Genomic DNA, 55,546 nt, shown 5'->3' with positions numbered 1-55,546 from the left:
CCAGCGGCGCGCGCACGAACAGATCGCCGGGCGGACTCAGCAGGCGATTTTCGCCGTCCGCGCACCACGCGGTCAGCCGCCCGCTGCGGCGGTCGAACTGCCAGCGCTGGTTGCCGTGGGTAATCGCGTAGCCGTCCTCCTCTACCTCCAGCACCGGGCGCTGGCCCGGCTGCGTGGCGGCCGGGACGGCCAGCCCCGAGGCCAGCGGGAACTGCTGCCAGGCCACGAGGTGATCGGCGGGAGACCAGGCGGTTTCGCGCAACTGGCGCACCTCCAGCGTCAGGTAGAGGTGCTGCGCCGCGGCGGGCAGGCTGAGGTCGTCCGCCAGGGTCAGCAGCGCCTCCTCCTCCGGACCGAGGGCCAGCGTGGCTTCACCGGCGCGGATAATCTCCCCGGCAGCCTCAATGCGCCAGTAGAGGCGCTCGTTATCGGTGGCGCGAAACAGATACTCGCTGCGTACGGCAACCCGCAGCGGCCGCCGGTCGCGCAGCGAAAACTGGAAGAACTGCTGGGCGTGCTTCGCCTCCGTCAGCGACGGATGCGGGGCGCGATCGGCGAAGACCAGACCGTTCATGCAGAACTGGCGATCGTTGGGGGTATCGCCGAAATCGCCGCCGTAGGCCCAGCCCGGCAGGCCGTCGTCGGTTTCGATGCGCAGCGCCTGATCCGCCCAGTCCCAGACAAAGCCCCCCTGCAGGCGGGGATACTGGCGGAAGGCGCGCCAGTAGGCGTCAAAACCGCCCAGACTGTTGCCCATGGCGTGAGCGTATTCGCAGAGGATCAGCGGCCGCTGCTCGCCCGGCATCCCCACCCACTTCTTAATCGACCACTTCGGCACCGCCGGGAACGGCTGATCCTCATCAACGCGGGCGTACATCGGGCAGACGATATCGGTAGCTGCGGTATTCGCGCCTCCGCCCTCGTACTGCACCGGCCGGGAGGGATCGGCGCTTTTCAGCCAGCGATAGAGGGCATCGTGGGTACTGCCGTGCCCCGACTCGTTGCCCAGCGACCAGATGATGATGCTCGGATGGTTGCGGTTGCACTGCACCATTCGCGTTACCCTGGCGCTGTAGGCCGGGAACCAGGCCGGATCGTCGCTCAGCCGCCCCATCGGCACCATGCCGTGGGTTTCAATGTTGGCCTCATCGACCACGTACAGGCCGTAGCGGTCGCACAGCTCGTACCAGCGGGGCGCATTGGGATAGTGCGAGCATCGCACGGCGTTAAAATTGTTCTGCTTCATCAGCAGAATATCCTGCACCATGTCCGCTTCGTTAATCGCCTGGCCGCGTTCGGGATGAAATTCGTGGCGGTTCACGCCGCGGATCAGCAGCGGTTTACCGTTGAGCCGCAGCAGGCCGCCGCTGATGTCAACCCGGCGAAAGCCGACGGTGGCGGCCTCCGCCTCAAGCAGCGCGCCGTCGGCGTCGTACAGGGAGATCACCGCCCGGTAACATTCCGGGCTCTCAGCGCTCCACAGCCGGGGCGCCTTCACCGGCAGCGCAAAGGCCACCCGCTCGGCGTAAGCGCCGCGCTCGTCAACGATTGCCGTGCCCAGCGGGCTGCGCTGGCAGGCCACTTTCTCCGTGCCCTGCCAGAGGGTCAGCGCCACCTCCGCGCCGGCCTGCGCCGCGCTGACCTGCACATCGGCGCACAGCTCGCCGTCGCGATAGAGGGCGTCCAGCGCCGGCGTGAGGGTGAAATCCGCAATGTGGGTCTGCGGCTTGTGCAGAAGGGATACCGAGCGAAAAATGCCGCTCATCCGCCACATATCCTGATCCTCAAGCCAGGTGCCGCAGCTCCAGCGCAGCACCAGTACGCAGAGGCGGTTCTCGCCTGCGCGCAGCGCGCCGCTGAGATCGAATTCGGCGGGCAGGCGGCTGTCCTGCGAGTAGCCGATCCACTCGCCGTTGCAGAAGAGATGAAACGCCGAGCTGACGCCGTCAAATACGATCCGCGTCTGCCCCTGCGCCAGCCACGCCGGTGGGACGGTAAACGTCCGCGAATAGCAGCCGGTGGGGTTCTCCTCCGGCACCCGCGGCGGCGTGGTGGTAATCGGATAGCGCACGTTGGTGTAGATCGGCGCGTCATAGCCCGCAAGCTGCCAGTTCGACGGGACGGGGATCGGCCGGCTCTGCGGCAGATCCTCCGCCAGCCAGCGCGGATCGACCGCCTCCGGCCGGGCGTGCCAGGTAAACTGCCACGCGCCGTCGAGCAGGATCCGCCGCGCGGAGGGAAGCCCGTCCCTCGCCTGCGCCTCATCGCGCCAGCTGCAAAACGGCGCGTGGGACGGCAGGCGATTCACGTGGAGGATCGTCGGCTCCTGCCAGTCCCGGCGAGCCAGAACCTGCTCAAGCGACGTTTCGCGGCGGGTAAGCGGTGAGTGCATAGCGTGGCCCCTGTATGAGTCTGGCGAATGCGCAAAATGTATAGCGCATGACATTTAATTCACTAAATACGCCGCCGCATTAACTTCATCAATATCTTTACTGTCATTAGTTGAACAATTTCACAGTTTAATAGGCGAATAAGGCGTAATGTCGTCGATCCGACATAAAATGTTAGCGAACGACAAAATCAAGAGGATGGTTTATGGTGAAGCGACAGGCAACGCTGGAAGACGTCGCGGCGCTGGCGGGCGTCTCTCAGCAGACGGTCTCCCGGGTGCTGAACAATCCCGGCATCGTCTCCGCCCGGACGCAGGAGAAAGTGCTCGATGCCATGGCCCGGCTAAGCTATGTCCCCAACCGCTCCGCCCAGCTGCTGGCCGGGAAGGCGCTGCCGACGCTGGGGCTCATCACTACCAGCCTGAACCTCCACGCGCCTTCGCAGATTGCCGCAGCGGTGAAGATCCACGCCGCAGCGCGCGGCTATCAGGTGGTGATTTCGATGGCTGAAACCCTGGAGCTGCCCGCCATCCGGGCCATCCTCGACGAGTTCAGGGCGCAGAACCTCGACCGGGCGATAATCAGCCTGCCGCTGGAAAAAGAGGACGCCGAACGCCTGGCCGCCGGTCACCCGGAGATGCAGTGCCTGTTCCTCGACGTACCGCCGGACGCCGGCGTCCACCACCTCGGCTTCGATCACCGGGACGGCAGCCGCAGCAGCATCGAACACCTCTGGGCCCTGGGGCACCGGCGCTTCGCCCTGCTGGCGGGACCGATGGGCTCTGTTTCCGCGCGCCTGCGCCTCGGCAGCTGGCAGGAGACGCTGGCCGGGCTGGGCGCTGAGGATGCCCCCACGGCCCACGGCGACTGGAGCGCCAGCAGCGGCTGGACGCAGGCAATGGCGCTGCTGCGCCAGGCGCCGGACATTACGGCAATGCTGGTGGCCAACGATCAGATGGCGCTCGGCGCGCTGCACGCCCTGCACCAGAGCGGCAGGCGAGTACCGCAGGATCTCTCGGTGATCGGCTACGACGATACCCCGGACAGCCAGTTCTTCCTGCCGGCGCTGACCACCGTTGCCCAGGACTTCGATCTGCTGAGCGAGCGCGCAGTGCAGCACGCGCTGGCGCTGGATCCGTCGCAGGCGCATTTTATTGATGAACTGCTGCCTACTGCGCTGGTGCTCAGACAATCAACGGCGGCCCGCCGCACCCTCGACGCACGCGAACGGCGTATTGAGCAGGTAAAAGCGTGGGTGGCGGCGCTGTAGCGGGATCAGATATGCGAAAGGATATTGATAAGCCTGCCGGCCGGATCGCGAACATAAAAGCGGCGCACGCCCCACGGCTCATCAACAGGCCCGTACTCAACGGCGTAGCCGCCGTCAATCACCCGCCGCAGCGCCTCATTCACGTCATCCACCTCGACAGACAGATCGGGCACCGGCGTTCCCGAGCCGCCCTCAGCGGCAACGCTGAGCTGAACGCGCATCTCCGCATCCGCGGCGAAGGTGTGGATCCAGCCGTGATCCATCGCCAGGTCAAGACCGAGTATGTCCTGATAAAAGCGGCGCAGCGGCGCGAGATCGGCGGCGTAAATGTTGGCGACGATACGTTTAACGAGCATGGGGCGGCTCCGGGCTGGGGGATTATAACAATGTAGAGCAGACCTGCGGGCGCACTTGTTCAGGCGTGCTCTCGGGTAGGTGCTGAGGGGTGGTAAAAGGTGGCGAAAACCGTCAGGATTGCTATCAGAATCGATAATAGTCTTGGCTCAGCCATGGCGCTGAACCGGCCCTGTCTCAAGGAGCCCGCTATGCCCCCCTTCCATCAACTCTCTGCTCTCAGCCTGGACGGCCAGCCGGTTTCTATGGCTGATTACGCGGGCAAAGTCGTGCTGGTGGTGAACACCGCCAGCCGCTGCGGATTCACGCCCCAGTACGGCGGACTTGAGGCGCTCTATAAGAAATACGCCGACCAGGGGCTGGTGGTGCTCGGCTTCCCCTGCAACCAGTTCGGCAAGCAGGAGCCCGGCGGGGCAGACGAGATCGCGCAGACCTGCCGCGTTAACTACGGCGTCAGCTTCCCGATGTTCGGGAAAGTCGAGGTTAACGGCAGCGCCGCTCACCCGGTGTTTCGCTATCTGAAAAAGGCGCTGCCCGGCGTGTTGGGCGGGCGAATTAAGTGGAACTTCACCAAGTTCCTGATCGGGCGCGACGGTAAGCCGCTGAGGCGTTTTGCGCCGTACACTACGCCGGAAAAGATGGAGGCCAGCATTATTGCGGCTCTTAACATCTGATCGCTTGTGATGCACGCTATCTGACTTCTTTGCGTAATCCATTATCGCGGGTACGACTCCCGCTCCACCCGGTACAGCACATGCTCCGCCAGCCAGTGTTCGCGCGGCAGCGCCGGATGAAAAAACTGCCCCTGTTTGCGCATGCCCAGCCGCTGCATCAGACGCTCCGAAGGGGCGTTATGAACAGAGGTGAAGGCCACAACCGCCTCGCGCTCCAGCACGTCAAACGCATAGTTCAGCGCGGCCCGCGCGGCTTCCAGGGCAATGCCCCGGTGCCAGAACTTTTTATCCAGCCGCCAGCTGATTTCCGTGCACGGCGAAAAGGGATAGCGGTCGGGCTGGTCGGCAAGCCCGACGAAGCCGGTAAATTGGGCCGTCGCTTTCAGCTCAACGGCCCAGTATCCCCAGCCGCGGTTGGCGTCAATGGTCGCCCGCAGGCGTGCGGCCAGGGCATCGCTCTCCTGCGCGCTCATGACGGCCGGAAAAAAGTGCATCACCTCGGGGCTGGCATTGAGGGCGGCAAACGGCGCTAAGTCACGCTCCTGCCACTGTCTGAGGATCAGGCGCCGCGTTTCAGGCATCGTAAGTCTCTCCGTTTGTTGATATGGCGATAGCAGGCCCGCCGGGCGGCCCCGGCCGTTACATCTGATTGTATCGGTCCTCGCCGCCCAGCTAACGTAAAGCAGCCTGCGGCGCTTAGCGGGGAATAATATTCTCCGCTTTCAGCCTGTCAAACAGCGCGGTAAAGGAATCCAGCGTCGAGCGATAGCCGGTAAAGCCGGCTTTTCGGCTTTTACTCATGTCGGTAAACGCCTCCATCGGGCGCCCGAGGTCGGCATCGGTGTGCCACCAGGAGGCCAGCCTGTTGATGTCCGGCTCGCGCAGCTGCTCCCGCGCCGCTATCTCGCGCCACGCTTCCGCCGCATCCTGCATGCGGTTCTCCAGCGGCATCATCTGCGCCGGATACTCCGCCGCCTCGATGCCGAAATACGCTGCCAGCCGGGGCCACAGCCAGTTCCAGCGGAAGACATCGCCGTTGACGGCGTTGAAATCTTCGTTCGCCGCCTCTTCGGCGGTGGCGGCCCACAGCAGCTGCTCCGCCAGCAGGCCCGCGTCGGTCACGTCGGCCAGACCGTTCCACTGCTCCGGCGAGCCGGGGAAGATAAACGGCCAGCCCTTCTCGCGGCACAGTGTCGCGTAAACGGCCAGCGTCTGGCCCATGTTCATGGCGTTACCCAGCGCATAGCCGATGATGGTGTGCGGGCGATGGACGCTCCAGCGGTAGCCGTACCGCTCCGCGCCGGCAAAAACCGCGTCTTCCTGGGCATAGTAGAAGTTCTCTACCGGCTGCCGCCCCTGCTCTTCACGAAACGGCGTTACCGGCACGGCGCCTTTACCGTAGGCTTCAAACGGCCCGAGGTAGTGCTTCAGGCCGGTGACCAGCGCCACGTGCGCCCCGCTGAGCCGCTCGCCGAGGGCGTCAATGACGTTGCGCACCATGCCGCCGTTAACGCGAACGTTCTCTTTTTCATTTTCCTGCCGCGACCAGACGCTGAAGAACAGCGCGTCTGGCTGCTCCTGACTCAGCGCCGCCCGCACTGCATCGGCGTCGGTAAGATCGGCAGTCAGGCTGCGGCAGCCCTGCGGGACCGCGCCGCGGCCGCGCGACAGTCCGCTCACCTGCCAGCCCTCGCGCTGGAGCTTCTCCGCCAGGGCGCTACCGATCACGCCGCTGATGCCGACAATTAAGGCTCGTTTTTGCATCTCAATTCTCCTCAGTTTCCGTTACTACAGACTAATAGTGAATTGAGTTCTTATCTCTGCTATTAATTCACATCATTTCCAACCTGAGTTCATGAATCATGCACGACCAGCGCCTGAAAGACATTGTGCCCTTCGTCACCGCCGTCGAGAGCGGCAGCTTTTCCGCCGCGGCGGAACGCCTGCACGTCACCGGCTCGGCGGTGAGCAAAAGCGTCACCCGGCTGGAAGCCAGGCTGGGCTCGCAGCTGCTGGAGCGCACCACCCGCAGACTGGCGCTCACGGATGCCGGGAGCGCTTACTACCAGACCTGCCTGCGCATTCTGGAGGAGCTGGCGGAAGCCGAAGCCGTGCTGGCGGCGCAGCGCAGCATCCCCGCCGGGCGGCTGCGCGTTGCCCTGCCGAACACCTACGGCCGCCTGGAGGTGATGCCTCTGCTGATCCCTTTTTGCCAGCAGCATCCGGATCTGGAGCTGAACGTCACCTTCTCCGACCGCTTTATCGACCTGTTCGACGAGGGCATTGACGTCGCGGTGCGCATCGGCGGCTCGCCGGACCTGCCGGCCTCCCTCGGCTGCCGCCAGATGGGCCGCGAGCGGATGCTGTTCTGCGCTTCGCCGGCGTATCTCGACCGCGCGGGCCGCCCCGGCAGCGAAAGCGAGCTGCTGGCGCATCAGGCCATTATGTACGAGCGGGTAGACGGCAGCACCAAGCCCTGGCTGTTCACCACCGCCGACGGGCATCCGCACTGGCGCAGCGTGCCGCACCGCATGGCGCTGGGCGACGTCGATGCCCAGATGCAGGCGCTGTGCGGCGGTCTCGGCGTCGCCCAGATGCCCTCCTGGCTGGTGCGCAGGGCGCTGGCGCGCGGCGAACTCGAAGTGATCCTCCCCGAGCAGCAGCCCGACGGCCTGCCGCTGACCCTGGTCTGGCCCCGCCGCAAGCAGCTGCTGCCGAAGGTGGATGCGCTGCTGGCGGCGCTGGGGGAGCTGGAGATTGGTTGAGGGGAAATAAATATTGATATAACGCCAGTGGAGTTGTCTCAGCTGGCGGCACATTTCAGGTGAATGCTCGTCTGACTTACGGTTGCAGGTGTATTAACGTGAGTCAGCTCTGTTGAGAGTTTACTCACCGTGTCGCGCGCATAATATTGGTTGGTGAGATCCAACTTCCCATTACTATCAATGAAAAATTCGTGAATGAAAGGCAGAAGCACTGATTTTTTCATACTGGAAATCCTCTCATCACACTTCTGTATCTGTGTAGCAACGAGTAGTCAGACTCTTCAGGGGAATAATCTCGTAGGGTGGAAGATACATGCTTTCTCACTCATCGTGATAAGCCTTACCCCGACGATTTTTCGGAAGGACTCCCATACAACCATCTGCCAGCTTTTGCTGATTCGATCAGCATACCAATATTAAAATCTGGAACAGGAACAGGCTCTGTTTTCTTGAATGGATTCCATGAAACGGGTACGTCAGGATAGTAAGTTTCAATTTTAAAATTTCCCCGTTCAACCTTGAACACATCGAAAAACGTATCCATCAACTCACCAGCTTCAAGTTCATCAAGACTCAAATCAGAATCAAGATCCGTTTCAGGTGTTAGCTCTACTTGCTTGAACTTGAATAGGTACGTGCCTGCGTAAGGCCGTACAAACGCATAAACGCGTTGCTCAACATTGTTTACCATAACTTATCGTTACCCCGCGCTATAGCGTTGTAGTCTCGGATAGTGCGATAGGTGATTTGAGAGATATCAGAAGCTAAAATTACCCATCCCACAACAGGAATAGCCCTTCCAGTAAAGGTTCCAATGTTAGCTACTGCCCTGATTCTGATAGTAGAAGGTGGATAACCACCAATAACGGAAGGCTGTTTGATACCGAATGGGAACTGCGCTTTTTTGAAAACTTTTCGTGAAGCTTTAGACGCATAAGATGTTCCCTTTTCAGCGCCGTTCGGTTTTGCTCTTGTCGGGAGAGTGTTACGCCCGGACACAATGGCAACTACAGCACCGAAATCAACAAGACCTAAACCAAGTTGATCTATGACATTTTCACAGAAGACCATGAAAAAGAGTTCCGAGGCAGTGAGGTTTGAACGCCCTGCATAGAAGTATGTTCCGTTAAGTTCCTCGACTGTATCCATGTCTTAATCCCTTTGTCTCTGTATGAATTGCAATCATAACGGCGTATTTTCATACAGTCACTCCAAAAATATGGCGTTTGCAGTTTGCGCTGCACAATGCTGAAACCGGAAGATGGTTAAAGTATCAGTGATGAGCGAACAACGGCTTAAGTTTGTTTAGCCAGGTGTAAGAGACAAGACACGGGTCAGATTTTCTTTCACGTTGAACCATCGCAGTGCAAAAGCAATAACTGCCGCCGCCGAATAGTTATGCTCACATTTTAATAGTAGCTATCCGTGATAATTAGTGGAGTACTTTATGTTGATAAGTCGTCGTTCAACGGTAGAACGATCAAAACATCGCATATTAATTAATATATTGAAATCAAAAGAGTCTTTTTAGAATTTTGCCATCTGGAGGAAATTCTGGAGCGGGCGAAGGGAAATCACCCCCGCTCCAAAGATCTCGTAATCCCATGGATTTATTAACAAAAACTCGACGTATTGTAGGAGGGTTTTGTAGCAGGAACTACAACATTCTTGCGCAAGTGCATGGGCGTTAAGTAAACGCCACTGCTTTCGGATTTTGAAACGAATTTAAACCCGGCAGAACTTGTTCAGAACCACCATTTAACTCAATGTTCTTTATATGAATTATCCCCTTCAAATCCAAAGTCAAACGCCACCGTAACGCCTACGTAATGCACCTGAATTTTGGCGTTTCATTCGCTCTTATAGAAACGACAAGCTGATGAAACATAAGACTATCAGCATTCAATGAACACTGTTCATCCATACAGCAATAAAATTCTTAACCTTACAGTTGCGCTACTTTCGCAGTTTGTCCCACCGCACCGCTGACACAATCCCCCAGTTGCCACTGGCATTGGGCCTACGCCATTTTGCCGTCTCCATGCTACGTAGATACTCAAGCGCTTCGGAAAACGTGCCAAAACGCTTCTGAGAGGCTTTATCACCTACACCAAACGAACCATCGCGCGTGCTCGCCAGTCCGGGATGAAAGCACGAACCATCGGCCGCATAGGGAACCAGTAATTCCGGGTCGGTATCTTCGGACAAGTCAGACACCAACAATCGCCACGGCTCGACATTTAAAGCGCCAGCCAACACTTCAATCGCATCAAGAGAAGCGTTAGAGCCACCACGTTCGATTCGGCTCATATAGCTGCGTGCGAACCCACACCGATCAGCAAACGCTTCCTGGCTCATTCCGGTGGCTATACGCAGTTCTTTTACCCGCTCGCCAAACTGTATTCTCAAGGTCTTTTTCATGCACTGAATGTGCAATTTTGACTACTGTAAGGCCACGCTCCACATGAGACATTTTGAATCTACAAATCCCAGATGTGAGCACACTCACCCTCACAAGAAACCTGTATCACTACAATCACAAGATTCAAAATAAACACCAATAGTGACATTTAAAACCCAACAAGTATGATGATCGTCATCAGTTGGACTTCACCAGCGTTTGCTATCAGGTGCGATGTTGTTTCGAAAATGAGGGAATCATGGCGGGATCAGGTTTTTTATTACCAATGGTGGCGGGAGCCGCGCTTAGCTGGGCCAGCTATAGTGTGGTCGCTCACGTCACATCAAAACGGCAGATCAGCACGCTACGTGCAATTGCATGGGGGACTCTGGGCACTCTCTCATTGGTGCTGGGCGTATGCGCCTTTTCTGCTGTAGGTGCTGAGCATCAGACAGCACGAAAAGATATCGTATGTGCAGATGACAACCCGGAATGCTATGCGAAAACGCACCATAACCCGGTCAGGGAGTGCAAGCAGGTAATGGACAAGAAAGCGACGTTTCGCCATGTGTGGCAGGAAAGTGAAACGCAGCCGGTATTCAACACCTACCTCTGGCATGACGAGAACAAACGAACTATTCAAATGTTCGGACAACAGGCTAAGGCAATTAATAGCCTGGGGATGCTAACACCACTTCAATATTTCTGTATTTTTAACGCCAACACCGGGGAAGTCATCGCGGCTTCGTTTGAGTGAAATGAAGCGGGGAAAGTAAGTTCCCCGCCTTCAAATAGTTAAAGCAGAATTACTTGTTCTTCAATGATTCAAAAAGAGTCCATCCTTTATGAGTAACTTCGAATTGAACGCCTTTATAATCCCGAGAAGATATTAATTCATTGGATTTCAATTCATCTAAAGCAGATTTCCATTTAGCAACCTCTCTAGCATTTTCCCCACCGAGACTTTGGCCGCCAACATGAATATCTGTTCCATCCAGATGCTCTAATATTAATATCCCACCGCTTTCGTCCTCGCATGCCATCTTCAAGACAAAAGTTGCATCTTCAGATAGAAGCATCTTAGGAGATTCTTGTTTTAAATTATCAGTTCCTTCTGAACGATAAGAGTTTATGATATTTTTCAGATATGAATTGTTTGTGAGTGTCAGCGTCAATTGTTTATATAATTTATGTTTGAAATCAGTTGACTCATTAAAGGTCTCAATCAAGCCTTGTTGCATGCATTCTTGTTTGAATGCTTTTAGGGCATCATATTGCCCCATATCCACTGTATCAAGCACTACGGGTTTAGATGAAAAATATATCATTGCAGGTTTGCCCGCGTCTAAATGCTTGTGAATTTCTTCAACAGTCCCACTTGCTTCATCACCTGTCGGAGAGCCAAGTCGTGTCCAGAAAGCACCAATCAATAGATCGCAATCAACTAGCAGTCTCTGATTAATTAACTCCTGAGGTCTCATGCCAAGCTCCGGTGATGTGTGGGTTTCCCACCCAATAGGAATTAGCATAACTTTCGAGAGGGCAGAATTAATATCATTCCATTCGTGGATTACTTCCCGAATAATTCTTCTTTCTTCAGTAACATCACCAGGGGATGCGATCATTACAGGGATAACCGTTGCTGTGTAAGCCATAAACTCTCCATATTCAATCGACAATAGCCGCTATAGTCGCTCTGGAAACGCCATATTCGCGCGCTAACGCGCTGACACTGGTTCCGCTATTCTTTTTCACTACAATCGCTCCACGAGCTTCTGGCGCAATTTTAGAGGGTCTTCCCAACTTCCTGCCTTCAGCTTTAGCCCGCGTTAAACCCGCCTGAGTGCGCTCAATCAGCAAATCTCGCTCCATCTCAGCTACAGCCGCCAGCATTGACAATAACAGCTTCCCGGCAGCGGAGGTCAGATCAGTATTCCCAAGCTGGTGGACTATCACCCTGATGCCGCGATCAGATAGCACCCGGACCGTTTGAAGCACATCAATAGCATCACGCCCCAAACGGTCAAGTTTGGCTACAACCAGCGTTTCATCGTCCCTGATTTTGCCCAGCAACTCTGAGAATGCTTTGCGCTGCATAGCAGGGGTTTTCCCGCTAACAACATCAGTAAACCAAAAGTCGAACGCCCACCCAGCTTGTTCAAGTTCCAGACGCTGGTTCTCAGTATCCTGCTGCGATGTCGAAACACGCCCGTAGCCAAAAATCGCCATTCTCAACACCTCTCAATACCTGTCAGAAAACGGTGTCAACAATAGGACGCCTGCCAACAATTGCCAAGGCTAATTTTTCAACATCCCGGAAGATACCTGCGAAGAGGTGCCAGAAAACGGTCGTTTGTTGGCAGCAACTTTTTGAAGGATCGAAAATATTTACCCTGAGTGCGAGATAATGGCAATACTAATAACCCCAAACAGTTGAGCTACTTGTCATCAGGGCATCTACGCTGCCATTCTGATAGCCAAATGGTGCGTTCTCTCATCCAACTAACTAACCTTAAATAAACAAATACCCCACCCCACCACCCAGCAAATAGTGCTACCCCATTGATTACGTAATAAATAAAGGACGATGTTAAATAGAATGGGTTGAATGCATCGGCGACTGAGACGAACAAAAGTGCGAACACTACAAACAAAATCCAGCCCTTACCCTCTACGAATGAGGTCAAGGAATACTTAAAGCGAATTGGTCTGCGCTTTTCATCGTTCTGATATAATTCCGGGAAGGCATTTTTATGTGAACCAACACCCAAAAGCAGAGAGGCCAGTCCAAGAATAACAAACATCAAGAATCCCCAGACCTGCAAAAGAAAGCAGGAAACCGGGTGTTTCCACTCCCTGTCCGTCCAGTCCGCAAACTCACTGCGAGCCCTATAGAACTTCTTGTGTGTTTCGATGCTTATCCAGTGCCTACGCTTCATGCGCCCCCCAATGCCTGCCTGACATTATGTCTCTACGCTGGTGAAGAATACGCGGCTAAGTTTGCTCATCTCGACAGACTTATCCAAACGCCCTGAGATAGTGCCACAAATTTCAAACCAATAAATCCACACCCCCTGATAAAAAACGCGCCGCAGGGCTTTCCAGCGCGTTGGATGCGCATATCACCGCATCTGCAACACTATGTGCTTCGTCTTAAACGCTTCAGGTGAGCCGAAGCACCCTCTGTATATGAAAAATGACAGTGTTCTCATACCTTTAGGTTAACATCGATAACTGCGTTCAGAATATGAACGCAGCCATATGATATATATGACTTTTCTTTAAAATGATGGTGTGCTAGCTTCTCTCCTGACACCTACCTCATGCGGTAAACCGGTCCGGGTAGGTGGAGATCACCGCTGTTTAGCGGAAGACGTCAGGATGGGAACTCTGCGTAACGTTGATTGTGGTAGGTAGGGCGCGCAAGCGTTTGATGCAGCCAAGCAGAGGGTGAAAGTAGCTATCGGCGGATTCTTGAGTAGCTACTTTTGCGCATAATGCATCTTTCAAGAAAGGTCGTCACACCACGAGGAAGACTTGTTCTTCATCTGGCAAGGGGAACCGAGCAAACCTACAGGCTATCTTCTCAGATGGCCTTAGGGTTGATATGTCCGGCTTCCCCCCCGAGGAAGGGTCAACATCTTAAAGAACAATTTATGTTTTAACATTTTTAACAATTACGCTTTTCTCTTGCTCGTTGTATCAAACTCTTCCTTTCGGAAGTAAGCCTGCCTTTTTTCCCACCTTCGCAACACACAAACCTGAACGAACGTTATTAACCTTTAGCGTGTTCGCGGTGTAAATGCAGCCGCACAAGTTGGGTGCAGAAAAGTGGATCTCCTAGGTTTGCCAGCACCCCTCTCAGGCATTGCGTTCAAAAACTTCAGGGGTGGCAAAATCATCCTTATACTTGCAGATAAACATTGTTGAAAAATTCTCTCCCGCATAGTTCAATTAACTACTTAGGAATTTTCTGATCGTCTTTCTCAAGGAAGCTTATGCCCGTATCCAGTTATTACCAAGCCAAACCGGATGGTTATGTGCGCTTTGATTGGCGTGGCAATTCCATAGAAGGCGAGTTTTTCAGCTATGAGGAGTGTGGCCGAGATATCGATCCAAAATGGGGATACATCCGACCATTTGATAGAGTCATCAGACAGCAACTAATCGATAATTTGCAAGCAACTCACGGGATTGATCTCCAGACATTCACCTCTCAAGGCGACCTGATCACCTGTGATGCTTTTGTCACCCATAAAGATCTGCAGGCAGCACACCAAGTTCTCGTAGAGTCCTTTGATTTCGTTGATGAATCGGAGCTTACAACTGAAAGGGAACACATCGGTAACTGCCGTGTCGATTTGATAAGACGCCAATACATTGTCGGCAGCAATCTTAAAGAGCCCAAAGAGTCTTTGGACAACCTCAATGCAGAGTTTCTTAAATGGATAACACCTTTCTACACGCCGTTGCGTTACGAGCGGAAATGGTTAACCAAGCATCGTAAAGGGTTATTACGTTTTGGCGCGCTCGTTGCTGTCGCTGTTTTTGCCTATATCCACTACGGCTGATAATAGAAAAGCGAGACCTGTCCTGCGGTTTTGAGAAACCAACTTCATTCCGCACCATATTTACATACTGCACTTAATAAAAATGCGATAAGGACAAATCGAATGAAAAAAGTAATGATGAAAACTGTTTTAGCAAGTTTGGTTGTATCCAGTATTACTGTGTTGACAGGTTGTGTTACCTCACCAGATATGGAAGCAGCTAAACAACCGCTGGGTAGTATAGTCAGTGTTGTTAACGTTCCCGGGGTTAAAAAGGATGCTCTTTACAGCAGTTCCAAAATTTGGGTTGCAAAGGCCTTCACTGATTCTAACAACGTAATCCAATATGCCGATAAAGAAGAAGGTTCGATTGTTGGCAAGGGGAATGTTAAATACCCATGTGACGGTTTTAATGATTGTTTGGCTAATGAAGATGTTCGATATAAATTCACTATGAAAATCGACACAAAAGATGATAAAGCTCGCATCACCTTTGATGATATCCACATTTATCGTCCAGCTCATGTAACCAGCGGAATTGCGTTCCCTGCCATAGATTCGCCAAACATGACTGTTGGTGGGCAAACAAAAGCCAAAAAAGCGTTGAATGATATTGTGGAGCAATACAAACGTGAGATCGTGACTGAAAGTAGCTCTGCTGCAAAAGACTGGTAACCGTCATCAGCTCAAAAACTTGCCGGAAAAGTTTTTGAGCTTTTATAACCGGGATTATGCGTAGCTGTATAATATAGTGATGACAGGTTATCACGCGGCATTTTGATTCCATTCGAATGTTACCTGTTTCACTTGGCTACGTCAGCAGCTCTATGAGAACGCCGCAAATTCCGCACCATGATTTTCCACTACCTTCTTTAAAAAGCTCGCCAGAGAGCTTCCCAGCTCGTCTGAGGGCTCTTGCTGCTTCGGCTTACGGATGACTGTCTGATTAGTGGTAGCTTCATGGCCCAGTCCGGTTTACTTTATTGCTATCAACTAAGAGACGCCCAAGGGCGACACGGAGATAACGCTTGAGAACCGTCGAGATACTGCAATACACCTTACGCAAAGGCAGCGGCGCCACTTTTCATGCCATCATGCGGGAAATCAGCGTTCCCCTACACCAGCGCTACGGAATCGATGTCGTGTCGTTTGGTAACTCGCTTCATGACCCGGATTGCTACTACCTCATTCGCACCTTTGATAGCCCTGAAAAGATGGCTGTAGTTCTTGATGCTTTTTACGCAAGCGATGACTGGCGCAGCGGCCCACGCGAAGAGATTATTCACAGTATCGAAACCAGCATTAGAACAGTAATGAACCTACCGCCAGAAAGCGTGAACGGGCTTCGAAAATAAATAATTAGGGATACGATTCAAGGCGCCACAATATTTGTAGCCCCTTGATCATTATGAGGTATTTATAGTTTTCATGTAAAAAATAGATCATATATTTTCGCTAAATGCAACAATAAACCGAGCTCTTTCATACAGCTCATCAAAAGTGATAACTTCTGGACGGATCAAATTGCTTCTAAAATTTTCAAACGACCGAAGTTTATCATGATTGATACCATTATCAGATGAAAACTGAGAGAGATTACCTACAACCAAAAATGATTTTGGATTAAAATTAAATAGCTCCTCTCCGGTTGGATCCCCATAAGAATCTGTTAAATTTAAATTGCTTTTTATTGAATCCATAGCATAAGAAACTGTCCCTTGAATTTGTGCCACCGCACCAGTTAATTCACTAGATGGGGCCCAACAACCTGAGCGATATGGAGTATTAGCTAGTAAGCCAGTTGTATTTGTTTTTATTTCAACGAAACATAGATTAGAAATTGCACCTCTTGTTTTCAGCAATCCATCAACTCGTTTTCCATGTTGGCCAATCTGCGCTCCCTGAACAACTTGCTCTATTTTCTTATCGTTCAAACTTGATAAGTAGATATAACTTAATCCATATCCAAAGATCCAAGGATTTTTTTCAAAAAACTTTTGCCACAAAGCCTCATTTGAACAGTTTTTTTCTTTCTTAGCATATTCAAAAAATGCTTCATCATTAAGAAGTCGATTAAATGTATCAAGTTGTTTTTTACGATATGCTATTGATATAATATCTTTTTTAGTCACATGTGTTTTAAGCGCCTCAGAGATAGCCCCCTCATTCCCATTTAAAAGTTGTGAAGCTTGGTTATTAGTTAAAACGATTTTCCTAAGCTCCTCATCCGTAATTTTCATGGGGCCATTGCCGTTAAAGCCCATTGAATTAATGTTGGCTAGAAATTCAATAAACTTACCAATCTCATCACCTATAAAAGAAAAACCAGAACCATAAGGCTGTCCAGTTTGCGTGGAAAACTTTTGAATAGATAGAACAAATATTTCCTTACTACTTTCAAAAAACTTCGCTGTTATATAAGTTGATGCATCTAGCTTGTGCCTGAGTATAATTTCATCCTTAATTTTTGCGAACTCATATCCTTCATTACTAACTATCGCTTTTGAGGCAATTCGTATTTTCAAATCTTTGTTACCAAAAGATGGCAAACTGGGGCTTATATAAGTTTTCTCCGGATCTGGCTCCATGTAGCTGTCCATTAATTCATCCTCTATATAAAGTTATCTAATACAATTATTTTAGCTGATTTGTTAGGTTACAGATACAGAGAGCACAAGCGAGGGCTAATGCAACTTTTTCTCTAATAGACACTATCTTTGATAGAAACGCGCCACAGAGCTTCTTGGCGCGTTTGGCACATCTTACGATTTATGCCTGCGCCGTGCGTCGATGACCGCCTTGATACCCGCTTGCGAATCAAACTGCGCAATATCAGGTAAACTGTAGTGAAGCTGCGAAATCACGCCTAATTGCTCTCCCACATCAGCATCCTTACGATAGGTTGTCATCGCGGTGGTGCTGCCCCGAACATGTCCAACAAGCTGCGCAATCGTGCGTTCGTTGATCTCAAACTTGTCTACGGCGTTGATGAAAGTGTGCCGCAGCGAATGGAACGTTTTCTTACCGTCACGGGTAAAACCGAGGACTTTGCCAAAGTAGTTTTCGTTAAACCATTTTGAGGCGGCGGCACGATATCCTTTGATTTTGTTGTGCTTCAACTCAGGGAAAAGACGATCATACCCGGCAGCTTTCAATGCATCTACATACTCCAGCAGCCCTAGTTCGATAAGTCGCGGATGAATTGGAACCTGACGGATCGCATTCACCGTCTTTAATGATTTAACGCCACCAGCCTGCGCTTCTTCATCCATCACCTTATCCGGCGCATCAAGGTTAAAATCAATATAGGCAACCCCGTTTTTATCTTCGCGAATATCCGTCAGATAAAGCTGGCAAAGCTCATTGATGCGCCCGCCCACATATAATGCCAACAGAGGCAACCAGTAGTGAAACGGGCGGAAGCTCGTATAACGTCCGTATTGATTGGGCCTTCCCGCGCCTTTCTTAAACCAGTCAGCCGAGAAAATTTGCTCTAGTTCATCGTCGGTGAAGAGGTCGCGGCGATCCTGCTCACGCACCATCACACGACGCTGAGCCAACACATTCTCAGCAGGGTTATCAAAAAGGTAACGTTCGCTCTTAGCCCATTTGAGCATAGAACCCAGTGACTCAATATGCCTGCCAATAGCATCTCGGCTCATAACTGGCTGACCATCAGCTAGCGCTATTTCAATTAGCTTTTGCGTATCTGAAATCTTGTATTTTCGCCGCATCAAATACAGATTACCGGGCATATTCTGCATTTTGGTGACGTAATCTTTCACAACGTCACGATTCAGTTCGCCTAGAGTTAAATCGCCCATTATCTCCACGAAGTGTTCAATTCTGGAACGAATTTTCCCCTCGCTGGCTAGCTTAATATCGCCCGTATTTTTATAGACCAGAAACGCTTTCAGCAATGCTGAAACCGTCATGCTCGCATATGTCGGGTTGCAATACGGGTTGATGGTAGCGGCCACAGGAATCGCTGGTGTTACACCTAACGGAGCGCATGGCAGAGCACTTAATGTTGGCTCCGATTTCGCAAGCGCCTTATCCCAAGCGCTACGCAGTTTTTCAGCCTGCACGTTGTTGATGAACAAAGAACGTGCATTCAGCGTCACCCCGGGTAAATCCAACAACCAGAGGGAAAGAGGATTGCCGTTGTTAGCCCTGAATGCCGTAACCTCAACCTCTCGCCCGTTCAGCAATTCAACAAGGGCAAACTGCGGCTGGTAAAGCTGCATATAGCCGTTTACCGCAGCCTCAGCACCGTCATAAGCAATGTTATTCAAAACGAATCCATGCGTATCAGGATCACGCTCAAGCGTGCTGAAATCATCAATCAGAAAGCCACGCTGGTTAGATACAAGGGCATACAGCGGCACATTGGCTGCCAGAAGATGCTGGACGACAGTCTCAGCCCCAACCCCAAATGAATCGCAAAACAACGCCAGGCTGATTTTGCCTGCTCCAGTCAACAATGGGGCATTGCCCCTGATCTTCTCTTTATCCACTTGCCTGAACTCTTCCAGAGACGCATACCACTTCTCCAACAAACGCGCGGCAATAGCTCTGGCATTTGCAAGGTGGGTTGTGCGGGTAGATGCATGAATTTCACGCTGCCCTATCAGGGCGCGATAACGAACCGGAACGGTGATCCGCAGAACATAGATACCGCTTGGACGTCGATAGAGATTATCACGCTGCGCCATCGGCTGTATGAACCCTTTGTAGTAGGATCACGAGCGCCGTCACGTATGAGTCAGAAAAAGGCTTATGAATGAATACGTTAAGGGGTTTCTGGAGCGGGCGAAGGGAATCGAACCCTCGTATAGAGCTTGGGAAGCTCTCGTTCTACCATTGAACTACGCCCGCGAAGAGGTGCGGGAGTCATTATAACCCTCGCACCTTCCCTGACAAGTGCTTTCATGCCGCTAACTGGCGATAAATCCGGCAGTTAGCACTTCGGCTTGCTGCTCTGGGGCGGCAGATAGCGCTGCGGATCGATGGCCGTGGCGCGGTAGCGGATCTGGAAGTGCAGCCGCACCGAGTCGGCGTCCGAATTGCCCATGGTGGCAATCTGCTGGCCAATCCTGACCGACTGGCCGTTGCTGACCAGGATGCGGGCGTTGTGGGCGTAGGCGGTGATGTAATCTTCGCCGTGCTTGATCATAATCAGGTTGCCGTAGCCGCGCAGCTGGTTGCCGGCGTAGACCACCTTTCCTGCCCCGGCGGCGTATACCGGCTGCCCGAGGGAGCCTGCGATATCGATGCCCTTGTTGCCGCCGTTAGCGGTGGAGTATGGCAGGATAACCTTGCCGCTGGCGGGCCAGCGCCAGCAGCGCTGGCCGACCGGCGGCCACGATGATGGCGGCACCGCCGAAGAGGGCACTACTTTCGCCGTCCGGGTGGAGGCGCTGCCGGCGGTTTTTTTCGTCGCCTTACCGCCGGTGCGCAGCGTCTGGCCAACTTCAATGATGTACGGCGGAGAGATGCCGTTGAGCCGCGCCAGCTCCCTGACGCTGGTGCCGGTCTGGCGGGAGATGCCGTACAGCGTATCGCCGCGCTTAACGGTATAGGTGGCGTCGGAAGAGCGGCCGGCGCAGCCGACCAGCAGCAGGCCGAGCGTCAGGCAAAGTATCAGATTCAGACGGTTTTTCATCAGGCATCCTGCAGGCAAAATAACTCCCCGATAACATACGAAGACGGCCTATGATAACAGCCGGAGACAGAATGCCAATGCCCGCCGCGCATCTATTCACCGTATTATCAGGAATATCTAAGGGTTGAATAACGAACAAAATTGTCTATAGCGCACGTAAGTCCAGACGCGTGAAACCAGTTTGAGATACACTATTAACATTCGGCTTGAGAGGGCGTTATGGAGCACGTAATTTTACTCGATGCGCAGGGCAGCCCCTGCGGGACCCAGGAGAAGTATGAGGCGCACCACGCGCAGACGCCGCTGCACCTCGCCTTCTCCTGCTGGCTGTTTAACGATAAGCACCAGCTGCTGCTGACCCGGCGGTCGCTGGCAAAAAAGGCCTGGCCCGGCGTCTGGACCAACTCGGTGTGCGGCCATCCGCAGACCGGCGAGTCCTTTGAAGAGGCAATTACCCGCCGCTGCAAATTTGAAATTGGCGTCAATATCGCCGATATCACGCCGGTCTTCCCCGAGTTCAGCTACCGCGAAACCGACAGCTCCGGCATCGTCGAGAACGAGCGCTGCCCGGTGTACGCCGCGCGCCAGGCCTCCGACGTTATCCCCAACGCCGATGAGGTGATGGACTACCGCTGGATCGCGCTCGGCGATCTGGCCCAGGCCCTCGACGCGGCGCCGTTTCTGTTCAGCCCGTGGATGCTGCGCCAGTTCAGCCATCTTCCCGCCCGCCAGCTGCTGACGCAGTTTGCCTGAGACATAAAAAAGCCCCCTCGCGCCGCGGCGCGAGGGGGCTTTTTACGCACTGAGCCTTATTTTACCGGGCGCAGCGCCGGGAACAGGATCACGTCGCGGATGGTGTGGCTGTTGGTGAACAGCATCATCATGCGGTCGATACCGATACCCAGGCCGGCGGTCGGCGGCAGGCCGTGCTCCAGCGCGGTCACGTAGTCTTCGTCGTAGAACATCGCTTCGTCGTCACCGGCATCTTTGGCGTTAACCTGATCCTGGAAACGTTCAGCCTGGTCTTCGGCGTCGTTCAGCTCGCTGAAGCCGTTACCGATTTCGCGGCCGCCGATGAAGAATTCAAAGCGGTCGGTGATTTCCGGGTTAACGTCGTTGCGGCGCGCCAGCGGAGAGACTTCAGCCGGATATTCGGTGATGAAGGTCGGCTGGATCAGGTGAGCTTCGGCGGTCTCATCGAAGATTTCGGTGATGATACGGCCCAGGCCCCAGCTCTTCTCGACTTTGATGCCCAGAGATTCGGCCAGGGCTTTCGCGCTGTCGAAGTTCTCCAGATCGTCCAGGTTGGTTTCCGGACGGTATTTTTTGATCGCTTCGCGCATGGTCAGCTTGTCGAACGGCTTGCCAAAGTCGAAGGTGTTGTCGCCGTAAGGGACTTTGGTGGTGCCCAGTACGTTCTGCGCCAGGGTGCGGAACAGCGACTCGGTCAGTTCGATCAGGTCTTTGTAGTCCGCGTACGCCATGTAGAGTTCCATCATGGTGAACTCAGGGTTGTGGCGAACGGAGATACCTTCGTTGCGGAAGTTGCGGTTGATTTCGAACACGCGCTCAAAGCCGCCAACCACCAGGCGCTTCAGGTACAGTTCCGGCGCGATGCGCAGGTACATGTCCATGTCGAGAGCGTTGTGGTGGGTGATGAACGGACGCGCGGAGGCACCGCCCGGGATGACCTGCATCATCGGGGTTTCCACTTCCATAAAGCCGCGCTCAACCATGAACTGGCGGATACCGGCCAGGATGCGGGAGCGGGTCTGGAAGGTTTTACGGGAGTTTTCGTTCGCGATCAGGTCCAGGTAACGCTGACGGTAGCGCGCTTCCTGATCCTGCAGACCGTGGAATTTGTCCGGCAGCGGGCGCAGGGCCTTGGTCAGCAGACGCAGTTCGGTACAGTGAATGGACAGCTCGCCGGTTTTGGTTTTGAACAGCTTACCGCGCGCCGCCAGAATATCGCCGAGGTCCCATTTCTTGAACTTCTCGTTGTACACGTCATCGGCCAGATCGTCACGGGCAACGTACAGCTGGATCTGACCCCCCATGTCCTGCAGGGTCACGAAGGAGGCCTTGCCCATGATGCGACGGGTCATCATACGGCCAGCAACGGCCACTTCAACGTTCAGAGCTTCGAGCTCTTCGTTCTCTTTGCTGTCGAATTCAGCATGCAGCTGATCTGAAGTATGGTCACGACGGAAATCGTTCGGGAAAGCCACGCCCTGCTCACGCAGCGCCGCCAGCTTCTCGCGACGGGATTTCAGTTCGTTATTTAGATCAACTACTACGTCATCACCTTGCGATTGTTGTTCAGACATGTTGGTTCCTCATAATCCTGCTTTCAAACTTGCTTCTATAAATTGATCCAGGCTGCCGTCAAGCACGGCCTGGGTATTGCGGGTTTCCACCCCGGTACGCAGATCTTTAATGCGGGAGTCATCCAGGACATAGGAGCGGATCTGACTTCCCCAGCCGATATCGGACTTATTGTCCTCCATCGCCTGCTTTTCAGCATTTTTCTTCTGCATCTCCAGTTCATAAAGCTTAGCTTTCATCTGCTTCATAGCCTGGTCTTTATTCTTGTGCTGCGAGCGGTCATTCTGACACTGCGTCACGAGCCCGGTCGGGAGGTGGGTAATACGGACCGCGGATTCGGTACGGTTAACGTGCTGGCCGCCGGCGCCGGAGGCGCGGTAGACGTCAATACGCAGATCCGCAGGATTGATTTCGATATCAATATCGTCTTCCACTTCCGGATAGACAAACGCAGAACTAAAGGAAGTGTGGCGACGGCCGCCGGAATCGAACGGGCTCTTGCGCACCAGGCGATGGACGCCGGTTTCGGTACGCAGCCAGCCATAGGCGTAGTCGCCGACGATTTTAATGGTGACGGATTTAATGCCCGCCACTTCGCCTTCAGACTCTTCAATAATCTCAGTCTTGAAGCCGCGCGCTTCGGCCCAGCGCAGATACATACGCATCAGCATGCTGGCCCAGTCCTGGGCTTCAGTACCGCCGGAGCCCGCCTGGATATCCAGATAGCAGTCGGCGTTATCGTACTCGCCGGAGAACATGCGGCGGAATTCGAGCTGCGCCAGCTTGGCGTCCAGCCCGTCCAGCTCGGCGACGGCTTCATTGAAGGTCTCTTCGTCGTCGGCTTCAACGGCCAGCTCCAGCAGACCGGAAACGTCTTCCAGGCCCTGGGACATCTGATCGAGGGTTTCAACGATAGCTTCAAGGGAGGAGCGCTCTTTACCCAGCGCCTGAGCCCGCTCGGGCTCGTTCCAGACATCCGGCTGTTCCAGCTCGGCGTTTACTTCTTCGAGGCGCTCTTTCTTGGCATCGTAGTCAAAGATACCCCCTAAGAACGTCAGAGCGCTCAGTGAGGTCCTGAATGCGGTTTTTTACCGGATTGATTTCAAACATGGTCGATTATCTTCTGCGCTTGTCAAAATGCGGTGTAAGAGCCCGATATTACCGGATCCGGGCCTTTTTTTGTAGGAAATACTGCGTTAAGTTGGCCACAGCGCGTCAATGATAATTTGCAGGCTGCGGTTGCCGCGAAATTCGTTGATATCCAGGCGGTAGGCGAGGGTAACTTCGCGTACGCTGCTGTCCGGCCAGAGGGCGGTATCGACGTTGAAGGCGATGCCGTCGAGCAGCGGTCCGCCGCCAATCGGCTCCACCATCACCTTCAGATGACGCTCGCCCACCAGCCGCTGCTGCAGCAGGCGAAAGCGACCGTCGAAGAGCGGCTCCGGGAACATCTGCCCCCAGGGCCCGGCGTCGCGCAGCATCTGGGCTACGTCCATGGTCATCTCCTGCCCGGAGAGCGGCCCGTCGGAGAGCACCTCACCCTGCAGCAGCGCCGGATCCAGCCATTCGGTCACCAGTTCGCCGAAGCGGCGCTGAAACTCATCGAATTTCGCCTCCTCCAGCGACAGGCCCGCCGCCATCGCGTGGCCGCCAAACTTGATCATCAGCCCCGGATAGAGGGTGTCCAGCCGCTCCAGGGCGTCGCGCATGTGCAGCCCCTGAATCGAGCGCCCCGAGCCTTTCAGCGTGCCGTCGCCCGCCGGGGCGAAGGCGATGACCGGCCGGTGAAAGCGCTCCTTGATGCGCGAGGCGAGAATACCGACTACGCCCTGGTGCCACTCGGGGTGGTACATCGCCAGGCCGCCCGGCAGCGCCTCGGCGCTGCGCTCGAGCTTATCGCAGAGCGTGAGCGCTTCCGCCTGCATCCCCTGCTCTATCTCTTTGCGGGTCTGGTTAAGGGCATCAAGGTCGCTCGCCAGCTGGCGGGCTTCGCCGATGTTGTCGCACAGCAGCAGCGCCACGCCGACGGACATATCGTCCAGCCGACCTGCGGCATTGAGGCGCGGACCGAGGGCAAAGCCAAGATCGCTTGCCGCCAGCTTCTGCGCCTCGCGGTTAGAGACCTCCAGCAGCGCCTTGATGCCGGGACGGCATTTGCCGGCGCGGATGCGGCTCAGCCCCTGCCAGGTGAGAATACGGTTGTTGGCATCCAGCGGCACCACGTCAGCGACGGTGCCCAGTGCCACCAGATCCAGCAGCTCGGCGAGGTTCGGCGGCGTGATGCCCTGCGCTTCAAACCAGCCCTTGTCGCGCAGGAAGGTGCGCAGGGCCAGCATCAGGTAGAAAGCGACGCCAACCCCCGCCAGCGACTTCGACGGAAAGCCGCAGTCGCGCAGGTTAGGATTGACGATGGCGTCGGCATCGGGCAGTTCGTCGCCGGGCAGGTGGTGGTCGGTCACCAGCACCGGAATGCCGAGCGCGCGGGCGCGCTCAACGCCTGCAATCGAAGAGATGCCGTTATCGACGGTAAGGATCATCTGCGCGCCGCGGGCGTGGGCCTGATCGACCACCTCCGGGCTCAGGCCGTAGCCGTCTTCAAAGCGGTTGGGCACCAGGTAGTCGACGTTGCCGCCGCCGAGCTGGCGCAGGGCCAGCACGCTCAGCGCGGTGCTGGTAGCGCCATCGGCGTCAAAATCGCCGACCACGATAATGCGCAGCCCTTCGCGAAAGGCGTCGTAAAGCCGTTCAGCGGCCTTTTCGACGCCGGACAGCTGCTGCCAGGGCAGCATCCCCTTGACGCTGCGCTCCAGCTCCTCGGCCTTTGTTACGCCGCGGCTGGCATACAGCCTGCGCAGCAGCGGCGGGAGGGTTTCCGGCAGCGCGATGGAATCATCCACTTCCCTGCGGCGAAGTTGTATCTGCTGTTTCACGCCGATTATTTACCGCTGGTCTGTTTCTGGTGCTGATCGAGGAAGGCTTTCATTTCGCGCGGGCCCTGGTAGCCGGGCACCACGTAGCCGTCGTTGAGGACGATGGCCGGCGTACCGGTGACGCCAAACTGCACGCCGAGGGCGTAGTGGCTGGCAATGTCGATATCGCAGCTGGCGGCCTTCACGCCTTTGCCAGCCATCGCATCGTCAAATGCCTTGTTGCGGTCTTTGGCGCACCAGATGGACTTCATATCCTGCTCGGCCTGGCTCTGCACGCCCTGGCGCGGGAAGGCCAGGTAGCGCACGGTGATCCCCAGCGCGTTATAGTCGCTCATCTCTTCATGCAGCTTGTGGCAGTAGCCGCAGGTGATGTCGGTAAATACGGTGATGACGTGCTTTTCCTGCGGCGCCTTATAGACGATCATCTCTTTATCGAGCGCGTTGAACTTGCCCATCAGCAGCGTGTTGGTGACGTTAACCGGCTGAGCGCCGCTGACGTCGTACATCGGCCCCTGAATCACGTGCTTGCCGTCTTCGGTAACGTACAGCACGCCGCCGCTGGTCAGTACGGTTTTCATGCCGGCAACCGGCGAAGGCTGAATATCGGTGCTCTGCACGCCGAGTTTCGCCAGCGACTGGCGCACCGCCGCGTCATCGGCGTGGGCGGTGGCGGACAGCGCTGCCGCCAGCAGGGAAAACATCAGTAAACCTTTTTTCATAATGCGTCCTTTGTATTCAGCCTCACGCCCTGGGGTGGTGCTGTTGATGAAGTTGCCGCAGCCGCTCCGTGGCGACGTGCGTGTAAATCTGGGTGGTGGAGAGGTCGCTGTGCCCCAGCAGCATCTGCACCACGCGCAGGTCCGCGCCGTGGTTGAGCAGGTGCGTGGCAAATGCGTGGCGCAGCACGTGCGGGGAGAGCTTTTCGCTGTCGATACCCGCCAGCGTTGCGTAGTGCTTAATGCGGTGCCAGAAGGTTTGCCGCGTCATCTGCTGCGCGCGCTGGCTGGGGAACAGCACGTCGATGGCGACGCCGTTCAGCAGCCACGGCCGACCGTGCTCAAGATAGTTCTCCAGCCAGTAAACGGCCTCTTCGCCCAGCGGCACCAGCCGCTCTTTGTTACCTTTACCGATAACCCGCACCACGCCCTGGCGCAGACTGATATCGCTCATGGTCAGCCCCACCAGTTCGCTTACGCGCAGGCCGGTGGCGTACAGCACCTCAAGCATGGCCTTGTCGCGCAGTTCAAGCGGTGTATCCACCAGCGGCGCCTGCAGCAGCCTGTCCACCTGCCCTTCGCTTAAATCCTTCGGCAGCCGCTGCGGAAGCTTAGGCGAAGCCAGCGGCGCGCAGGGATCGTCGGGGCGAATTTTTTCCCGGTACAGGTACTGAAACAGACGGCGCATGGCGCTGAGCAACCGGGCGGTGCTGGTCGCTTTATAGCCGCCCTCAACCCGCTCGGCAAGCAGCTGCTGCAGGTCGCCGCTTTGGGCGCTGGCGAGCGTCAGCTGACGGCGGTCGAGCCACTCCACCAGCATCGTCAGATCGCGGCGGTAGGCGCTGAGGGTATTTTCAGCGAGGTTTTTCTCCAGCCACAGCGCATCGAGAAACTGTTCGATTTGTACGAGATCCTGTTCCACATCGGCCTCTTACGGATGCAATCGGGCCATTATGCCTTAATGCAGCCCCTTTCTGATACACTAGCGCAAAGTCAAAGCCTGTACTGAGAGTTATGGTAATGAAAATTGGTCTGTTTTACGGTTCCAGCACCTGCTATACCGAGATGGCCGGGGAAAAAATCCGCGACATTATCGGCCCGGAGCTGGTCACGCTGCACAATCTGAAAGACGACTCCCCGGCGCTGATGGAGCAGTACGACGTGCTGATCCTCGGCATTCCCACCTGGGATTTTGGCGAGATTCAGGAGGACTGGGAAGCGGTCTGGGGGCAGCTGGACGCGCTCAATCTCGACGGCAAAATCGTCGCCCTGTACGGCATGGGCGATCAGATTGGCTACGGGGAGTGGTTCCTGGACGCCCTCGGCATGCTGCACGATAAGCTGGCAAGCAAAGCAGTGAAATTTATTGGCTACTGGCCGACAGAGGGCTATGAGTTCACCAGCCCGAAGCCGGTGATTGCCGACGGCCAGCTGTTTGTCGGCCTGGCGCTGGATGAAACCAATCAGTACGACCTGAGCGACGAGCGCCTGCAGACCTGGTGCGAGCAGATCCTCGGCGAGATGGCCGAACACTTTTCCTGACAGCCGCGATTACTGCGCCGACGGCTGCTGAAGCATGCGGCGCAGATCCCGCCACTCTCCCGCGTCCATGCTGTCAGCCGCGATCCACAGATGGCTCTTTTTGCGATTATCCAGCCGCCTCAGCCGCAGCATCATGCCGCTTTCAAGCATCCACGGCGTTCCCAGAATGTCCCACGTCTGATCCTGCCAGCGCAGGCGGGCATCGGTGAGCAGCTTGATTTCACCGTGGCTGGCGTTAATACGCCGCTGGCTACGCACGCAGTCGAACACCACCAGCGACAGCAGCAGCAGCCACAGCGGCGTATAGCTCAGCGGCCAGGGCATCAGCAACACCAGCGCGGCGACTACGCCGTGAAGCAGCAAAGAGATCCACTGCGCGCGCCAGGAGACGCGAAGATCAGATTGCCACAGGACCACGTTCCCGATTCCGTGTCTGAATAAGTTGCACCATCCGTTGCAGCCCGGCATCCGCCGGCTTACCGTGATTCATCAGCCAGTTGAAAAGATCGGGGTCGTCACACTCCAGCAGGCGGATAAATAGCCGCTTGTCGTCATCACTCAGGGAGTCATATTCATACTCAAAAAACGGCATGATGGAGATATCCAGTTCACGCATTCCGCGTCGGCACGCCCAGTGGATTCGAGACTTATTATTGATGTCCATGTTGTCCTTCCTGAATAGAGTTACAGAGTAGTTTAACGCGTTTTGTGACCATTCTTTACAGCAATATTGCTTATTACGCGTCGGCTTCAGCGAAAAACCGCTTTATAACTGTGGTTTACCTTATTTTTCACCCGCGCGCACCAGAGCAGAATAATGGCACAAATGGACGTCGGAAAGCCCTTGCAATGCACAGCGGCTCTTTTACCATTGCTTATTAACATTGCGTTAAGCTATTCAGGACATGACTATGGCTTTTACACCGTTTTCTGCACGTCAGCCCTCCTCTTCTGCGCGCCTGCCGCTGACTTTAATGACGCTTGAGGCCTGGGCGCTCGGCACCATTACCGGCGCCGATAGCGAAAAGTATCTTCAGGGCCAGGTTACCGCCGACGTTGCGCAGCTGACGCCGGAACAACACCTGTCCGTCGCGCACTGCGACGCCAAAGGTAAAATGTGGAGCAACCTGCGCCTGTTTCAGGACAACGGTGGCTACGCGTGGATCGAGCGCCGCAGCGTGCGCGACAGCCAGCTTAGCGAGCTGAAGAAATACGCCGTGTTCTCGAAGGTCACCATCGCATCTGACGATAGCCGCGTCCTGCTGGGCCTGGCCGGGCCGGGCGCCCGCGACGCCTTAACCGCGCTGTTTGCCGCCCTGCCCGACGCCCAGGCGCCGGTCACCCGCGACGATGACAGCACGCTGCTGTGGTTTGAACATCCGGCGGAGCGCTTCCTGCTGGTCGTCAGCGACGCCACGGCGCAGCGCGTCACCGAAGCCCTGAGCGGCGCTGCCGCGCTGAATAACAGCCAGCAGTGGCTGGCGCTGGACATTGAGGCCGGTATCCCGGTGATTGACGCGGCCAACAGCGCCCAGTTCCTCCCGCAGGCTACCAATATCCAGGCGCTGGGCGGCATCAGCTTTAAAAAAGGCTGCTATACCGGCCAGGAGATGGTCGCCCGGGCCAAGTTCCGCGGCGCCAACAGGCGCGCGCTCTGGACGCTGGCAGGCTCCGCCGACCGCGCGCCGGAGGCTGGCGAAGATATTGAGCTGAAGCTCGGCGACAACTGGCGCCGTACCGGCACCGTGCTGGCGGCCGTAAAGCTCGACGATGGCGCCGTTCTGGTTCAGGTGGTGATGAACAATGATATGGAACCCGACAGCGAATTTCGCGTACGCGAGGATGCAGGCGCCCTGCACATTCAGCCGCTGCCTTATTCGCTGACGGAAGGCTGATAAATATCGTCACTCCCCTACGGAGCTGACGGCAATTTTGTACAAAGCCCAATGCGCGCGGGAGAGACTGTGACGAGATCGCCGAAAGAACATGCTGAATATCACCGCCTTGACGCGCTGGGCGGCGTGGATATGCTGCAGGCGCGCTACTACAGGCAGCGCTTTGCCCGCCACGTTCACGACACCTTCTGCATCGGCGTTATCGACCAGGGCGCCCAGCGCTTCTACCGCTCCGGCGCGGAGCACGTCGCGCCGCGCGGCGATATCATCATCGTCAACGCCGACGACGTGCACACCGGCAGCTCGGCGCTGGAGCACGGCTGGGCCTACCGCGCTATCTATCCGCATCCGGATCTGCTGAATACCATCCTGCGCGAGCTTCCCGAAGGGAAAGGCTTTGTCCCCTGGTTCCCGGATGCGGTCATTCACGATCCCGGCCTGTCAGAGCAGCTGCTGCTTACTTTCAGCATGCTGGCAAAAGAGGGCAACAACCTGCTGAAGGAGACGCTGCTGCTCTCCTCTCTGACCCTGCTCAGCGTACGCTACAGCAGAACCCGCAGGCCACCCCAGCGGCTTCCGGCAGCCACGGAGCGGATCCTGAGAGTGAAAGATTTTATCGAAAGCTGTCCGGAAGCCGACCATACGCTCACCCGGCTGGCGGAGCTGGCCGGCCTCAGCCACTGGCATTTTCTGCGCCAGTTTAAGGCGGTGACCGGACTGACGCCCCACGCTTACCTGGTGCAGGCCAGGCTGCGCAAGGCCAAGGAGTTACTGCGCCAGGGCTTTACTATTCTCGATACCTCAATGATCTGCGGCTTTACCGATCAGAGCCATTTTCACCGGCATTTTAAAAATAGTCTTGGACTTACCCCCGGTGAATTCATTAAAGGCTAAGTGGTTAAACCAGCAATAATATTCAATACACTTCTCTTGTTGTCCGTTAGCGTTGACGATATATCGTATCGAGTCGTTGGCGTTAGTTATGAGAAAAGTCATCTATCAAACCAGTTCCGTTAATGAGCCGCAGTTGCTTTCCCGGGCACCTTTTTTCCGCGGAGTGCTAGAGATGCTCCCTCTATGTATTTCGGTGATCCCGTGGGGAATACTTGCAGGTTCCATGGCGATTCAGGCAGGACTTTCCTTCTGGCAAAGTATTGGTATGTCGGCAATTATCTTTGCCGGTGCGGCTCAACTTGTGACGCTGGGACTGACGATGGCAGGCGCAAGTTTGTTTACCATTGTTGTGTCGGTGTTTTTCATCACCTCCCAGCATTTTATCTATGGCCTGACGCTACGAGAATTTGTCTCTTGCCTTAAAATAAAACTCCGCCTGCCGATTGGTTTTTTACTGACCGATGAGCTATTTGCGCTTAGCGAAGCAAAAAAAGAGCGTAGTGAACTGAGTCCCGCATATTTAATTGGGGCCGGATTAACATTTTATTTATCGTGGAACTTTTTTAGCCTACTCGGGATCCTGATGGCATCGGCTGTTCCCGATCTCGGTAAATACCATCTGGATTACTCGATTGTTGCGACGTTCATTACCATTGTGGTTCCTATGGTTAAAAAGATAAGCACGCTGGTAGGCGTTGTCGTTTCACTCATACTTTCGATGGTACTGAGTTACTACCATTTCGACAGTGCCATTGTTCTGGCCGGCCTCTGCGGGATGTTTACGGCAGTTCTCGTTTCCGGACTACTCAAGGAGCACTGAAATGAGCTGGTTCTTAATCATTGCGTTAGCGCTAATTGTTTTCTTTAATCGCTATATTTTTCTTGAGCCGACGGTACCGCTAAAACTGCCGGTGATAATCAATAAAGCACTTAAATATTCAGCTCCTTGTTTATTAACCGCTATCTGTGGCCCTATTATTCTGATGGATCATGGTGCTATCAGGGACTTTCCCTTAAATCCCTATTTCCTGGCAGCGGTGGTAAGCGTGGTGATTGCTTTCTCAATCAAAAATATAGTGACGGCGGTTCTGCTTAGTCTGGCTGCCTTTTACGTCATTAACCATTTTATTTAACGACTGTTTCCGGAGTTATTATGGGTCTGATAAAGGGATATCATCAGTCAACAGCGATAAGAAAATCATACCAGATATTGCCCTTTCAGGGGGTATGGAGCTGGCTCACGGGTAAAGAGCTGCCGGATCGCAAGCCGCTCTGGCAGAGCACTTCCACGGAGCTGACGGCATGGTCACTGATATGGACCGCTGCTGGCATTTTTTTTACAAGTTTAGCCGTCTACTCTTCGTGGCCGCTGCTTGCCCGTCTGCTCTGTTATTTGCTGGGCGCGCTCTTTTCAACCTCAGGCGCGCGCTACATTGTGGCTACGATTATTCACCACGGCGTCCACGGCCACCTCTACAAGTCGCAAAGCGTTAACAGAATGCTGTGTGAAATCCTTTCAACGCTACTTATTGTGCAGCCATACGACTCTTACCGCCAGTTTCACGTTTATGAACACCACGGTCGCGAATTCTCTACGCTCGAAGACAAGGATCTTGCCGCTATTTATCAACTTGGTTTCAGGCCAGGCACACCTAAGCGCGACCTGTATACCCGCTTAGTCGGCACATTATTAAGCCCGAAATTCCATCTGTTTTTTTTCTGGGGTCGTCTGAAAGCCAATACGGTAGGCGTCCCGGCCTACAGACTTGCCATGTCGCTGGTCTGGTGGCTGGTGCTTGCAGTGCTGATGTCCCAGTTGGGGATCGCGGCATCAGTAGCCATCCTGCTGCTGCCATTCGTCATTTTTTATCAGATGGCATCCCTGCTCCACCTTCTGACAGAGCATATCTGGCTGGTGCGCAAAGAGGGAGAGTCGGTGCGAGACAGTCATATTAATAACTGCCTGGCCCGTTTTTGCGGCGAGATGTGCCCGGAAAGTTTCGCTTTGCGTAACTCCGCGCGCTGGGGAAAGTGGCTTCTTATGCATCTCTTTGTCCATCTACCAACCCGGATGCTTATCGTGCAAGGCTCTCTGGTTTGCCATGACTGGCACCACCGCTACGGCAATGTGCGCCAGTGGTACGACTACGCTCAATTGCGTGAAAAACACGCCTATAAGCTCTACAGCGAGGATAGCTATGACTACTTCGACATATGGGGTATACACAACGCGCTGGACTACGTTTTTAAGGCGCTAAGCGAGAGCGATGAGATCGAAATGACGCAGCTGGAATACAGACTTAACTAATGAGGAACATGCAGTAACGCATTAACGCGGGGCGCCCTAAGGCGACTGGCGTTTACCGATGGTGTTGTTAATGGTCATTGACCACCCGATCGCCGGTAGTGTACGGAAGGCGATCGGGTTTTTTTTAGCTTTAATTCAGCGTCAGGCCTGGCCCACGTACAGATAGATAGCCAGGAAGTGGCAGATGCTGCCGCCCAGCACAAAGCCGTGCCAGATAGCGTGGTTGTACGGTATTCGCTTGCAGACGTAGAAAATGACGCCCAGCGAATAGACTACGCCGCCCGCCGCCAGCAGGGTGACGCCGCCGATGGAGAGCTTCACCGCCAGCTGATAAACTACGATCAGCGACAGCCAGCCCATCAGCAGGTAGGTAACCACCGACAACACCTTAAAGCGGTGCGCGATAGTGAGCTTAAACAGGATCCCCAGCAGCGCCAGGCTCCAGATAACGATCATCAGCCCCCGCGCCAGCCCGGAGTTGAGCCCCACCAGCAGAAAGGGCGTATAGGTGCCGGCGATCAGCAGGTAGATAGCGCAGTGGTCGAATTTCTTCAGCCACAGCTTGGCCCGCTGGTGGGGAACGGCGTGATAGAGGGTTGAGGCGAGAAACAGCAGGATCATGCTGCCGCCGTAGAGACTGTAGCTGGCAATCGCCGTAGCGCTGGCATTAGCATCAACGGCCTGAACCAGCAAAAGAACCAGCCCCACGATACCGAACACCAGGCCGATACCGTGGCTGATGCTGTTGGCGATCTCTTCCGTCAGGGAATACCCCTGCGTGATTAATGGTTTGCTAACCATACTGGACTCCGGGTGAACAAAAAATGTCTGATGCTCCCCTAGCCTAACTGAGAATGATTCCAGTGAACACATGTTCGCCGAAATAAAAACGTGAATATTTATAAACCCATAAAAATCAGCAGGATAATCAACGTATTTTACCGGACAGCTGTTCAGATAAGTCGGAAGGCAATCACATAAAACTGCTGCTGGCCCGGATAGATTTCGCCAATGACCGATTTGAGCTGCGGCAAGGTCATATTCTCCTGGCGGGCGTGCTCGTCGCTAAGGGAATCGAGGGTCACTTCCGAGGTTGCCGTGACTTCGACGGTGCAGAAATAGCCATCGTCCTCGAAGCGCCCTACCCGCAGCACGTCGCCGGTTTTGAAGTGCGATTCACCGGCGTCGCGAATAGTGATGGTTTTGCGCCCGGCGAGGATGTCTTCCTGAAAGCGCTGAAAAAAAGTGATGTCATTGTGGGCCATGATATGATTCTTTCCTGTTTTACTTAAATGAGTTGCCGCCCCGTGAGCCTGTTTTCCCACGCCGCCATCGCCAGCCTCAATAACCTGGAGATGATGGTCTACCAGTATGTCATTAAAAACCGCGACAAAGTCATGTATATGACCATTCGTGAACTGGCGGATGCGGCGGGCGTCTCCACCACCACGGTGCTGCGATTCTGCCGTAAACTGCAGTGCGATGGCTACTCAGAGTTTCGCGTGCGCTTTAAGCTCTATCTTGAACAGAGCGATATTCCACAGCCGCTCTCCGGCGCCAGCGACATGCTCAGCTTCTTCAGAAGCGTCAACAACGAGGAGTTTGAGCAGCAGCTGGATGAGATGGTAGAGGTCATTCTCGCTTCCGAGCGCATTATCTTCGTCGGCGCAGGCACCTCCGGCGCGCTGGCGAAATACGGCGCGCGCTTCTTCTCTAACGTCGGTAAATTCAGCAACCACATCGACGATCCCTACTTCCCGGTAACCAACGACATGGCGAAAAACGCCCTCGCCATCGTGCTGTCTGTTTCCGGCGAAACGGAGGAGATCCTGCGCTTTGCCGGCCAGTTCAGCCTGCACCGCTGCAAGGTGCTGTCGATAACCTGCCACGAACAGTCGCGGCTGGCGAAGCTTGCCGACTACAATCTCTCCTGGCACATGACGCCGATGCGCATAGGCGGCGTGTATGACATCACGACGCAAATCCCGGTGGTCTATATTCTTGAAAGCCTGGGGCGCAAGCTGGCAAAGAAACTATCAGCATAAAACACCATGTTTTACGGATGTAACAAATCACAAAATAGCGATTTTGTTATATCGTGACATTTAATTCCGCGTTTGCCAGACTCACCGCTAACGGGCATTTTCGAAGGAATTAAACACCATGAACAAACTCACCTTACCAAAAGACTTTCTGTGGGGCGGCGCGGTAGCGGCGCACCAGGTCGAGGGCGGCTGGAACCAGGGCGGCAAAGGGCCCAGCATCTGCGACGTACTGACCGGCGGCGCCCACGGCGTGCCGCGCGAAATCACCCAAAGCGTGGAGGCGGGCAAATACTACCCCAACCACGAGGCGGTGGATTTTTACGGCCGCTATAAAGAGGACATCAGGCTGTTCGCCGAGATGGGCTTTAAGTGTTTTCGCACCTCCATTGCCTGGACCCGCATCTTCCCGCTGGGCGACGAGGCCGAGCCGAACGAAGCGGGCCTGCAGTTCTACGACGACATGTTCGATGAATTGCGCAAATACAACATCGAGCCGGTGATCACCCTCTCGCACTTCGAGATGCCGCTACACCTGGTGCAGGCTTACGGCGGCTGGACCAGCCGTAAAGTGGTCGATTTCTTCGTACGCTTCGCTGAGGTGGTCTTCAGGCGCTATCAGCACAAGGTCAAATACTGGATGACCTTCAACGAGATCAACAACCAGCGCAACTGGCGGGCGCCGCTGTTCGGCTACTGCTGCTCCGGCGTGGTCTACACCGAACACGAAAATCCGGAAGAGACCATGTACCAGGTGCTGCACCACCAGTTCGTCGCCAGCGCCATGGCGGTGAGGGCGGCGCGGGACATCAACCCGGAGATGCAGGTTGGCTGTATGCTGGCGATGGTGCCGCTCTATCCCTACTCCTGTAAGCCGGAAGATGTGATGTTTGCCCAGGCGTCGATGCGTGAGCGCTACGTCTTTACCGACGTGCAGCTACGCGGCTACTACCCCTCCTACGTGCTCAACGAGTGGCAGCGCCGGGGCTTTAACATCCGTATGGAAGAGGGCGACGAGGCGATTCTGCGCGACGGCACCTGCGCTTATCTCGGCTTCAGCTACTATATGACCAACGCCGTGAAGGCCGAAGGCGGCAGCGGCGACGCGATTTCCGGTTTTGAAGGCAGCGTGCCGAACCCGCACGTCAGGGCCTCAGACTGGGGCTGGCAGATCGATCCGGTGGGCCTGCGCTACGCCCTGTGCGAGCTGTACGAGCGCTACCAGAAGCCGCTGTTTATCGTCGAAAACGGCTTCGGCGCCTACGATAAAGTGGAAGAGGACGGCAGCATCAACGACGACTACCGCATCGATTACCTGCGCGCCCACATCGAAGAGATGATCAACGCGGTCACCCTCGACGGCGTTGACCTGATGGGCTACACGCCCTGGGGCTGCATCGACTGCGTCTCCTTCACCACCGGCCAGTACAGCAAGCGCTACGGCTTTATCTACGTCAACAAGCACGATGACGGCACCGGCGATATGTCGCGCTCGCGCAAGAAGAGCTTCGGCTGGTACAAGGCGGTGATCGCCAGCAACGGCGAGCAGCTGTAACCGATGGCCTCTGCGCCGGGGGCGCAGAGGTAGCCCGCGTTGACGTCGTCGCCCGGCGCTATTTTCCTCCCGCCAGATCGATAAAGCTGCCGGTCACGTAAGAGGCGCTGTCGCTCAGCAGCCAGGCGATCGCCTCGGCCACCTCTTCCGGCTGACCGCCGCGCTGCATCGGCAGCGAGGCGGCTACGCGGTCCACGCGCCCCGGCTCGCCGCCGCTGGCGTGGATATCGGTATAAATCAGGCCGGGCCGCACGCCGTTGACGCGGATGCCCTCAGCGGCCACCTCCAGCGACAGGCCGATGGTCAGGCTGTCTACCGCACCTTTTGAGGCCGCATAGTCGACGTACTCGCCGGGCGATCCCAGGCGCGAGGCGGCGGAGGAGACGTTAACAATCGCCCCGCCCTGCCCGCCCCGGCGGTGGGACATGCGCTTTACCGCCTCGCGGCAGCAGAGAAAATAGCCGGTAACGTTGGTGCTCAGCACCTGATTGATGCGGGCGGCCGTCAGGTCTTCTACCCGGCTCTGCTGGAACAGGATGCCGGCGTTGTTAACCAGCGCCGCCAGCGGCTCGCCTTCCCGATCCAGGGCGCTGAACATCGCCATGACCTGCGCCTCGTCGCCAACGTCGGCCCGCAGCGCCAGCGCCTTCCCTCCCTGTGCCGCAATGGCGTTCACTACCGCAGTGGCCGCCACAATATTGTGACGATAGTTCACCGCTACCGTATAGCCCGCTTTCGCCAGCAGCAGGGCCGTCGCTTTGCCGATCCCCCGGCTGGCGCCGGTCACCAGGGCAATTGCCATATTCCCTCCAGAAAAAAGGGCGCCGCGGCGCCCTGATTTATCAGCATTGATACGCTTACTGGTACTCGCTCATCGGCACGCAGGCGCAGAACAGGTTGCGGTCGCCGTACACGTCGTCGAGGCGTTTAACCGTCGGCCAGTACTTATTCTCCGCGCCCGCCGGGAAGACCGCCTGCTCGCGGCTGTAGCCGTGGCTCCACTCCGCCGCCAGCTCCTGCTGGACGTGCGGGGCGTTGACCAGCGGGTTATCCGCCAGCGTCCACTCGCCCTGCTGCACGCGGTCAATCTCGGCGCGGATGGCCAGCATCGCGTCGATAAAGCGGTCCAGCTCGACTTTGCTTTCGGACTCGGTAGGCTCCACCATCAGCGTCCCCGCCACCGGGAACGACATGGTCGGGGCGTGGAAGCCGTAGTCGATCAGGCGCTTGGCGATATCCAGTTCGCTGATGCCGGTCTGCTCCTTCAGCGGGCGAATATCGAGGATGCACTCGTGGGCCACGCGGCCATCGCGACCGGTATAGAGCACCGGGAAGGCGTTCTTCAGACGGGTGGCGATGTAGTTAGCGTTGAGGATTGCCACCTGGCTTGCCTTCTTCAGCCCTTCGGCGCCCATCATGCGGATGTACATCCAGCTGATCGGCAGGATCGAGGCGCTGCCGAACGGGGCGGCGGAAACCGCGCCCTGGCGGGTAAGCACGCCCTCAATCTGCACCACGCTGTGGCCCGGCACAAACGGCGCAAGGTGCGCCTTGACGCCGATCGGGCCCATGCCCGGACCGCCGCCCCCGTGCGGAATGCAGAAGGTTTTATGCAGGTTGAGGTGCGAGACGTCGGCGCCGATATGGCCCGGTGAGGTAATGCCCACCTGGGCGTTCATGTTGGCACCGTCGAGATAGACCTGGCCGCCGAACTGGTGCACCACTTCACACACTTCGCGGATAGTCTCTTCGTAGACGCCGTGGGTGGATGGGTAGGTCACCATGATGCAGGAGAGGTTGGCGCCCGCCTGCCCGGCTTTGGCGCGCAGATCCGCCAGATCGATATTGCCGTTCTTGTCGCAGGCGACGACCACCACCTGCATACCCGCCATCTGCGCGGAGGCCGGGTTGGTGCCGTGGGCGGAGCTTGGGATCAGGCAGATATCGCGGTGGCCTTCATTGCGGCTTTCGTGATAGCGGCGGATCGCCAGCAGGCCCGCGTATTCGCCCTGGGCGCCGGAGTTCGGCTGCATGCACAGGGCATCGTAGCCGGTAAGCTTCACCAGCCACTCGGAGAGCTGGGCGATCATCTGCTGATAGCCTTCGGCCTGATCCGCCGGGCAGAATGGGTGCAGTTCGGCAAACTCAGGCCAGGTGATCGGGATCATTTCAGCGGCGGCGTTGAGCTTCATGGTGCAGGAGCCCAGCGGGATCATCGCCTGATTGAGCGCCAGATCTTTACGCTCCAGCGAGTGCATGTAGCGCATCATTTCGGTTTCGCTGTGGTAGCGGTTGAAGACCGGATGGGTGAGGATCTCGTCGCTGCGCAGCATCGCCGCCGGGATCGTGCGGCTGTCGCTCGCCACTTCTTGATCCAGCGCGTCGATCTCCAGCCCGCGGCCGTCGCCGAGCAGGACGGCAAACAGCGCCTGCACGTCTTCACGGGTGGTGGTTTCATCCAGCGTGATGCCGACGGCGTTATGGATATCGCTGCGCAGGTTGATCTGCGCGGCTTCGGCGCGGGCCAGCACCGCGGCTTTGTCCGCCACCTCGACGCACAGGGTGTCGAAGAAGTGGGCGTGGCGCAGTTTGAGACCTTTCTGCTGCAGGCCGGCGGCGAGGATGTCGGTCAGGCGGTGGATGCGCCTGGCAATGCGCTTCAGCCCGGCCGGGCCGTGATAAACCGCGTACAGGCTGGCGATGTTGGCCAGCAGCACCTGGGAGGTACAGATGTTAGAGTTCGCTTTCTCGCGGCGAATGTGCTGCTCGCGGGTCTGCATCGCCATGCGCAGGGCGGTGTTGCCCGCCGCGTCTTTCGACACGCCGATAATGCGGCCCGGCATGGAGCGCTTGAATTCATCTTTCGCGGCAAAGAAGGCGGCGTGCGGGCCGCCGTAGCCCATCGGTACGCCGAAGCGCTGGGCGGAGCCAAAGACGATGTCCGCGCCCTGCTTGCCCGGCGCGGTCAGCAGCACCAGCGCCATCAAATCGGCGGCGACGCTAACCACCACCTTGCGCTCCTTGAGCGAGGCAATCAGCGCGCTGTAGTCGTGCACTTCGCCGGTGGTGCCCACCTGCTGGAGCAGCACGCCGAACAGATCCTGATGGTCGAGGGCTTTCTCTGCCTCATCGACGAGCACCTCAAAGCCGAAGGTCTCCGCGCGGGTGCGCACCACGTCGAGGGTCTGGGGATGCACGTCGGCGGCCACGAAGAAGCGGTTGGCGCCTTTAATTTTGCTGACGCGCTTCGCCATCGCCATCGCCTCGGCGGCGGCGGTGGCTTCATCCAGCAGCGAGGCAGAGGCGATATCCAGCCCGGTCAGATCCAGCGTTACCTGCTGGAAGTTGAGCAGCGCTTCCAGACGACCCTGGGACACTTCCGGCTGATAGGGCGTATAGGCGGTATACCAGCCCGGATTCTCCAGCATGTTGCGCTGGATCACCGGCGGCAGCTGCACGGCGGCGTAACCCATGCCAATGTAAGACTTAAAGCGCTTGTTGCGCCCGGCGATGGCCTTCAGCTCCGCCAGGGCGGCGTTTTCCGTCGCCCCCTCGCCCACCTGCGGCGGGAGGGGAAGCTGGATGTCCTTTGGCACAATCTGGCCGGTCAGCGCGTTTAACGATTCGGCGCCAACGGCGTTCAGCATCTCCTGCTGTTGGGCGGCGTCCGGGCCAATGTGGCGTTCGATAAACGCGCCGCGATTTTCAAGCTGACTTAGCGTCTGTGTCATGAGCGAGGGTTCCTGAAGCGTGCAGTGATTGGTGTTGCGGGGGAGGTTTGCCCCTCACCCCGGCCCTCTCCCCTGGGGGGAGAGGGGGAACAAATTTATTCGTCTTCGAGCAGCGATGCGTAGGCTGCGGCGTCCAGCAGGGCAGCAAGCTGGGACTCGTCGCTGGCCTTAATGCGGAAGATCCAGCCTTCGCCGTACGGCGCATTGTTTACCAGCTCAGGTGAGTCGCCGAGCGCGTCGTTAACCGCCACGATTTCACCGCCGATTGGCGCATAAATGTCGGAAGCCGCTTTCACCGATTCGGCAACCGCGCAGTCGTCGCCCGCCTCAACGGTCTTACCCACGTCCGGCAGGTCAACAAACACCATGTCGCCCAGCAGCTCCTGCGCGTGCTCGGTAATGCCAACGGTGTATGTGCCGTCGGCCTCTTTGCGCAGCCACTCGTGTTCTTTGCTGTATTTCAGTTCTGCAGGTACATTGCTCATCAAATTTTCTCCGTAAACAGTGACTTACGCCACGGCCTTGCCGTTGCGTACAAAAACAGGTTTGGTGACCTTCACCGGCATCTCGCGGTTGCGGATCTGCACGACGGCCGTTTCGCCGATGCCCGCAGGCACGCGGGCGAGAGCAATGCTGTGGCCAAGCGTCGGCGAGAAGGTGCCGCTGGTAATAATGCCTTCCTGCTGATTGCCGTCGGCGTCGGTAAAGCGCACCGGCAGTTCGCCGCGCAGTACGCCCTTCTCGGTCATGACCAGGCCCACCAGCTGGTCGGTGCCCTTCTCGCGCTGACTCTCCAGCGCCTCGCGGCCGATAAAGTCGCGGTCCGCCGGCTCCCAGGCGATGGTCCAGCCCATATTGGCCGCCAGCGGCGAGACGCCTTCGTCCATCTCCTGGCCGTACAGGTTCATGCCCGCCTCCAGGCGCAGGGTGTCGCGGGCGCCGAGGCCGCAGGGCTTCACGCCCGCTTCCACCAGCGCGCGCCAGAAGTCGGCCGCTTTCTCTTTCGGCAGGGCAATTTCATAGCCCGCTTCGCCGGTGTAACCGGTGGTAGCGATAAACAGGTCGCCCGCCTGCACGCCGAAGAACGGCTTCATGCCGGCGACGGCCGCGCGTTGCTCATCAGTGAACAGCGCCGCGGCTTTCGCCTGCGCATTCGGCCCCTGGACGGCGATCAGCGCCAGGTCGTCGCGCACGGTAATCTCCACGGCGAAGGGGGCGGCGTGTTCGGTTATCCATGCGAGGTCTTTTTCACGGGTGGCGGAGTTGACCACCAGGCGGAAGGTCTCTTCCGTAAAGAAGTAGACGATCAGATCGTCAATCACGCCGCCGGAGGCGTTAAGCATACCGCTGTAGAGCGCCTTGCCGGGTTTCGTCAGTTTGCCTACGTCGTTGGCCAGCAGGTAGCGCAGGAATTCGCGGGTGCGGGAACCGCGCAGGTCGACAATGGTCATGTGCGAGACGTCAAACATGCCGGCGTCGGTGCGCACCGCGTGGTGCTCGTCAATCTGCGATCCGTAGTGCAGCGGCATCATCCAGCCGTGGAAATCGACCATGCGGGCGCCGCACAGGGTGTGTTGTTCATACAGGGGCGTATGTTGAGCCATCTTTTCCTCGTCGAGTAAGGGGCTACTGGCATTTTGCGGGCTATCATCAGGCCGCAAAGTCCGGCCACGCAAACGTTATCCTTCGCCTGACGTTACCACCGAAGCAGGCGGGAGACCATAAGCCAGTGCAACGTATCACATTAGCTTATGACCCCAGGTCGGCAAAAACTCTACAGCACGATCGCCTGCCTTACTGCGATTAATGCCACATAAAATTAACATCCCTGGCAATTCTTCAGCGCAGGATGAGATTTCGTGCGGAAAAAAGGGCGTAACTTTCGCGGCCTGTTTTCGTCAGGATTAGTTTATCTAATGCGAAAAAGCAGGTGAAATTAGAATATTTCAAATGAGGGGTTATTCCCGGCGCGGGAGGCCGGGAGAGGAAAAGGAAGGGGTTAGCGCAGCCAGTCAGGAAGGTCGTTGAGGCCCATCGCCTGGCGGATCAGCTGCGGCTTAACGCCCGGCAGGGTATCGGCAAGCTTGAGGCCGAGATCGCGCAGCAGCTTTTTCGCCGGATTGCTGCCGGCAAACAGCTCGCGGAAGCCCTGCATCCCCGCCAGCATCAGCGCGGCGCTGTGCTTGCGGCTGCGCTCGTAGCGCCTAAGGTAAAAGTGCTGGCCGAAATCCTTACCCTGCCCGTGCAGGCGGCGAACTTCATCGATAAGCACGGCGGCGTCCATAAAACCGAGATTCACGCCCTGCCCGGCCAGCGGATGGATAGTGTGGGCGGCATCGCCCACCAGCGCCAGACGGTGGGCGGCGAACTGGCGGGCGTAGCGGCCGGTGAGCGGGAAGACCAGACGCTCGCTCTCCACCTGGCATAGCCCCAGCCGGTTATCAAATGCCAGGTTCAGCGCCTGGTTGAAGCTGGCTTCGTCAGCCTGCTGCATCCTCTGCGCCTCTTCCTGGCTCAGGGACCAGACGATAGAGCAGAGGTGCGGATCGCTGAGCGGCAGGAAGGCCAGAATGCCGTCGCCGTGAAATGCCTGCCGCGCCACCGCGCCGTGCGGCTCGGCGGTGCGGATGGTCGCCACCAGCGCGTGGTGGCGGTAGTCCCAGGAAGTGAGCGGAATATCGGCTTTTTCGCGCAGCCAGGAGCGGGCGCCGTCGGCGCCCACCACCAGCTTCGCGGTCAGCATGTTGCCATCTTTCAGGGTCAGGAAAACTTCATTTTCGCCCCAGGCCACCTGCTGCACTTCGGCAGGCGCCATCAGCGTCACCTCCTGCAGCTGCTGCGCTTTTTGCCACAGCGCGCGGTGGATAACCCCATTCTCGATGATATGCCCGAGATGGCTATAGCCGAGGCTGGCGTCGTCGAAGGCGATGCGCCCGAAGCTGTCGCGATCCCACACCTCCATGCCGTGATAGCGGCTGGCGCGCAGGGCGAGGATAGCCTCCCAGACGCCGAGCTTTGCCAGCAGCTTCTCGCTGGCGGCATTAATCGCCGACACCCGAAGCTCGGGCGCGGCATCCGCGGCGACCGGAGCAGGCCCGGCCTGCTCAATCACCGCCACGCGCAGCCCGCTGCCCTGCAGGCCGCAGGCAACGGCCAGTCCTACCATTCCACCGCCAACGATAGCGACATCAACACTCTGCACTCTGCTACTCCTTTATCTCGCCACCATTCCGAGGGTGCGCTGCGCCAGCGCGCTGCGCGCCGGGGTGAATAATTCCATCGCCATCAGGCCGACGTTGCGCCCGGCCACCAGCGGGGCCCAGCGGTTAGCAAACAGATGCACCAGGCCGTCGGTCACGCCGACGGTGGCGTCTTTATCGGCGCCGCGGCGCTGCTGGTACTGACAGAGCAGCCCGTAGTCGCCGGGATCGGCGGCGCCGGATACTGTCTCCGCCAGCGACATCACGTCGCGCAGGCCGAGGTTAAAGCCCTGGCCGGCAATCGGATGCAGGGTCTGCGCCGCATTGCCCACCAGCGCCAGCCGGTGGGCAACGGCGCGCTGCGCGCGGGTCAGCGACAGCGGATAGCCGCTGCGGGCGCCAGCGTGGGTTATGCGTCCCAGCCGCCAGCCGAAGGCCTGCTGCAGTTCGCGGCAGAAGCGTTCATCCGACCAGCCCAGCACGTCGTCGCGCTTCGCCAGAGAGTGGCACCATACCAGCGAGCAGCGGTTGCCGGACATCGGCAGCATCGCCAGCGGGCCGTGCGGGGTAAAGCGCTCAAAGGCGCGGCCTTCGTGCGGCAGCGAGGTGGTCACATTGGCAATCACCGCCAGCTGATCGTAAGGCGCCTGCTGCCAGTCGATGCCGCAGCCTTCCGCCAGCGCCGAGCGCGAGCCGTCGGCGGCGACCAGCAGCGAGCCGGTCAGGGTTTCGCCGCTCTCAAGCGTGACGCTCGCCTCCTGCTGGCTGCGGGTGAAGCCGGCGACCCGCGCCGGGCAGTGGAGCGTCACGCCCGGCGCCTCGCGCAGCAGGGTAAACAGCCGCTGGCCGACGTCGTGCAGTTCAACCACATGGCCGAGGGCCGGTAAATCGTAATCCCCGGCCTCAAGGGTGACAAAACCGGCGTGGCCGCGATCGCTGACGTGAACCGTGCGAATGGGCGTGGCGCAGTCGCGCAGGGCCTGCCAGACGCCGACCCGCGCCAGCTGCTGGCAGGTCCCGGCGGCCAGCGCAATCGCGCGGGCGTCAAAGCCGGGGTGCTGCTGCGAGCCGGGATCGGCGGCCTCAATCAGGTGTACCGGCGTTTTGCCGTTGCTCAGGCTGGAGATAGCCAGCGCCAGGGTAGCGCCGGTCATGCCGCCGCCAACGATGATCACGCTCATGGGCGGGCCGCCGCCATCAGCGCCTCAATATCGTCGGCGCGCTTCACCACCGACGCGGTCAGGTTTTCGTTGCCGTCGGCGGTAATCACGATATCGTCTTCAATACGGATGCCGATGCCGCGGTACTCCGCCGGCACGTCGGCGTCCGGGGCGATGTAGAGGCCCGGCTCGACGGTCAGCACCATGCCCGGTTCGAGGAGGCGCGAGCGGTCGGTGCCGTAGTAGCCAACGTCGTGAACGTCCAGGCCAAGCCAGTGGCTGAGGCCGTGCATAAAGTACGGGCGGTGGGCATTGTCGAGGATCAGCTGGTCCACTTCGCCTTTGAGAATACCGAGATTCGCCAGCCCGGTGACCATAATGCGCACCACGGCATTCGTCACCTCGGCAATGGAGGTGCCCGGACGATAGAGCCTGAGCGCGGTTTCCAGCGACTCCAGCACGATATCGTAGATAGCCCGCTGGGCCGGCGTGAACTTGCCGTTGACCGGGAAAGTGCGGGTAATGTCGCCCGCGTAGCTCTGGTATTCGCAGCCCGCGTCAATCAGTACCAGCTCACCGTCGCGCAATTCAGACTCATTCTCGGTGTAGTGCAGAATGCAGCCGTTTTCGCCGCCGCCGACAATGGTGTTGTAGGAGGGGTAGCGCGCGCCGTGGCGGGTAAATTCGTGGTGGATCTCGCCTTCCAGCTGGTACTCGAACATCCCCGGGCGGCACTTCTGCATCGCCCGGATGTGGGCGAGCGCGGTAATTTCACCGGCGCGGCGCATGACCTCGAGCTCCTCCGCCGATTTAAACAGGCGCAGTTCGTGCACGATCGGCCGCCAGTCAATGACCGCCGGCGGCGCGGTCAGGTTCTGACGGGAACCTTTACGCAGCTTGTCCAGCGCGCGGAACAGGATGTCGTCCGCATAGGCGTATTCGCCCTGCGCGTGATACACCGCATCGAGGCCGTTGAGCAGTTGGTAGAGCTGGTCGTCGATTTCGCTGAAGGCCAGCGCGCGGTCAACGCCAAGCTTCGCCGGAGCGGCCTGCTGACCGAGGCGGCGGCCGAACCAGATTTCGGCGGTGAGGTCGCGAACGCGGTTAAACAGCACGCTGTGATTGTGAGTGTCATTGCTTTTAATCAGCACCAGCGCCGCTTCCGGCTCGTTAAAGCCGGTGAAGTACCAGAAGTCGCTGCTCTGGCGGTACGGATATTCTGAATCTGCGTTGCGCGGCGCTTCCGGTGCGGCAAAGATAATGGCCGCGCTTCCCGGCTGCATCTGCGCCAGCAGCGCCTGACGGCGCCTGTCGAACTCCTGCTGTGTCATGACACTCCCCTTCGCGTTGTTGTTTTTAATGTAAGGTCGGCTTTTGCACTTCCGGGGCCGTCGGCTGCGGCCGGGTGAAATGGTCGTGGCAGAGTAGCGCCGCGACGCGAACGTACTCGACTATCTCTTCCAGCGACATCTCAAGCTCCTCCTGATCTTCGTCTTCGTCATAGCCCAGCTGGGCGATGTTGCGCAGATCGTCGATAGCTTCGCCGGTTTCACCTTTGACTTTATCCAGCTTGGGCTGCGTGACGCCAAGCCCGAGCAGGAAGTGGTTTACCCAGCCCGCCAGGCCGTCGGCGCGGTCAAAGACGCTCACGTCGTCGCCTTCCGGCAGCCAGAGCTGGAACATAAAGCCCTCATCCTCCAGGGCGTCGCTGGTCACCGCGTAGACTTTACGCAGCGCTTCGGCCAGTTCATGGCCAAAGGCCAGGCCCTCGTTAGTCAGGTCATGAACAAGCGTCATCCAGCTGCTGTCTTTGTTACCACCGCAGAGCATGCCGCTTATCAGACCGTGCATTTCAGCAGGCGTCAGGCCTACTCCCTGTTGGTTCAGTAGCCGGTTTACATCGCTGTAGCCAGGCATTTCGTTCTGTATAGACATGCTCATTCGTCATCGTTGGAGGAATATTCATGATATGCTAACACTTTGGACCCTGGCGAACCAGAAAAGGGCTTGTATGTCCCCACCAGGGTAGCTATAGTGTCGCCCCTTCAGGATGCCCGGCACGGGCTCGAAGGTAGCGCAGTCAATCAGCAGGAAGGTGGCATGTCTGCACAACCCGTCGATATAGAAATATTTGGTCGTTCACTGCGCGTGAATTGCCCACCTGAACAAAGGGATGCATTGCAGCTGGCTGCTGACGATCTGAATCAGCGGTTGCAAGATCTAAAAGAACGCACTAGAGTCACAAATACAGAGCAGCTGGTGTTTATCGCCGCCCTCAATATCAGCTACGAGCTGACTCAGGAGAAGGCGAAAACCCGCGATTACGCTGCCAGTATGGAACACCGCATTCGGATGCTCCAGCAGACCATCGAACAGGCTTTACTCGATCAGGGTCGCATATCCGAAAAGACGGGCTCCAGCTTTGAATAACACTTCATGGTTAGCTGTGGTAGAATAACCCTGAAGAACAAAATTTCTCTGAGATGTTTGCAAGCGGGCCAGTCCCCTGAGCCGATATTTCATACCACAAGAATGTGGCGCTCCACGGTCGGTGAGCATGCTCGGTTCGTCCGAGAAGCCTTAAGACTTTGACGACACATTCACCTTGAACCAAGGGTTCAAGGGTTACAGCCTGCGGCGGCATCTCGGAGATTCCCTCTTTCTTCCACGATCATGACCACATCCTCTTCAGCCCGACAGTCCATACGCAAACTCATTCGCGAACGCCGACGCGCGCTAAGCGCCGCTGAACAGTCGCTGTTTGCCGAGCGGGCCGCCGGGCGCATGCTGGACTATCCGCCGGTGCGCAGCGCGCGCAGCGTGGCCCTGTTTCTCTCCTTTGACGGCGAGCTGGATACCCGGCCGCTGATTGACGCCCTCTGGCGCGAGGGTAAACGGGTTTATCTCCCGGTTCTGCACCCCTTTAGCCCCGGCAATCTGCTGTTTCTGCGCTATCATCCGCGCTCTGAGCTGGTGGTAAATCGTCTGAAAATCAGCGAGCCGAGGCTCGACGTGCGCGAGGTGCTGCCGCTCGATGAGCTGGATGTGCTGGTTACGCCGCTGGTGGCGTTTGACGCGCAGGGGCAGCGTCTGGGGATGGGCGGCGGGTTTTATGACCGCACGCTGCAGAACTGGCGGCGCTACGATGTGCAGCCGGTGGGCTATGCGCATGATTGCCAGCGGGTGGAGGCGCTGCCGGTGGAGAAATGGGATATTCCGCTGCCGGCGGTGGTGACGCCGTCAAAGACGTGGACGTTCAGGCCCGGCTGACGCCGGGCCCGGCAAGAGTCAGTACAGCAGCCGCGCCCGGATCGTCCCCGGGATCGCCTTCATCGCCTGCAGCGCCCTCTGCGCGACGTCTTCTTCCGCTTCAATATCAATTACCACGTAGCCCATCAGCGGCGACGTCTGCAGATACTGCGCGGCAATGTTGACGCCCTGCTCGGCAAAGATCTGGTTAATAGAGGTCAGCACGCCCGGACGGTTCTCGTGGATGTGCAGCAGGCGGCGGCCGCCGTGCAGCGGCAGAGAAACTTCCGGGAAGTTCACCGCTGATAGCGTTGAGCCGTTGTCGGAGTACTTCGCCAGCTTGCCGGCCACTTCCAGACCGATGTTCTCCTGCGCTTCCTGCGTCGAACCGCCGATGTGCGGGGTCAGGATCACGTTGTCGAACTCGCACAGCGGCGAGGTAAAGGGATCGGAGTTGGTCGCAGGCTCGGTTGGGTAGACGTCAATCGCCGCGCCGGCCAGGTGCTTGCTCGCCAGCGCATCGCACAGCGCCGGGATATCGACCACGGTACCGCGCGAGGCGTTAATCAGCAGCGAGCCCGGCTTCATCAGCGCCAGCTCTTCGCGCCCCATCATATCTTTGGTCGACGCATTTTCCGGCACGTGCAGGGTCACGACGTCGCTCATATTCAGCAGATCGGAGAGGTGCTGAACCTGGGTAGCGTTACCCAGCGGCAGCTTGCTTTCGATATCGTAAAAGTAGACGTGCATCCCCAGCGACTCCGCCAGAATGCCGAGCTGGGTGCCGATATGGCCGTAGCCGATAATGCCGAGCTTTTTACCGCGCGCTTCGAAGCTGCCGACGGCCTGCTTATTCCAGACGCCGCGGTGCGCTTTGGCGTTGGCTTCCGGCACGCCGCGCAGCAGCAGCAGCAGTTCGCCGATCACCAGCTCCGCGACGGAGCGCGTATTTGAAAACGGGGCGTTAAAAACGGGAATACCGCGCTTCGCGGCGGCATCAAGATCGACCTGGTTGGTGCCGATGCAGAAGCAGCCGACCGCCACCAGCTTTTCCGCCGCCTGGAAAATCTCTTCAGTCAGATGGGTGCGCGAGCGAATGCCGATGAAGTGGGCGTCCCGAATCGACGCCTTCAGCTCTTCGCTGTCGAGCGCGCCTTTGTGAAACTCAATGTTGGTGTAGCCTGCCGCCCGAAGGTTATCGATTGCTTTTTGATGCACGCCTTCGACCAGCAGAAACTTAATCTTCTCTTTTTCCAGCGAAACCTTAGCCATTTCCCCGCCCTGTCTTGATTCTGATGTTGTGATGAACCGGAGTCCACCTCAGCAACATATCAAAAAAAACTATCGCGGCAATATTGAAGCTTTTCGCAGGCGTCCTGAAGAAAGGTCATTCACGGAAGATTGTCAGCATAAAATGCTGGCGGCAGCAGAAAGCGTAGCGTGTTAATCAGATGTAATACAGAAATGTGACACAAGTCACCGAATTTAGGCAGGCGAAATTTTTTTTCGGGGGCCGCTGGGGCCCCCGCCAGATCATTTACCGATGGTTTTCACGCCGTCGGCGGTGCCGATCAGCGCCACGTCGGCGCCGCGGTTGGCGAACAGGCCGACGGTCACGACGCCCGGAATGCCGTTAATCGCGTTCTCAAGGGCAATCGCATCGAGGATCTCAAGGTTGTGCACATCCAGGATAACGTTGCCGTTATCGGTCACCACGCCCTGACGATACTCCGGGCGGCCGCCGAGCTTCACCAGCTGGCGGGCAACGGCGCTGCGCGCCATCGGGATAACCTCTACCGGCAGCGGGAATTTACCGAGAATATCCACCTGCTTGGAGGCGTCGGCAATACAGATAAACTTATCGGCGACGGAGGCGATGATTTTTTCGCGGGTCAGCGCGGCGCCGCCGCCTTTGATCATCTGCATATGGCCGTTGATTTCGTCTGCGCCGTCCACGTAAATGCCGAGACGGTCCACTTCGTTGAGGTCGAAAACGTGAATACCCAGCGCCTTAAGCTTCGCGGTGGAGGCATCAGAGCTGGAGACCGCGCCCTCGATTTGCCCCTTCATCGTTCCGAGGGCGTCAATAAAGTGCGCCGCCGTTGAGCCGGTGCCAACGCCAACAATGGTCCCCGGCTGTACATACTGCAGCGCCGCCCAGCCAACGGCTTTTTTCAGTTCATCCTGCGTCATGGTTTGTTACCTGTGAAGTGATGAGATCGGCGCATTATAGACCATTGCCCGGGAAAAAGTCCTTGCCCGGACTGTGGGAAGAGGGTCAATTTCGTCTGTATCACAGTTAAATTTATGTCATAGTGCTGAATATCAAACTTTAAGGAGTCAGTCACAATAATGAAACGTCCGGACTACAGAACGCTGCAGGCGCTTGATGCCGTTATTCGGGAAAGAGGCTTTGAGCGCGCCGCACAAAAGCTGTGTATCACTCAGTCCGCCGTCTCACAGCGCATTAAACAGCTGGAAAATATGTTCGGCCAGCCGCTGCTGGTGCGTACTGTTCCGCCCCGCCCCACCGAGCAGGGGCAGAAACTGCTGGCCCTGCTGCGCCAGGTGGAGCTGCTGGAGGAGGAGTGGCTGGGCGATGAGCAGACCGGCTCAACGCCGCTGCTGCTGTCGCTGGCGATCAACGCCGACAGCCTCGCGACCTGGCTGCTGCCGGCGCTGGCCGGCGTGCTGGCCGACTCCCCTATCCGACTGAATCTGCAGGTGGAAGATGAAACCCGCACTCAGGAGCGGCTGCGCCGGGGGGAAGTGGTCGGCGCGGTCAGCATACAGCCGCAGGCGCTGCCGAGCTGCCTGGTGGATCAGCTGGGCGCCCTCGACTACCTGTTCGTCGCGTCGCCGGCGTTTGCGCAACGCTATTTCCCCAACGGCGTCACCCGCTCGGCGCTGCTGAAAGCGCCGGTGGTGGCTTTCGATCATCTCGATGATATGCATCAGGCCTTCCTGCAGCAGAACTTCGATCTGCCGCCGGGAAGCGTGCCCTGCCATATTGTGAACTCATCGGAAGCTTTCGTGCAGCTGGCCCGCCAGAGCACGACCTGCTGCATGATCCCGCACCTGCAGATAGAGAAAGAACTCGCCTCCGGCGAGCTTATCGATCTGACGCCAGGCCTGTTTCAGCGCCGGATGCTCTACTGGCACCGCTTTGCGCCGGAAAGCCGCATGATGCGCCGGGTGACCGATGCCCTGCTGGCCTATGGGCACAAAGTGTTGCGGCAGAATTGATATAAAAAAGCCGGGTTTCCCCGGCTTTTTTATGCGTCACGTCTTTATTCTGCTTTCTTCTCTGGCGCAGCCGGCTTCGGCGCCGCGTCGGCGGCCTGCAGCTGGAACACCACATCAACCTGATCGTCAAACTGGATGGTCGGCTGCTCGTAGGTTTCCTGCGCCGACGTTGCCGGCGCCGCCTCGGCCTTCATCATCCGCACCATCGGGCTCGGCTGATAGTTTGAGACGTGGTAGCGCACGCTGTACACCGGCCCCAGCTTCGCGTGGAAGCCTTCCGCCAGCGCCTGCGCCTGGTGAACGGCGTCATCAATGGCCGCCTTGCGGGCCTTGTCTTTGTAGGTGTCCGGTTGCGCAACGCCCAGCGACACCGAGCGGATCTCGTTCAGCCCGGCCTTGAGGGCGCCGTCCAGCAGAGAGTTCAGCTTATCCAGCTGGCGCAGGGTCACTTCCACCGAGCGTACCGCGCGGTAGCCCTTGAGAATGCTTTTACCGTTCTGGTAGTCGTAATCCGGCTGGGTGCGCAGGTTGGCCGAGCGGATATCTTTCTTGGCAATGCCGTTCTGCTCAAGGAAGGAGAGATACTGGGCGACGCGATCGTCGGCCTGCTTTTTCGCCGAAGCGGCATCTTTTGCCGCGACGTTAACTTCAATGGCCAGGGTGGCCATATCCGGCACCGCATCGACGCTGGCGGTGCCCGAGGTGACAATGTGCGGTCCGTCCGGCAGCTCGCTCGCCTGAACCGACATTGTGCTGAAACCCACCAGTGCCGCGAGGGCCATCACTTTAAACTTCACTGTCCTTCCTCCATGCTACTGATTTACCCGATACAGGGTGCATGGAGCAAGCTTAGCCCCTCAGCGATGAAAGTCCATAGGAGAAGGCTTAGAGCGCGCTAACTGAACAAAGCCTGAACGTGCGCAACGCCTTCTTTCGCAAGCTGAAAGGCGATAAACCACATCACGCCGCCCACCAGCAGGTTAATCACCCGCTGGGCGCCGGCGGTGCGCAGGCGCGGCGCCAGCCACGCGGCCAGCAGCGCAAGGCCAAAGAACCACAAAAACGAGGCGCTGACGGTGCCGAGGGCGAACCAGCGTCTGGGCTCTGCGTCCAGCTGGCCGCCGAGGCTGCCGAGCACCACGAAGGTATCAAGATAGACGTGGGGATTAAGCCAGGTCACCGCCAGCATGGTCACGATAATCTTCCAGCGCCCCTGCCTGGAGGCCTCTACGCTGGCTATCTCTACGTCGGGGCCGAAGGCGGTCTTCAGCGCGCCGAAGCCGTACCACAGCAAAAAGGCGACGCCGCCCCAGGTGACCAACCCCAGCAGCCACGGCGACTGCATTAGCAGCGCGCTGCCGCCGAAGATCCCGGCGCAGATCAGCAGCAGGTCGCTGAGGGCGCAGAGCAGGGCAATCATCAGGTGGTACTGGCGGCGAATCCCCTGGTTCATGACGAAGGCATTCTGCGGCCCCAGCGGCAGGATCATCGCCGCACCGAGGGCAAGCCCCTGAAAGTAATAAGATAACACGATTAATTCTCTCGCTAAGAAGGGTCAACGGCGAGACTATAGCGCGGGAAAATCATTAGCGGAAATGGGTAATTTTAATCGAAGATTAGTAACGCTAATAAGATACAAAAAAGCCCGCGGCGAAGGCGCGGGCCGGGCGGGCGTTCAGCAGGCTTACTCCTGTTCAGCCTCTTTCACGCGCTTGAAATTGACGTCCATCTGCGGATACGGGAAGCTGATGCCGTTGGCGTCAAAATCGCGCTTCACGCGCTCCAGCACGTCCCAGTAGACGTTTTGCAGATCGCTGCTTTTGCTCCAGCAGCGCACCACGAAGTTGATGGAAGAGGCGCCCAGCTCGTTGAGGCGCACGGTCATATCGCGATCCTTGAGGATACGCTCGTCGGACTCGATGATATTGGTCAGCAGCTGCTTCACCTGATCGATATCGGAGTCGTAGGCCACGCCGATGATAAACTCGTTGCGGCGCACCGGCTCGCGGGAGTAGTTGATGATATTGCCGGCGATGATTTTACCGTTAGGAATAACGACAATTTTGCCGTCAACGGTGCGCATGGTGGTAGAAAAAATCTGCACGTGCAGCACGGTCCCCGCCACGCCGCCGAGATCGACATACTCCCCGGCGCGGAACGGGCGGAACATCACCAGCAGCACGCCTGCCGCCAGGTTAGAAAGCGAGCCCTGCAGCGCCAGGCCGACGGCCAGACCGGCGGCGCCGAGTACCGCGATAATCGAGGCCGTCTGCACGCCCACGCGCCCCAGGGCGGCAATTAACGTGAAGGCGATAATCGCGTAGCGCAGCATGGCGGAGAGAAAGTCCGCCACCGTGGCATCGATTTTACGCCCCACCATTACGCGGTTCACCGTATTCGACACCACCCTCGCCACAATCATACCGACGATAATGATGGCGATCGCCGCGACGATATTGACCGCATAGCTCAGCAGCAGCGCCTGGTTGCGCACCAGCCACGACCCCGCGTGATTTATACTGTCGACAACATTCAGATCTTCCATTCAATATTCCTTATGGCTACCCGTTCGGGAGATAAAAAGCGGCGTCATAACTGACGGCACAGAACACTAAAGTTAAACAAAAAGTGCCACTTTTGCCAAGTCCGTCACAGTATCAATTCAGATTATGCTGTTGAAAAAGCATAAAAAAAGCCCGCTAATCAGCGGGCTCATTCAGCATAACGCGGCCTGAATTACAGGACGTCGATAGCGTTCAGCTCTTTGAATGCCTGCTCCAGACGCTTGACCATGGAGGTCTGGGCAGCGCGCAGCCATACGCGCGGATCGTAGTATTTCTTGTTCGGCTGGTCTTCGCCTTTCGGGTTGCCCAGCTGACCCTGTAGGTAAGCTTCGTTCTCTTTGTAGTAGTTCAGGATCCCGTCCCAGGTGGCCCACTGGGTGTCGGTATCGATGTTCATTTTGATAACACCGTAGCTGACGGAATCTTTGATTTCCTGCGCAGTAGAACCGGAACCGCCGTGGAATACGAAGTTCAGGCTGTTGTGCGGCAGGTTGTGTTTTTTGGACACATATTCCTGCGAGTCGCGCAGGATAGTCGGGGTCAGTTTAACGTTGCCCGGCTTGTACACGCCGTGGACGTTACCGAAGGAGGCCGCGATGGTGAAGCGCGGGCTGATTTTGCTCAGCTCAACGTAGGCATAGTCTACGTCTTCCGGCTGGGTGTACAGCGCGGAAGCGTCCATGTGGCTGTTGTCCACGCCGTCTTCTTCGCCGCCGGTGCAGCCCAGTTCGATTTCCAGGGTCATGCCCATTTTGGACATGCGCGCCAGATATTTGGAGCAGATCTCGATGTTTTCTTCCAGAGACTCTTCGGACAGGTCAATCATGTGGGAAGAGAAGAGCGGTTTGCCGGTCGCGGCAAAGTGTTTTTCACCGGCGTCCAGCAGGCCGTCGATCCACGGCAGCAGTTTCTTAGCGCAGTGGTCGGTGTGCAGGATAACCGGCACGCCGTAGTGTTCAGCCATCTGGTGAACGTGATGCGCACCGGAGATAGCGCCGAGGATAGCCGCGCCCTGAGGCACGTCGGTTTTCACGCCTTTACCGGCGATGAATGCCGCACCGCCGTTAGAGAACTGAACGATAACCGGCGCTTTAACTTTGGCAGCAGCTTCCAGAACGGCGTTGATGGAGTCGGTGCCCACGCAGTTTACTGCCGGCAGCGCGAAGTTGTTATCTTTCGCGACCTGGAACACTTTCTGAACGTCGTCGCCAGTGATGACGCCCGGTTTTACGAAATCAAAAATTTTAGACATGTTACGGAGTCCTGTATCTGTATCTTCGACCGTTGAAAAGGGTTGCTGACTGGACACATGCGTACCAACAGCCTGCAAAAAACAGGCGGGTTACCCCGCCTGAACAAACTTACTTCTTAGCACGCTCTTCGAGCATGGCGACCGCCGGCAGAACCTTGCCTTCGACGAATTCGAGGAACGCGCCGCCGCCGGTGGAGATGTAGGAGATTTTGTCTGCGATACCGAACAGGTCGATAGCCGCCAGGGTATCGCCGCCGCCGGCGATGGAGAAGCCTTCGCTGTCGGCGATAGCGTTAGCGACGATTTCGGTGCCTTTACGGAAGTTCGGGAACTCGAAGACGCCAACCGGGCCGTTCCACAGAATGGTTTTGGCATTTTTCAGGATATCAGCCAGCTTCTGGGCAGAAACGTCGCCGAGGTCCAGGATCTGCTCGTCGTCTTTGATGTCGTTAACGGACTTCAGGGTCGCCGGCGCAGTTTCGGAGAACTCGGTCGCCACGCGCACGTCGGTCGGAACCGGGATATCGCAGGTGCTGAGCAGGCGCTTAGCTTCGTCAACCAGGTCTGCTTCATACAGGGATTTACCCACGTTGTGGCCCTGAGCGGCAACGAAGGTATTGGCAATACCGCCGCCGACAATCAGCTGATCGGCGATTTTGGACAGGGAATCCAGCACGGTCAGTTTGGTAGAGACTTTAGAGCCGCCCACGATAGCCACCATCGGACGCGCCGGCTCTTTCAGCGCTTTACCCAGCGCTTCCAGCTCAGCCGCCAGCAGCGGGCCCGCACAGGCGACGTCAGCAAACTTGCCGATGCCGTGAGTCGAGGCCTGCGCGCGGTGCGCGGTGCCGAAGGCATCCATCACGAA

General features: G+C 57.2%; 57 protein-coding genes, 1 tRNA gene, 1 other RNA gene and 1 pseudogene (2 of these 60 only partly in view). 21 read left to right on the top strand and 39 right to left on the bottom strand.

The window, feature by feature from the left end; all coding sequences use genetic code 11:
- A protein-coding gene (locus ENGE1_RS14520) for a beta-galactosidase (RefSeq protein WP_048254094.1) crosses the window boundary here: on the bottom strand, nucleotides 1-2,392 show its 5' portion. 716 nt of this gene lie to the left of the window's left edge; the window shows 2,392 of its 3,108 coding nt (coding positions 1-2,392); the start codon lies at nucleotides 2,390-2,392; its stop codon lies off the left edge, out of view.
- 203 nt (nucleotides 2,393-2,595) lie between these two features.
- Here ENGE1_RS14520 and ENGE1_RS14515 point away from each other — a divergent pair, with 203 nt between their 5' ends.
- A complete protein-coding gene (locus tag ENGE1_RS14515; protein ID WP_048254093.1) occupies nucleotides 2,596-3,660 on the top strand; it encodes a LacI family DNA-binding transcriptional regulator in 1,065 nt (354 codons plus the stop codon).
- Nucleotides 3,661-3,665: 5 nt separating this feature from the next.
- Here the strand turns inward: ENGE1_RS14515 and ENGE1_RS14510 are convergent, their stop codons facing one another.
- Nucleotides 3,666-4,016 (bottom strand): VOC family protein, encoded by a 351-nt coding sequence (locus ENGE1_RS14510; RefSeq protein WP_048254092.1) that lies wholly within the window; start codon nucleotides 4,014-4,016, stop codon nucleotides 3,666-3,668.
- Between the two features lie 189 nt (nucleotides 4,017-4,205).
- On the opposite strand from ENGE1_RS14510, the gene ENGE1_RS14505 reads away from it, so the two are divergent.
- A complete protein-coding gene (locus tag ENGE1_RS14505) occupies nucleotides 4,206-4,688 on the top strand; it encodes a glutathione peroxidase (protein WP_048254091.1) in 483 nt (160 codons plus the stop codon).
- Between the two features lie 41 nt (nucleotides 4,689-4,729).
- Here ENGE1_RS14505 and ENGE1_RS14500 read toward each other — a convergent pair whose 3' ends face one another.
- Together ENGE1_RS14500 and ENGE1_RS14495 are read right to left on the bottom strand one after the other, a co-directional pair.
- Entirely contained in the window at nucleotides 4,730-5,269 is a 540-nt protein-coding gene (locus ENGE1_RS14500) for a GNAT family N-acetyltransferase (protein WP_048254090.1), read from the bottom strand.
- 115 nt (nucleotides 5,270-5,384) lie between these two features.
- The gene (locus ENGE1_RS14495) at nucleotides 5,385-6,452 is read right to left on the bottom strand and encodes an SDR family oxidoreductase (protein WP_048273247.1); all 1,068 of its coding nucleotides are present in this window, start codon (nucleotides 6,450-6,452) and stop codon (nucleotides 5,385-5,387) included.
- A 98-nt stretch (nucleotides 6,453-6,550) separates the two neighbouring features.
- On the opposite strand from ENGE1_RS14495, the gene ENGE1_RS14490 reads away from it, so the two are divergent.
- Nucleotides 6,551-7,453: a LysR family transcriptional regulator gene (locus ENGE1_RS14490; protein ID WP_048254088.1), complete on the top strand. Its 903-nt coding sequence runs from the start codon at nucleotides 6,551-6,553 to the stop codon at nucleotides 7,451-7,453.
- Between the two features lie 38 nt (nucleotides 7,454-7,491).
- Here the strand turns inward: ENGE1_RS14490 and ENGE1_RS28475 are convergent, their stop codons facing one another.
- The 4 genes from ENGE1_RS28475 to ENGE1_RS14485 form a co-directional block, all read right to left on the bottom strand.
- Nucleotides 7,492-7,677, bottom strand: a complete 186-nt coding sequence (locus ENGE1_RS28475) for a hypothetical protein (protein ID WP_139212132.1) — start codon at nucleotides 7,675-7,677, stop codon at nucleotides 7,492-7,494.
- Nucleotides 7,678-7,793: 116 nt separating this feature from the next.
- On the bottom strand, nucleotides 7,794-8,144 hold the full coding sequence (locus ENGE1_RS27015; protein WP_043082133.1) for a DUF1493 family protein: 351 nt from the start codon (nucleotides 8,142-8,144) through the stop codon (nucleotides 7,794-7,796).
- The gene (locus tag ENGE1_RS27010; protein WP_072065305.1) at nucleotides 8,138-8,602 is read right to left on the bottom strand and encodes an STM2901 family protein; all 465 of its coding nucleotides are present in this window, start codon (nucleotides 8,600-8,602) and stop codon (nucleotides 8,138-8,140) included. Before ENGE1_RS27010 ends, ENGE1_RS27015 begins: the two co-directional genes overlap by 7 nt.
- An 807-nt stretch (nucleotides 8,603-9,409) precedes the next feature.
- Entirely contained in the window at nucleotides 9,410-9,874 is a 465-nt protein-coding gene (locus ENGE1_RS14485) for a helix-turn-helix domain-containing protein (RefSeq protein WP_008815334.1), read from the bottom strand.
- 239 nt (nucleotides 9,875-10,113) lie between these two features.
- On the opposite strand from ENGE1_RS14485, the gene ENGE1_RS14480 reads away from it, so the two are divergent.
- The gene (locus tag ENGE1_RS14480; protein WP_048254087.1) at nucleotides 10,114-10,611 is read left to right on the top strand and encodes a hypothetical protein; all 498 of its coding nucleotides are present in this window, start codon (nucleotides 10,114-10,116) and stop codon (nucleotides 10,609-10,611) included.
- A gap of 49 nt (nucleotides 10,612-10,660) precedes the next feature.
- On the opposite strand, the gene ENGE1_RS14475 is transcribed toward ENGE1_RS14480, so the two are convergent.
- The 3 genes from ENGE1_RS14475 to ENGE1_RS14465 all read right to left on the bottom strand — a co-directional run bounded on the left by ENGE1_RS14475 (nucleotide 10,661) and on the right by ENGE1_RS14465 (nucleotide 12,658).
- Nucleotides 10,661-11,509, bottom strand: coding sequence for a hypothetical protein (locus tag ENGE1_RS14475; protein ID WP_008815336.1), 849 nt, complete (start codon nucleotides 11,507-11,509; stop codon nucleotides 10,661-10,663).
- Between the two features lie 13 nt (nucleotides 11,510-11,522).
- A complete protein-coding gene (locus tag ENGE1_RS14470; protein ID WP_008815337.1) occupies nucleotides 11,523-12,083 on the bottom strand; it encodes a recombinase family protein in 561 nt (186 codons plus the stop codon).
- 209 nt (nucleotides 12,084-12,292) lie between these two features.
- Nucleotides 12,293-12,658, bottom strand: a complete 366-nt coding sequence (locus tag ENGE1_RS14465) for a hypothetical protein (RefSeq protein ID WP_139554733.1) — start codon at nucleotides 12,656-12,658, stop codon at nucleotides 12,293-12,295.
- Between the two features lie 331 nt (nucleotides 12,659-12,989).
- Here ENGE1_RS14465 and ENGE1_RS29235 point away from each other — a divergent pair.
- The 4 genes and pseudogenes from ENGE1_RS29235 to ENGE1_RS14450 all read left to right on the top strand — a co-directional run.
- Nucleotides 12,990-13,079: pseudogene (locus tag ENGE1_RS29235) on the top strand (DUF1643 domain-containing protein); the annotation flags it as partial.
- Nucleotides 13,080-13,852: 773 nt separating this feature from the next.
- On the top strand, nucleotides 13,853-14,425 hold the full coding sequence (locus ENGE1_RS14460) for a hypothetical protein (RefSeq protein ID WP_048254085.1): 573 nt from the start codon (nucleotides 13,853-13,855) through the stop codon (nucleotides 14,423-14,425).
- Between the two features lie 102 nt (nucleotides 14,426-14,527).
- Nucleotides 14,528-15,079, top strand: a complete 552-nt coding sequence (locus ENGE1_RS14455) for a DUF4468 domain-containing protein (RefSeq protein ID WP_053075600.1) — start codon at nucleotides 14,528-14,530, stop codon at nucleotides 15,077-15,079.
- Between the two features lie 353 nt (nucleotides 15,080-15,432).
- On the top strand, nucleotides 15,433-15,759 hold the full coding sequence (locus tag ENGE1_RS14450) for an NIPSNAP family containing protein (RefSeq protein ID WP_048254084.1): 327 nt from the start codon (nucleotides 15,433-15,435) through the stop codon (nucleotides 15,757-15,759).
- 87 nt (nucleotides 15,760-15,846) lie between these two features.
- Here ENGE1_RS14450 and ENGE1_RS27005 read toward each other — a convergent pair whose 3' ends face one another.
- From ENGE1_RS27005 to actS, 4 genes are all read right to left on the bottom strand, one after another.
- Nucleotides 15,847-17,004, bottom strand: coding sequence for a Shedu immune nuclease family protein (locus tag ENGE1_RS27005; protein WP_063613488.1), 1,158 nt, complete (start codon nucleotides 17,002-17,004; stop codon nucleotides 15,847-15,849).
- Between the two features lie 162 nt (nucleotides 17,005-17,166).
- A complete protein-coding gene (locus ENGE1_RS14445) occupies nucleotides 17,167-19,119 on the bottom strand; it encodes a site-specific integrase (protein WP_048254083.1) in 1,953 nt (650 codons plus the stop codon).
- An 89-nt stretch (nucleotides 19,120-19,208) separates the two neighbouring features.
- Nucleotides 19,209-19,282, bottom strand: a tRNA-Gly gene (locus ENGE1_RS14440).
- Between the two features lie 82 nt (nucleotides 19,283-19,364).
- Nucleotides 19,365-20,069: an amidase activator ActS gene (actS, locus tag ENGE1_RS14435; protein WP_048254079.1), complete on the bottom strand. Its 705-nt coding sequence runs from the start codon at nucleotides 20,067-20,069 to the stop codon at nucleotides 19,365-19,367.
- 219 nt (nucleotides 20,070-20,288) lie between these two features.
- On the opposite strand from actS, the gene idi reads away from it, so the two are divergent.
- A complete protein-coding gene (gene idi / locus ENGE1_RS14430) occupies nucleotides 20,289-20,822 on the top strand; it encodes an isopentenyl-diphosphate Delta-isomerase (protein ID WP_043082131.1) in 534 nt (177 codons plus the stop codon).
- A gap of 56 nt (nucleotides 20,823-20,878) precedes the next feature.
- Here the strand turns inward: idi and lysS are convergent, their stop codons facing one another.
- The 5 genes from lysS to xerD form a co-directional block, all read right to left on the bottom strand.
- Nucleotides 20,879-22,396 carry a lysine--tRNA ligase gene (gene lysS / locus ENGE1_RS14425; RefSeq protein WP_043082130.1) on the bottom strand — a complete coding sequence of 506 codons (1,518 nt, stop codon included), beginning with the start codon at nucleotides 22,394-22,396 and terminating at the stop codon, nucleotides 20,879-20,881.
- Nucleotides 22,397-22,405: 9 nt separating this feature from the next.
- Nucleotides 22,406-23,504, bottom strand: a protein-coding gene (gene prfB / locus ENGE1_RS14420; RefSeq protein ID WP_098938900.1) for a peptide chain release factor 2 whose coding sequence is annotated in 2 segments (ribosomal slippage) — nucleotides 22,406-23,428 and nucleotides 23,430-23,504 — 1,098 coding nt in all. Because the reading frame shifts where the segments join, the coding sequence is not laid out codon by codon here.
- A gap of 86 nt (nucleotides 23,505-23,590) precedes the next feature.
- Nucleotides 23,591-25,324 carry a single-stranded-DNA-specific exonuclease RecJ gene (recJ, locus tag ENGE1_RS14415; RefSeq protein WP_043082128.1) on the bottom strand — a complete coding sequence of 578 codons (1,734 nt, stop codon included), beginning with the start codon at nucleotides 25,322-25,324 and terminating at the stop codon, nucleotides 23,591-23,593.
- Between the two features lie 5 nt (nucleotides 25,325-25,329).
- The gene (dsbC, locus tag ENGE1_RS14410; RefSeq protein ID WP_048254078.1) at nucleotides 25,330-26,043 is read right to left on the bottom strand and encodes a bifunctional protein-disulfide isomerase/oxidoreductase DsbC; all 714 of its coding nucleotides are present in this window, start codon (nucleotides 26,041-26,043) and stop codon (nucleotides 25,330-25,332) included.
- Between the two features lie 22 nt (nucleotides 26,044-26,065).
- A complete protein-coding gene (gene xerD, locus ENGE1_RS14405) occupies nucleotides 26,066-26,962 on the bottom strand; it encodes a site-specific tyrosine recombinase XerD (RefSeq protein ID WP_045289036.1) in 897 nt (298 codons plus the stop codon).
- A 98-nt stretch (nucleotides 26,963-27,060) separates the two neighbouring features.
- Here xerD and fldB point away from each other — a divergent pair, with 98 nt between their 5' ends.
- Nucleotides 27,061-27,582, top strand: coding sequence for a flavodoxin FldB (fldB, locus tag ENGE1_RS14400; protein ID WP_045289085.1), 522 nt, complete (start codon nucleotides 27,061-27,063; stop codon nucleotides 27,580-27,582).
- A 9-nt stretch (nucleotides 27,583-27,591) separates the two neighbouring features.
- On the opposite strand, the gene ENGE1_RS14395 is transcribed toward fldB, so the two are convergent.
- Entirely contained in the window at nucleotides 27,592-27,999 is a 408-nt protein-coding gene (locus ENGE1_RS14395) for a protein YgfX (RefSeq protein ID WP_043082125.1), read from the bottom strand.
- Nucleotides 27,980-28,246 (bottom strand): FAD assembly factor SdhE, encoded by a 267-nt coding sequence (gene sdhE / locus ENGE1_RS14390; protein WP_043082124.1) that lies wholly within the window; start codon nucleotides 28,244-28,246, stop codon nucleotides 27,980-27,982. The genes ENGE1_RS14395 and sdhE overlap by 20 nt, the downstream gene beginning before the upstream one ends.
- A 247-nt stretch (nucleotides 28,247-28,493) precedes the next feature.
- Between sdhE and ygfZ the strand changes: the two genes are divergently transcribed.
- From ygfZ to ENGE1_RS14365, 5 genes are all read left to right on the top strand, one after another.
- Nucleotides 28,494-29,477 carry a tRNA-modifying protein YgfZ gene (gene ygfZ / locus ENGE1_RS14385; protein ID WP_048254077.1) on the top strand — a complete coding sequence of 328 codons (984 nt, stop codon included), beginning with the start codon at nucleotides 28,494-28,496 and terminating at the stop codon, nucleotides 29,475-29,477.
- A 51-nt stretch (nucleotides 29,478-29,528) separates the two neighbouring features.
- Nucleotides 29,529-30,371, top strand: a complete 843-nt coding sequence (locus tag ENGE1_RS14380; RefSeq protein WP_086499160.1) for an AraC family transcriptional regulator — start codon at nucleotides 29,529-29,531, stop codon at nucleotides 30,369-30,371.
- Nucleotides 30,372-30,459: 88 nt separating this feature from the next.
- On the top strand, nucleotides 30,460-31,191 hold the full coding sequence (locus tag ENGE1_RS14375) for an AzlC family ABC transporter permease (RefSeq protein WP_043082122.1): 732 nt from the start codon (nucleotides 30,460-30,462) through the stop codon (nucleotides 31,189-31,191).
- A gap of 1 nt (nucleotide 31,192) precedes the next feature.
- Entirely contained in the window at nucleotides 31,193-31,504 is a 312-nt protein-coding gene (locus ENGE1_RS14370) for an AzlD domain-containing protein (protein WP_048254075.1), read from the top strand.
- 20 nt (nucleotides 31,505-31,524) lie between these two features.
- A complete protein-coding gene (locus ENGE1_RS14365; protein WP_197737250.1) occupies nucleotides 31,525-32,679 on the top strand; it encodes a fatty acid desaturase in 1,155 nt (384 codons plus the stop codon).
- A gap of 141 nt (nucleotides 32,680-32,820) precedes the next feature.
- On the opposite strand, the gene trhA is transcribed toward ENGE1_RS14365, so the two are convergent.
- Nucleotides 32,821-33,480 (bottom strand): PAQR family membrane homeostasis protein TrhA, encoded by a 660-nt coding sequence (trhA, locus tag ENGE1_RS14360; protein ID WP_045289030.1) that lies wholly within the window; start codon nucleotides 33,478-33,480, stop codon nucleotides 32,821-32,823.
- Between the two features lie 152 nt (nucleotides 33,481-33,632).
- Nucleotides 33,633-33,944: a N(4)-acetylcytidine aminohydrolase gene (gene yqfB / locus ENGE1_RS14355; protein ID WP_048254074.1), complete on the bottom strand. Its 312-nt coding sequence runs from the start codon at nucleotides 33,942-33,944 to the stop codon at nucleotides 33,633-33,635.
- 48 nt (nucleotides 33,945-33,992) lie between these two features.
- On the opposite strand from yqfB, the gene ENGE1_RS14350 reads away from it, so the two are divergent.
- Nucleotides 33,993-34,724, top strand: coding sequence for a MurR/RpiR family transcriptional regulator (locus ENGE1_RS14350; protein WP_218016957.1), 732 nt, complete (start codon nucleotides 33,993-33,995; stop codon nucleotides 34,722-34,724).
- 118 nt (nucleotides 34,725-34,842) lie between these two features.
- On the top strand, nucleotides 34,843-36,276 hold the full coding sequence (locus ENGE1_RS14345) for a 6-phospho-beta-glucosidase (protein WP_048254073.1): 1,434 nt from the start codon (nucleotides 34,843-34,845) through the stop codon (nucleotides 36,274-36,276).
- A gap of 58 nt (nucleotides 36,277-36,334) precedes the next feature.
- Here ENGE1_RS14345 and ENGE1_RS14340 read toward each other — a convergent pair whose 3' ends face one another.
- The 8 genes from ENGE1_RS14340 to ENGE1_RS14305 all read right to left on the bottom strand — a co-directional run bounded on the left by ENGE1_RS14340 (nucleotide 36,335) and on the right by ENGE1_RS14305 (nucleotide 46,302).
- On the bottom strand, nucleotides 36,335-37,078 hold the full coding sequence (locus ENGE1_RS14340) for an SDR family oxidoreductase (protein WP_043082115.1): 744 nt from the start codon (nucleotides 37,076-37,078) through the stop codon (nucleotides 36,335-36,337).
- A gap of 55 nt (nucleotides 37,079-37,133) precedes the next feature.
- On the bottom strand, nucleotides 37,134-40,007 hold the full coding sequence (gene gcvP, locus ENGE1_RS14335) for an aminomethyl-transferring glycine dehydrogenase (RefSeq protein WP_048254072.1): 2,874 nt from the start codon (nucleotides 40,005-40,007) through the stop codon (nucleotides 37,134-37,136).
- 95 nt (nucleotides 40,008-40,102) lie between these two features.
- Nucleotides 40,103-40,492: a glycine cleavage system protein GcvH gene (gene gcvH / locus ENGE1_RS14330; protein WP_043082113.1), complete on the bottom strand. Its 390-nt coding sequence runs from the start codon at nucleotides 40,490-40,492 to the stop codon at nucleotides 40,103-40,105.
- A 24-nt stretch (nucleotides 40,493-40,516) separates the two neighbouring features.
- Entirely contained in the window at nucleotides 40,517-41,611 is a 1,095-nt protein-coding gene (gene gcvT / locus ENGE1_RS14325) for a glycine cleavage system aminomethyltransferase GcvT (protein ID WP_048254071.1), read from the bottom strand.
- 395 nt (nucleotides 41,612-42,006) lie between these two features.
- Nucleotides 42,007-43,209 (bottom strand): FAD-dependent 2-octaprenylphenol hydroxylase, encoded by a 1,203-nt coding sequence (gene ubiI / locus ENGE1_RS14320; protein WP_048254070.1) that lies wholly within the window; start codon nucleotides 43,207-43,209, stop codon nucleotides 42,007-42,009.
- 12 nt (nucleotides 43,210-43,221) lie between these two features.
- The gene (ubiH, locus tag ENGE1_RS14315) at nucleotides 43,222-44,388 is read right to left on the bottom strand and encodes a 2-octaprenyl-6-methoxyphenyl hydroxylase (protein ID WP_048254069.1); all 1,167 of its coding nucleotides are present in this window, start codon (nucleotides 44,386-44,388) and stop codon (nucleotides 43,222-43,224) included.
- Nucleotides 44,385-45,698 carry a Xaa-Pro aminopeptidase gene (pepP, locus tag ENGE1_RS14310; protein ID WP_064360638.1) on the bottom strand — a complete coding sequence of 438 codons (1,314 nt, stop codon included), beginning with the start codon at nucleotides 45,696-45,698 and terminating at the stop codon, nucleotides 44,385-44,387. Before pepP ends, ubiH begins: the two co-directional genes overlap by 4 nt.
- A 25-nt stretch (nucleotides 45,699-45,723) precedes the next feature.
- Entirely contained in the window at nucleotides 45,724-46,302 is a 579-nt protein-coding gene (locus tag ENGE1_RS14305) for a YecA/YgfB family protein (RefSeq protein WP_086499896.1), read from the bottom strand.
- 165 nt (nucleotides 46,303-46,467) lie between these two features.
- Between ENGE1_RS14305 and zapA the strand changes: the two genes are divergently transcribed.
- From zapA to ENGE1_RS14290, 3 genes are all read left to right on the top strand, one after another.
- A complete protein-coding gene (gene zapA / locus ENGE1_RS14300) occupies nucleotides 46,468-46,797 on the top strand; it encodes a cell division protein ZapA (protein WP_043082106.1) in 330 nt (109 codons plus the stop codon).
- Nucleotides 46,798-46,839: 42 nt separating this feature from the next.
- Nucleotides 46,840-47,023, top strand: a non-coding RNA gene (ssrS, locus tag ENGE1_RS14295) — 6S RNA.
- 17 nt (nucleotides 47,024-47,040) lie between these two features.
- Nucleotides 47,041-47,637 (top strand): 5-formyltetrahydrofolate cyclo-ligase, encoded by a 597-nt coding sequence (locus ENGE1_RS14290; RefSeq protein WP_048254068.1) that lies wholly within the window; start codon nucleotides 47,041-47,043, stop codon nucleotides 47,635-47,637.
- An 18-nt stretch (nucleotides 47,638-47,655) separates the two neighbouring features.
- Here ENGE1_RS14290 and serA read toward each other — a convergent pair whose 3' ends face one another.
- Together serA and rpiA are read right to left on the bottom strand one after the other, a co-directional pair.
- Entirely contained in the window at nucleotides 47,656-48,888 is a 1,233-nt protein-coding gene (serA, locus tag ENGE1_RS14285) for a phosphoglycerate dehydrogenase (RefSeq protein WP_048254067.1), read from the bottom strand.
- A gap of 261 nt (nucleotides 48,889-49,149) precedes the next feature.
- Nucleotides 49,150-49,809, bottom strand: a complete 660-nt coding sequence (rpiA, locus tag ENGE1_RS14280; protein ID WP_043082103.1) for a ribose-5-phosphate isomerase RpiA — start codon at nucleotides 49,807-49,809, stop codon at nucleotides 49,150-49,152.
- 159 nt (nucleotides 49,810-49,968) lie between these two features.
- On the opposite strand from rpiA, the gene argP reads away from it, so the two are divergent.
- Nucleotides 49,969-50,862 carry a DNA-binding transcriptional regulator ArgP gene (gene argP / locus ENGE1_RS14275; protein ID WP_043082102.1) on the top strand — a complete coding sequence of 298 codons (894 nt, stop codon included), beginning with the start codon at nucleotides 49,969-49,971 and terminating at the stop codon, nucleotides 50,860-50,862.
- A gap of 44 nt (nucleotides 50,863-50,906) precedes the next feature.
- Here argP and ENGE1_RS14270 read toward each other — a convergent pair whose 3' ends face one another.
- From ENGE1_RS14270 to pgk, 5 genes are all read right to left on the bottom strand, one after another.
- Nucleotides 50,907-51,659, bottom strand: a complete 753-nt coding sequence (locus ENGE1_RS14270; protein ID WP_043082101.1) for an oxidative stress defense protein — start codon at nucleotides 51,657-51,659, stop codon at nucleotides 50,907-50,909.
- A gap of 98 nt (nucleotides 51,660-51,757) precedes the next feature.
- Complete coding sequence (gene argO / locus ENGE1_RS14265; protein ID WP_043082100.1) at nucleotides 51,758-52,393, bottom strand: arginine exporter ArgO; 636 nt, start codon at nucleotides 52,391-52,393, stop codon at nucleotides 51,758-51,760.
- A gap of 153 nt (nucleotides 52,394-52,546) precedes the next feature.
- Nucleotides 52,547-53,407 (bottom strand): small-conductance mechanosensitive channel MscS, encoded by an 861-nt coding sequence (locus ENGE1_RS14260; RefSeq protein ID WP_045289014.1) that lies wholly within the window; start codon nucleotides 53,405-53,407, stop codon nucleotides 52,547-52,549.
- 191 nt (nucleotides 53,408-53,598) lie between these two features.
- The gene (fbaA, locus tag ENGE1_RS14255; protein WP_045289013.1) at nucleotides 53,599-54,678 is read right to left on the bottom strand and encodes a class II fructose-bisphosphate aldolase; all 1,080 of its coding nucleotides are present in this window, start codon (nucleotides 54,676-54,678) and stop codon (nucleotides 53,599-53,601) included.
- 109 nt (nucleotides 54,679-54,787) lie between these two features.
- Nucleotides 54,788-55,546, bottom strand: partial view of a phosphoglycerate kinase gene (gene pgk, locus ENGE1_RS14250; RefSeq protein WP_043082097.1) — the 3' portion only. It continues 405 nt past the right edge of the window; 759 of the gene's 1,164 nt are visible here — the last part of the coding sequence; the start codon falls outside the window, past its right edge — the gene reads right to left on this strand; the stop codon is at nucleotides 54,788-54,790.

Source organism: Pluralibacter gergoviae ATCC 33028 = NBRC 105706, assembly GCF_001598855.1.
Classification (GTDB): domain Bacteria; phylum Pseudomonadota; class Gammaproteobacteria; order Enterobacterales; family Enterobacteriaceae; genus Pluralibacter; species Pluralibacter gergoviae.
This window is presented reverse-complemented; position numbering and strand designations above follow the sequence as displayed.

Coding starts and splice junctions, on each gene's coding strand:
- ENGE1_RS14515 (WP_048254093.1), top strand. CDS start 2,596: ATGGTGAAGCGACAGGCAACGCTGGAAGACGTCGCGGCGCTGGCGGGC.
- ENGE1_RS14510 (WP_048254092.1), bottom strand. CDS start 4,016: ATGCTCGTTAAACGTATCGTCGCCAACATTTACGCCGCCGATCTCGCG.
- ENGE1_RS14505 (WP_048254091.1), top strand. CDS start 4,206: ATGCCCCCCTTCCATCAACTCTCTGCTCTCAGCCTGGACGGCCAGCCG.
- ENGE1_RS14500 (WP_048254090.1), bottom strand. CDS start 5,269: ATGCCTGAAACGCGGCGCCTGATCCTCAGACAGTGGCAGGAGCGTGAC.
- ENGE1_RS14495 (WP_048273247.1), bottom strand. CDS start 6,452: ATGCAAAAACGAGCCTTAATTGTCGGCATCAGCGGCGTGATCGGTAGC.
- ENGE1_RS14490 (WP_048254088.1), top strand. CDS start 6,551: ATGCACGACCAGCGCCTGAAAGACATTGTGCCCTTCGTCACCGCCGTC.
- ENGE1_RS28475 (WP_139212132.1), bottom strand. CDS start 7,677: ATGAAAAAATCAGTGCTTCTGCCTTTCATTCACGAATTTTTCATTGAT.
- ENGE1_RS27015 (WP_043082133.1), bottom strand. CDS start 8,144: ATGGTAAACAATGTTGAGCAACGCGTTTATGCGTTTGTACGGCCTTAC.
- ENGE1_RS27010 (WP_072065305.1), bottom strand. CDS start 8,602: ATGGATACAGTCGAGGAACTTAACGGAACATACTTCTATGCAGGGCGT.
- ENGE1_RS14485 (WP_008815334.1), bottom strand. CDS start 9,874: ATGAAAAAGACCTTGAGAATACAGTTTGGCGAGCGGGTAAAAGAACTG.
- ENGE1_RS14480 (WP_048254087.1), top strand. CDS start 10,114: ATGGCGGGATCAGGTTTTTTATTACCAATGGTGGCGGGAGCCGCGCTT.
- ENGE1_RS14475 (WP_008815336.1), bottom strand. CDS start 11,509: ATGGCTTACACAGCAACGGTTATCCCTGTAATGATCGCATCCCCTGGT.
- ENGE1_RS14470 (WP_008815337.1), bottom strand. CDS start 12,083: ATGGCGATTTTTGGCTACGGGCGTGTTTCGACATCGCAGCAGGATACT.
- ENGE1_RS14465 (WP_139554733.1), bottom strand. CDS start 12,658: ATGTTTGTTATTCTTGGACTGGCCTCTCTGCTTTTGGGTGTTGGTTCA.
- ENGE1_RS14460 (WP_048254085.1), top strand. CDS start 13,853: ATGCCCGTATCCAGTTATTACCAAGCCAAACCGGATGGTTATGTGCGC.
- ENGE1_RS14455 (WP_053075600.1), top strand. CDS start 14,528: ATGAAAAAAGTAATGATGAAAACTGTTTTAGCAAGTTTGGTTGTATCC.
- ENGE1_RS27005 (WP_063613488.1), bottom strand. CDS start 17,004: ATGGACAGCTACATGGAGCCAGATCCGGAGAAAACTTATATAAGCCCC.
- ENGE1_RS14445 (WP_048254083.1), bottom strand. CDS start 19,119: ATGGCGCAGCGTGATAATCTCTATCGACGTCCAAGCGGTATCTATGTT.
- actS (WP_048254079.1), bottom strand. CDS start 20,069: ATGAAAAACCGTCTGAATCTGATACTTTGCCTGACGCTCGGCCTGCTG.
- idi (WP_043082131.1), top strand. CDS start 20,289: ATGGAGCACGTAATTTTACTCGATGCGCAGGGCAGCCCCTGCGGGACC.
- lysS (WP_043082130.1), bottom strand. CDS start 22,396: ATGTCTGAACAACAATCGCAAGGTGATGACGTAGTAGTTGATCTAAAT.
- dsbC (WP_048254078.1), bottom strand. CDS start 26,043: ATGAAAAAAGGTTTACTGATGTTTTCCCTGCTGGCGGCAGCGCTGTCC.
- fldB (WP_045289085.1), top strand. CDS start 27,061: ATGAAAATTGGTCTGTTTTACGGTTCCAGCACCTGCTATACCGAGATG.
- sdhE (WP_043082124.1), bottom strand. CDS start 28,246: ATGGACATCAATAATAAGTCTCGAATCCACTGGGCGTGCCGACGCGGA.
- ygfZ (WP_048254077.1), top strand. CDS start 28,494: ATGGCTTTTACACCGTTTTCTGCACGTCAGCCCTCCTCTTCTGCGCGC.
- ENGE1_RS14380 (WP_086499160.1), top strand. CDS start 29,529: ATGCGCGCGGGAGAGACTGTGACGAGATCGCCGAAAGAACATGCTGAA.
- ENGE1_RS14375 (WP_043082122.1), top strand. CDS start 30,460: ATGAGAAAAGTCATCTATCAAACCAGTTCCGTTAATGAGCCGCAGTTG.
- ENGE1_RS14370 (WP_048254075.1), top strand. CDS start 31,193: ATGAGCTGGTTCTTAATCATTGCGTTAGCGCTAATTGTTTTCTTTAAT.
- ENGE1_RS14365 (WP_197737250.1), top strand. CDS start 31,525: ATGGGTCTGATAAAGGGATATCATCAGTCAACAGCGATAAGAAAATCA.
- trhA (WP_045289030.1), bottom strand. CDS start 33,480: ATGGTTAGCAAACCATTAATCACGCAGGGGTATTCCCTGACGGAAGAG.
- yqfB (WP_048254074.1), bottom strand. CDS start 33,944: ATGGCCCACAATGACATCACTTTTTTTCAGCGCTTTCAGGAAGACATC.
- ENGE1_RS14345 (WP_048254073.1), top strand. CDS start 34,843: ATGAACAAACTCACCTTACCAAAAGACTTTCTGTGGGGCGGCGCGGTA.
- ENGE1_RS14340 (WP_043082115.1), bottom strand. CDS start 37,078: ATGGCAATTGCCCTGGTGACCGGCGCCAGCCGGGGGATCGGCAAAGCG.
- gcvP (WP_048254072.1), bottom strand. CDS start 40,007: ATGACACAGACGCTAAGTCAGCTTGAAAATCGCGGCGCGTTTATCGAA.
- gcvH (WP_043082113.1), bottom strand. CDS start 40,492: ATGAGCAATGTACCTGCAGAACTGAAATACAGCAAAGAACACGAGTGG.
- gcvT (WP_048254071.1), bottom strand. CDS start 41,611: ATGGCTCAACATACGCCCCTGTATGAACAACACACCCTGTGCGGCGCC.
- ubiH (WP_048254069.1), bottom strand. CDS start 44,388: ATGAGCGTGATCATCGTTGGCGGCGGCATGACCGGCGCTACCCTGGCG.
- pepP (WP_064360638.1), bottom strand. CDS start 45,698: ATGACACAGCAGGAGTTCGACAGGCGCCGTCAGGCGCTGCTGGCGCAG.
- ENGE1_RS14305 (WP_086499896.1), bottom strand. CDS start 46,302: ATGTCTATACAGAACGAAATGCCTGGCTACAGCGATGTAAACCGGCTA.
- zapA (WP_043082106.1), top strand. CDS start 46,468: ATGTCTGCACAACCCGTCGATATAGAAATATTTGGTCGTTCACTGCGC.
- ENGE1_RS14290 (WP_048254068.1), top strand. CDS start 47,041: ATGACCACATCCTCTTCAGCCCGACAGTCCATACGCAAACTCATTCGC.
- serA (WP_048254067.1), bottom strand. CDS start 48,888: ATGGCTAAGGTTTCGCTGGAAAAAGAGAAGATTAAGTTTCTGCTGGTC.
- rpiA (WP_043082103.1), bottom strand. CDS start 49,809: ATGACGCAGGATGAACTGAAAAAAGCCGTTGGCTGGGCGGCGCTGCAG.
- argP (WP_043082102.1), top strand. CDS start 49,969: ATGAAACGTCCGGACTACAGAACGCTGCAGGCGCTTGATGCCGTTATT.
- ENGE1_RS14260 (WP_045289014.1), bottom strand. CDS start 53,407: ATGGAAGATCTGAATGTTGTCGACAGTATAAATCACGCGGGGTCGTGG.
- fbaA (WP_045289013.1), bottom strand. CDS start 54,678: ATGTCTAAAATTTTTGATTTCGTAAAACCGGGCGTCATCACTGGCGAC.